Below are 57,671 nucleotides of genomic sequence, written 5' to 3'. Positions count from 1 at the left end.
ACTCTTCAGGACGCGAACCCCTAAAAGAATGCATGCTGACAAATCGCCTCTGGTGCGATAGGTCGCTCTTGAACGATCAACCGGTTTCCGGTTGCTCGACGAGGAGGGCGTCCTTTGCCGAGATGCGCCCGTTCTCCCACTTATAACAGGGGCGTCCCCGGGTTCGCTGGCATGACGGTGGGAGGTTCGCTGATGATGGGATGGCGTAGCCCAATCGTCGCACCGATTGACACCCCCCGGCACCGCCCACACTCTGCCGCCCATGCGCATTGATCTCTATGGCTGGACCCGCGATGCGACCCGGGGGGACCACCGCGATTTCCTGGCCCTGTTCGAAGAGGCGGATCGGCTCGGTTTCGATGGGGTGTGGTTCAACGAATTCCATTTTCAGGATCCGCCGCAGCCCTACCCTTCCACCCTGCTGCTGGCGGCGGCACTGTTTGCGCGGACGGAACGGATCCGCATCGGCACCTCCATCCTGGTCCTGCCACTGCATGGTCCGCTGCTGCTGGCGGAAATGATCGCCCAGCTCGACCACCAGAGCGGGGGGCGGCTGGATATCGGCATCGGCCGCGGCACCGATCCGCAGACTTTCACCATTCTGGGCATCGATCATGCGCAGGCGCGCGAACGGTTCGAGGCGGCGTTCGACACCATGCTCCGCGTCTGGTCGCAGCCGCTTTCCCCCGAACATCGCGCCAGCGCCCCGCCGCTGCAGCAGCCGCACCCGCCGTTGTACCAGGCCGGCACCACGCCCGAGACGCTGGGCTTTGCCGCACGGCGCGGATTGCCGCTGCTGCTGAGCTTGGAACCGCCGGAAGGGCGACAACTCGCTACCTATGCGCAGGCGCTGGCGGAAACCGGCGCAGCCGGCACTCTCGCTCGATCATCGCTGTGCCGCTATCTGTGCATGGGCCGCAACACAGCGGGGGCGGAGGCGGCGGTCGATGAACTGCTGTCCCGCCGCCAGACCGCGCGCGACGCCAGCGCCAAGGCGCGCGGCGTAGAGCCAGCGCCGTTCGATCGAAACACAATCTTGTCCGAACAAGTGATCTGGGGCGATCCCGAACAATGCATCGCCCAGATCGCAGCTCTGCGGCAGACACGCGGCACGGGTGCGTTGCGGCTGGTGTTCAACGGCAATGGCGTGATCGACAATGCCAGCGCGCTCGCCAGCATGCGGCTGTTTGCAGAGACGGTGTTGCCGGCAGTGCGGGATGTGTGACTGAATGGCGGGACCGGCCATCTGCCGGCCCCGCCCCATGTTCTATTCAGCGGCGTCGCGATCCCAGCCGTAGGCCTGCATCATCACATCAAACAGATGGGTGTTGGGGAAATAGCCGCGCACGCGGTCTGCGCCGGCGCCGATGGCCAGGGCGGCCACTTCTTCCCCGGTATGCGTGCGGTTGATCATGACGTTTTCCAGCCGGACGACATCATCCTTGCTGCCGCTGGCTTTCCACGCGTCATAGCCCGCCAGCAGTTCGCCCCCGCGCGCGCCGCCATCGACCTGCAGGCCGAAGGAATGGTCGGCAGTGAACAGCAGCAGCGTGTCGGTCAGATCGACGCGGCCTTGCACCTCTGCAATCAGCCGGTCGAAATCGACCACATTCTGCAGGCCCTTGCGCACGTCATCGGTATGGGCATCCCATTCGACGACCAGGAAATAGCCTTCGGGCGCCTGCTGCAACAGATCGAGCGCCTTCAGCGTGGCAGCGTGGACATCCATCCGGTCCCCCACCACGACAGGGCGGGTGTTGGTGGCGGGCACGGCGGCCAGATCGGCATAGATCGGGCGGTTGTGGGCCTGGCTCAGCTGATCGAAGCCGGTGCCGGCAGCCGTCAGCTGTTCGCCGATCTTCGCACGACCGGCGCCGAACAGGATATCCACCCCGTCCCCGAAACGCGGTGTGAAGGCCTGCGGGAAAATCTCCCCCCATTTGCCGCGATCGTTGGAATGGGCATAGATCGCGGCCGGGGTGGCATCGGCGATCGACTGGGTGGTGATGACCGCTGTCATCAACCCATGTTCCTCGGCATATTCGAGCACGCTCTTCGTCGGTGCACCGTCACGCTGGCCGCGCACCGCATCGGCGTTCTGGCTGATCACGCCGTTGCGGGTCTTCACCCCGGTAACGATCGAGGACATGCCATTGGCGGAATCGGACACGAATTTGTCGACCGGCGATGTTTCGCTCAATCCCAGATGCGGCCATTGCTGGATATGCAGCTTCAGTGGTTCGCCATAGCCGAGCAGGCTGGCGGCGTTGATGGTGGAAACACCGGCCGCATCGGCCAGGAACAGGATGACATTGCGCGCGCGGGCCGGCGTTGCCGCGGGCGCAGGCTGGGTCGCGGCGACGGGTGCCGAAACAGGGTCAGCGCTGTTCTGGGCGTGGGTGGGCACGATCAGTGCGGCTGTCAGCAGCAGCGATGCCGCCAATTGGTTCAATGTCCTGGTCATCGGTTTGCGATCCCTCTTGCTATGGTACCCGGATCCAACCACTCCCAGCCGGCACGACGGGCGCAACTGAACGGGGCCGATGTCGCCATCGTCCCTTCAACTGCCCGGGCGTGCTGCTGATTTTTGCCGATCCCGCATCCGGGCCCGACAGCGATAGTGATCCGGTCGAGCGGCGGTTAGGCAGCGATTGTTGCAGCCGTGTGGCGCGACCGGCCATCCATCAGCCTGTCATCTTTGACGACCATGAACCCGGAGCATCATGCACGGGGGATTTCAATGATATCACTGCGTATCGCGACGTATGCGACCTTCCTGGCCGTCGCCACCGCCAGCGCTCTGCTGATTCCCGACACCGCCGTTTCGCAATCTGCCCCTTCTGCCATCAGCCGGGACGAAGTGAAGAGGTAAGGCGAGCAGTGCCCGGCCATTCCCTTTCCGACTTCGCGCGCGTAGCATCTGCGTCAAACAAGACGGAGAGCAGCGATGGAACTGGGCCGGCTCAACCATATCGGCGTGGCAACGCCATCGATCGCGGAGAGCGTAACCTTTTGGCGCGAGGTTATGGGCGCAACGCATGTGCATGAGGCGTTCGACATGCCTGAACAGGGCGTGCGGGTGTGCTTCGTCGATACGCCAAACAGCCAGATCGAGCTGATCGAACCGCTGGATGATACCTCTCCGCTGACCGGTTTCCTGGCGAAGAACCCGGCGGGCGGGCAGCATCATGTGTGTTTCGAGGTGCCCGACATCAATGCCGCGCGATCCGCATTCGAGGCGCTGGACAAGCTGCCGCTGGGCCCGACCCGGATCGGCGCGCATGGCACGCCGATCTTCTTCCTCCACCCGCGCGACATGGGCGGGGTGCTGACCGAGATCATGGAAAGCCCGAAGGATGGCGCTGCGCATGGCTGACCGTTCCGACTGGCAGGCGAAGGCCGACAAGGAATTGCAGGGGCGCGATGCGACCTGGCACACGCCCGAAGGCATCGCCATCCAGCCGCTCTATACCGCCGAGGATCTGCCGGCCGAGAATCAGGGCCTGCCCGGCTTCGCCCCGTTCACGCGCGGGCCCTATGCCAGCATGTACACCGGCCGGCCCTGGACCATCCGCCAATATGCGGGGTTTTCGACCGCGGAGGAAAGCAACGCCTTCTACCGCCGTAATCTGGCCGCCGGGCAGAAAGGCCTGTCGGTCGCCTTCGATCTGGCCACCCATCGCGGATATGATTCCGATCATCCGCGCGTGGTGGGCGATGTCGGCAAGGCCGGCGTGGCGATCGATACGGTGGAGGATATGGCGATCCTGTTCGGCGGTATTCCGCTGGACCAGATGTCCGTATCGATGACCATGAACGGCGCGGTGATCCCGGTGATGGCGTTCTATATCGCTGCCGCCGAACGGCAGGGCGTGCCGCCCGAACAGCTGAGCGGGACCATTCAGAACGATATTCTGAAGGAGTTCATGGTCCGCAACACCTATATCTATCCGCCCGCCCCCAGCATGCGGATCGTGGCGGATATCATCGCCTATTGCTCGGCGCGGATGCCACGCTTCAATTCCATCTCCATCTCCGGCTATCACATGCATGAGGCCGGGGCGACGGCGGTGCAGGAACTGGCCTTCACCATTGCTGACGGGAAGGAATATGTCCGCCGCGCGACACAGGCCGGGCTGGACGTCGACAGCTTCGCCCCGCGCCTGTCGTTCTTCTTCGGCATCGGGATGAATTTCTTCATGGAAGTGGCCAAGCTGCGCGCCGCACGCCGGCTGTGGCATGATGCCATGACCGGGCTCGGCGCCCGCAGCGAACGCAGCAAGGTGCTGCGCACCCATTGCCAGACCAGCGGGGTCAGCCTGCAGGAACAGGACCCATACAACAATGTGATCCGCACCACGGTGGAGGCGCTGGCCGCCGTGCTGGGCGGCACGCAGAGCCTGCACACCAATGCGCTGGATGAGGCGCTGGCCCTGCCGACCGATTTTTCCGCCCGCATCGCCCGCAACACCCAGCTGGTGCTGGCCGAGGAAACCGGCATCACCCGCGTGATCGATCCGCTGGGCGGCAGCTATTATGTCGAGGCGCTGACCGCCGAGCTGGTGGAGGCAGCGCAGGCGCTGATCGATGAAACCGATGCGCTGGGCGGAATGACCGCCGCCGTAGCCAGCGGCATGCCCAAGCAGCGGATCGAACAGGCCGCCGCCGCCCGCCAGGCACGGGTCGACCGGGGGGAAGATGCGATCATCGGCGTCAACCGCTATCGACTGGAAGGCGAAGCGCCGATCGATACGCTGGAGGTGGACAACCACCAGGTACGCGAAGCGCAGATCGCCCGCCTGACCCGCGTGCGGGCCAAACGGGATGAGGCCGCGTGCCAGGCGGCCTTGCGGGCCCTGACGGATGCGGCCGGGCGGGCGGTGGCCCCGGTGGCACCCACGCCCGCTCAGCCTGAGCCTGTCGGAAGCGAAGCTGGGCCGCAGACCCTACGCCACGCGCCAACGGATCCCGACCTCACCGAAAACCTGCTCGCTCTCGCCGTCGAATGCGCACGAGCCAATGCCACGCTGGGCGAAATTTCCGCCGCCATGGAACAGGCGTTCGGGCGTTATGAAACCCTGCCCGCGCCCGTATCCGGCGTCTATGCCGCCGCCTATGAAGGCGATCCGCGCTTTGCCCAGGTGGTGGAGGGGGTGGAGGCCGTCACCCGCCGGCTGGGGCGCAAACCGCGCGTGCTGATCGCCAAGATGGGGCAGGATGGGCATGATCGCGGCGCGAATGTGATCGCCAGCGGTTTTGCCGACATGGGCTTTGCCGTGATCTCAGGCCCACTGTTCCAGACGCCGGGGGAAACCGCACGGCTGGCATTGGCTGAGGATGTCGATGCGATCGGTGCCAGCTCGCTCGCGGCCGGGCACAAGACGCTGATCCCCGAACTGATCCGCATGCTGCGCGACCAGGGCCGCGCGGATATCAAGGTGGTGGCCGGTGGCGTGATCCCGCCGCAGGATTACGAGTTCCTGCGCGCGGCCGGGGTCCAGGGCATCTATGGCCCCGGCTCCAATGTGCTGGAATGTGCGGCCGATCTGTTGCGGCTGCTGGGGCACAATATGCCGCCGGCGGACGGCTGACGCATGTCGCTCGGCTTTTCGGTCGAGGAATTGCTGCCCCGCGCGCGGGCTGGCGGGGTGTTGAAGATGGGGCTGAGCGCGCTGGGCGAGGCCGAATGGCTGCACCCCGCGCCCGATCTGCCGCTGCGGGCGGCCGCGTTCGATGCCTATCCCGACAGTGTGCAATTGTTGCCCGAAGCAGACGAGCCAGCAGACGAACTAGCCGGGATGCTCGGCGTGGCGGGCGGGCTGGAAGGGGCGGCGCGATCGGCGTGGGAGGATATGTGCCTGCTGCTGCCGCAGGCCGATAGCGGCACTTATCGGCTGGTCGGGGCGGCGGTGGCCTTTCCCACCGACTGGCATCCGCGCGACAAGATCGGCCTGCCCCTGGCCGCGATCCATGCCCCCATCCATGGCTATGCCGCGCAGCTGGCGCGTGGGGTCGATCATTTCATGGCAACGCTGCAACCGGGGCGGATTTTTGGCCGCTGCAACTGGTTCGTCAGCCCAGCCCCAGCACTGCGCTGGATCGCCGATGCCCCGCCCGAACGCGCCTTCGCCCACGTGACACCCGCCAATGCCGGGAAGACCCTGTTCATCCGCAGCGAGCGACAGACGCTGCGCCGTCTGCCGCAAACTGGCGCGATCCTGTTCACCATCGGGGTCTATGTTGCCCCGCTCGGCACGCTTTCCACCGCCAGCCATGCGCGGCTGATGCAAGCGCTGGAAACGCTGCCGGCGGATGAATTGGGCCGGCGCGGGGCGGCGCACTATGCGGGCGCGCTGGCGGGATTTTGCCGCAACCGCGCGGACTGAGCCCTTTGCCACGCCGGAAGGGCGCGCTATCGATGCTGCATATGACCGAAATCCGCACCGACTGGACCCGCGATGACATCGCGGAAATCTTCGCCCTTCCCTTCACCGAATTGCTGTTCCGGGCCGCCAGCGTGCATCGCGCGCATCACCAGCCCGATGAGGTGCAGCTGTGCACGCTGCTGTCGATCAAGACCGGCGGATGCCAGGAAGATTGCGGCTATTGTTCGCAGAGCGTGAAGGCCGACAGCGGAGTCAAGGCCAGCAAGCTGATGGATGTGCAGGAAGTGCTGCAGCGCGCGGCGCAGGCCAAGGATGTTGGCAGCCAGCGGTTCTGCATGGGCGCGGCCTGGCGCAATCCGAAGGACCGGGATATGCCCGCGATCATCAGCATCGTGAAGGGCGTGCGCGACATGGGGCTGGAAAGCTGCATGACGCTGGGCATGCTGACGCCGCAGCAGGCGGCGATGCTGGCCGATGCCGGGCTGGATTACTACAACCACAATATCGACAGCAGCCCGGAATATTACGAGCGGGTGATTTCCACCCGCTGCATGTCCGACCGGCTGGATACGCTGGATCATGTGCGCAATGCCGGGATCAATGTGTGTTCGGGCGGGATCGTGGGCATGGGCGAAACGCGGGAGGATCGCGTCGGCTTCATCCACACGCTGGCCACCCTGCCCCGCCATCCCGAAAGCGTGCCGGTAAATGCGCTGGTGCCGGTCAAGGGTACGGTGCTGGGCGATATGCTGGCCGATACGCCGATGGCAAAGATCGACGATATCGAATTCGTGCGCACCGTGGCCACCGCCCGCATCTGCATGCCGCTGAGCATGGTGCGCCTGTCCGCCGGGCGCGAAAGCATGAGCGATGCGACCCAGGCGCTGTGCTTCCTGGCCGGGGCCAACAGCATCTTCACCGGGGACCGACTGCTGACCGCGCCCAATGCCGGCGACGATCAGGATGCCGCGCTGTTCGCGCGCTTGGGGCTGAAGCCGCTGACGGGCGAAGAACCCGCGCGGGCCTGCGGCGCACTGCAGGAAGCGGCTGAGTAAGCTACACTAGTTGTCCACCATTTTCCCGCCTCCGTCCGCCCTGAGCCCGTCGAAGGGCAGCCACAACACGCGCGTACGGAGATGTCGGGAGCGGGCTTCGAAAGGCTCAGCCCGAGCGGATGGGGTCGAAGGGGCGAACTTTTCCAGCTCGTGAAATTGCGGAACCCCGCCCTTCCCCGACCATTGTCGGAACTGGAAGTCTGGCCGCAATCGGGTAGCATGAGGCGATACCAACGGGTTTGGAGAGGCCTGCATGAGTTCTGACGATATCCGCAAACCGGAAACGCTGGCGATCCACGCGGGCACCGCGCCCGATCCCACCACCAAGGCGCGGATCACGCCGATCTATCAAACGGCCAGCTATGTGTTCGACGATGTCGATCATGCCGCGCGGCTGTTCGGGTTGCAGGAATTCGGCAATATCTACACCCGCATCATGAACCCCACCAATGCGGCGCTGGAAGGCAAGATCGCCGCGCTGGAAGGGGGCGCGGCGGGGCTGGCGGTGGCTTCGGGCCATGCGGCGCAGTTCCTGACGTTTCACACGCTGATGGAACCGGGCTGCGAGATCGTGGCGGCGAAGAAGCTCTATGGCGGATCGCTGAATCAACTGGGCCAGAGTTTCCGCAAGATGGCCTGGCACACGCAGTTCGTTGATGCCGACAGCGCCGACAATGTCGCGCGCGCTATCACCGACAAGACCCGTGCGGTGTTTATAGAGAGCCTGGCGAACCCCGGCGGCGTGGTGCAGGATATCGAAGCCATTGCGAAGGTCGCGCATGATGCCGGCGTGCCGCTGGTGGTGGACAACACGCTGGCCACGCCATTGCTGTGCCGCCCGATCGACCATGGCGCCGATATCGTGGTCCATTCGGCAACCAAGTTCCTGAACGGCCATGGCAATTCCGTGGGCGGGCTGATCGTCGATGCCGGCCGTTTCGACTGGGCGGCGCAGGGCAAATTCCCGACCATGACCGAGCCCAATGCTTCCTATCACGGCGCTGTGTTTACCGAGGCGGTCGGGCCGATCGCCTTCATCATCGCCGCGCGCGTGCTGGGGCTGCGTGACCTGGGCCCGGCGCTGGCGCCGATGAACGCCTTCCTGGCGCTGACCGGCATGGAGACGCTGGCGCTGCGGATGGAACGGCATTGCGACAATGCGCTGGCGCTGGCGCAATGGCTGGAACGCCACCCCAAGGTTGATTGGGTGTCCTATGCCGGATTGCCGGGCAACCCCTATCACGCGCTGGCGCAACGCTATCTGGGTGGGCGCGGCGGCGGGGTGTTCACCTTCGGACTGAAGGGCGGATATGAGGCCGGGGTGAAGCTGGTCTCCTCCGTCAAGCTGTTCAGCCATCTGGCCAATATCGGCGACACGCGATCGCTGATCATCCACCCGGCATCGACCACCCACAGCCAGCTGGAGGATGAGGAGCTGATCCAGGCCGGTGCCGGCCCTGACGTGATGCGGGTATCGGTGGGGATCGAACATATTGACGACATCATTGGCGATATCGCCCAAGCGCTGGAGCAGATCTGATGACTATCCTGACAAGCAGCCTGTTGATGATTGCCGCAGCGGGATCCCCCTCTGCGGCCTGTGCCGATCCCACCACCCAGGCGGACATGAACCGCTGCGCCGGGCTGGATTACGAGGCGGCGGATGCCGAGCTCAACCGGCAGTGGCGGATTACCAATGATTACATGAAGGCAGCCGATGCCAGCAGCCGGGGCATGCGCGGCCGGACCTATGCGGCGGTACTGCTGGATGCGCAGCGGGCTTGGCTGAAATATCGCGATACCCATTGCGTCAGTGCCGGATATCAGGCGCGTGGCGGATCGATGCAGCCGATGCTGGTTTCGATGTGCCGCACAAGGCTGACGCAGGAGCGGATCGAGCAGCTGAAGCAGTTGACGCGCGAAGGCGGATAACACCGATTATGCGCGCCCTGCCTGCGCCTGACCACGCCCTGCCTGCGCATTGGGGAGCCTGTATGGGTGGCGCCATGATGATGCCGGAGCAGAGCTGATGAGCATGCTGACAAGCACCCTGCTGATGGTTGCTGCGGCGCAGGCTGCCGCTGAGCCGGCCTACCCCAATTGTGCCGATCCCGTGACGCAGAGCGACATGCGGTTCTGCGCCGCGAGGGATTATGAGGCGGCCGATGTCGAACTCAACCGGCAGTGGCGCATCACCAGCGACCATATGAAAGCGGCCGATGCCGCAAGCCCGAACATGCCCGGCAAGGGCTATTTCGAGGTGCTGCTGGATTCCCAGCGGGCCTGGCTGAAATTTCGCGACACCCAGTGCATCAATGCCGGATATCGGGCGCGCGGGGGATCGATGCAGCCCACGCTGGTGGCGCTGTGCCACATCTATCTGACGCAGGAACGCACGAGGCAATTGAAGCTGATGATACAGGAAGGCGGATGACGCCGGTTCGGCAATATGGCGGCCAGCCCGGATTGATTTTCCCGGCAGACAGCGCAGACTGAGCCAGCCGTCACGCCATCGCCATGAAGCGGCGGCGGGCGCAGCGACAAGGATGGGGACAGGATGAGCCAGGAAAACACGCGCATGTTCGGCAAGATCCTGATCGCCAATCGCGGAGAGATCGCCTGCCGCGTGATCCGCACCGCGCGGCGGATGGGGATCGCCACGGTGGCCGTCTATTCCGATGCCGATACGCGCAGCCCGCATGTGGCACTGGCGGATGACGCGGTGCGGATCGGCCCGGCGCCCGCCGCGGAAAGCTATCTGTTGCCCGAACGCATCATCGAAGCCTGCCTCGCCACGGGGGCGGAGGCGGTGCATCCCGGCTATGGCTTCCTGTCCGAACGGGCCAGTTTCGTCGAGGCGCTGGAGGCGCAGGGACTGGTCTTCATCGGCCCACCGGCCGGCGCCATCGCCGCCATGGGGGACAAGATCGCCAGCAAGCGGCTGGCTGCGCAGGCCGGGGTGAATGTCGTGCCCGGATCGCCCGATGCGATCGCCGATACGGACCATGCGCTGAGCGAGGCAAACCGGATCGGATACCCGGTGATGATGAAGGCCAGCGCCGGCGGCGGTGGCAAGGGCATGCGGCTGGCCTGGAACGATCGCGACGTGCGCGAAGGGTTTGAGGCGACCCAGCGCGAAGGGCTCAATTCCTTCGGCGATGATCGGGTTTTCATCGAGAAATTCATCGAAAGCCCGCGCCATATCGAAATCCAGCTGCTGGGCGATAAGCAGGGCAACATAGTCTATCTGAACGAACGCGAATGTTCGATCCAGCGGCGCCATCAGAAGGTGGTTGAGGAAGCGCCATCCCCCTTCGTCACGCCACAGATGCGGCGCCGCATGGGGGAACAGGCGGTCGCGCTGGCGCGGGCGGTGGGTTATCATTCGGCCGGCACGGTGGAACTGATCGTCAGCGGGGCGGACCCGACGGGGGAAAGTTTCTATTTCCTGGAAATGAACACCCGGCTGCAGGTGGAACATCCGGTGACGGAGATGATCACCGGCGTCGATCTGGTGGAACAGATGATCCGCGTGGCGGCGGGGCAGACGCTGCCCTTCACCCAGGATCAGATTGGCATCAACGGCTGGGCGATCGAAAACCGCGTCTATGCCGAAGATCCCTATCGCGGGTTCCTGCCCAGCACCGGGCGGTTGGTGCGATACCGCCCGCCCCCGGCCACGCTGCATCAGGCGCCCTTTGCGCAGAGCGAGGCGGGCGTGCCGCTGAACGCCGCTGGCGTGGTGCGGGTGGATGACGGGGTGGCCGAAGGCGGCGAGGTGTCGATCTTCTACGATCCGATGATCGCCAAGCTGATCACCCATGCCCCGACACGGGAAGCGGCCGCCGATCTGCAGATTGCCGCGCTGGACCGGTTCGTGATCGAAGGGCCGGGGCACAATGTCGATTTCCTGTCCGCCCTGATGCAGCACCCCCGGTTCCGCTCGGGCGAACTGACCACCGGTTTCATCGCAGAAGAATATCCGGAGGGGTTCCACGGCGCCCCGGCCGATGCCGCGCGGCAAAGGGTGATCGCGGCGATTGCTGCGGGGATCGAGCATACGCATCAGGCGCGTGCACGGCGGACATCGGGCGGGCTGAACGGCCCGCCGCCGCTTTCCAGCCACTGGGTGGTGCGGATGAATGGGCAAAGCCTCGACGTCACCCTGGGAGACGGCCATGCCATGGTGGATGGCGTGCAGGTGGACGGTCATTGCGACTGGATGCCGGGGCAGATGCTGGCCCAGGCTGATGGTGCCGTGGATGGGGTGAAGCAGTCGCTGTCGATCATCGTGCGGCGGCAGGCGCGCGGCTGGCGGCTGACGACGCAGGGCGCGAGCCATGATGTGCTGGTGCTGCCCGCGCATGTGGCGCCACTGATGCAGCACATGATCGAGAAGGTGCCGCCCGATCTTTCCCGCTTCCTGATCTGCCCCATGCCCGGCCTGCTGACCCGGCTGCATGTGGCGCCGGGCGATGCGGTGGAGCCGGGCCAGCCGCTGGCCACGGTGGAGGCGATGAAGATGGAAAACATCCTGCGGGCCGAAAAATCCGGTCGCGTCGCGCGGATCGCGGTGGAACAGGGCGCAAGCCTGGCCACCGATGCTGTGATCCTGGAACTGGAGTGAGAGGGTGGGCGGCGATCATCCCCGTTTCGATTACGATGCCTATATCGCCCTGTTCAACAGCGGCGATGATGCGGCGCTGATCGAGCACTGGTTTGCCGATGATTGCGTGATGGAAAGCAGCGGCGGGTTGCGGCGGGGCAAGCCGGCGATGCGCGAATTTCTGGGTTGGGCGCATGATGGCGTACGCGAATGCCCGCGCGTGCAGCATTATCTGCAGGATGGGCGCACGGTCTTTGCCGAGATCGACATGGATTTCCATGCCACGAAGGCGCGGCCGGATTTCCCCTTCGGTGCGCTGCTGCCGGGGGACAGCGTGACGGTGAAGTTCCTCGCCCGTTATGACATCGACGATGATGGCAAGGTCGCCTGGCTGAAGACCATGACCTGGCCGCCCGGCCAGGGGGTAACCCACCTGCCCAAGCTTGGCCCGCACCCCAGCCAGCTGGCCGCCTATGACGCCTATACCGCCGCCTTCAGCGCGGGCGATCCGGCGCGCTATTCGCTGTTCTATACCGAGGATGTGGAACTGGCCCTGCCCTCCGTGCCGCCGATCAGGGGCCGGGACGGCATTGCCGCCTTCTACAGCGCCATGTTCCGCACAGTGCGCGAAAGCCTGACCGTGCATGGGGTGGAGGCGAGCGAGACGCAGATCGTGGCCGACACCACCAGCCGCTTCACCGCCGTGGCCGATGCGCCCGATTTCGTGGTGGGTCCGCTGGCGCAGGGCGAATGGATCGATGTGCGGGTGATCGTGACCTATCATTTGCGCGATGGGCTGGTGGAACGGATCGCCGTGCAGCGCGCGGGGGAGCCAGTGTTCGGGCGGGGGTGAGGTATAGCCCGGCGAAGCAGATGATCTGAGGATTGTTCTGCGTTCGATGACAGTTTCAGAGCCAGAGCCCACCTGTTCAAGGCATCCTTTGCGGCTCCAAAAATCGGTTTGTGCGGCGCATCGATCCCATGCAATCTGCAAGCCAACCAGGGTATTCTGATCAGGGGCAGGCAATGAGAATCGCTCAGCTATCGGTCACGGTTTTCGCCGCGTTGACCAGTACAGCAAACCCCGCTCTTGCCACCCAACCAACTATTCCGGAACAGCCCTCACCCTGCAGCGATTTCACGCCTGCGAAGTGACGGCAGCAGCACTTGATACGCCGATCGGGCTGCGGCGGTTTTTCGCAGCCGATCCGGCCGTCGGCTTTGCCTCTACCACCGAAGCCCGGCTGTCATTGACTGACAAGCCGGCCTTGGCCGCCCATCTCGTAAGGACAGCAACAGATGGGGCATGGCGTTTGTGGCTGTTGAGCGAAGGAATGGATTCAAATGTTTTTATTCCATTCGACGCGGAACTGAGATTTCACACGCCGGAAGGGCAAGAACGGATTATCGCTCATATCCATCCTGAGAAATTGCAGATTTTCTCGATAGATATTGCAGAATTGCTGGCTGACTTTCCTGGGCAGGAGCGGATGGATTACGTCATCACGGCCAAGCGAGCCGATGAAACCGGGCATTTTCGAGTTTATACCCAAGGATCAATCGACCTTGAGAGACTTCGCCTGCTGAGGGAAACTGTCAGCGGACTTTTCGACGGTGTTGAAACCGGGCGATTGGCCTGCGAAACGCCAGCCAGCCTGTTGCCTCACCAGCTCAATCCCAGCAGCTATCGGGAGTGCGTGCTCGATCACTATCCCCATCGCAGAACAAGCGGCAGCGTGCATGATGATTTCGTGCGGATCGAATGGAGATATGATCTGCAACATCATCAGCGGCCGCAGGCCCGCATCAAGATAGAACTGGCCGGCCCGGCGATACGGATTGCCCCGCTCGTTCCCGATTCCCCCATCGGCCAAACCGACCCGCTGGAGCAGCAGTGGCATGTCACCATTACCGGATTGGGTGGTTCTCGATCAGATGCCAGCGTGGACGCTTCAGCTCAGCCTGTCCTGCGGATCGATGGTGACTGGGGCAGCAGAGAGATGCCCCTGCGCGAGGCCGCGCGCCCCTGGCCAAGCGATCTGACAGCGCAGATGACAGCGACAAGGTCCGCCGTCAGGCTGACCGTGCTGGCGCAGGATGGCAGCAAGTTGCAGAGCCTGACGGTGCCGGTCGGCAGTTTCAGAAATGCAAAAAGAGATATCCGCAAAGCTGCGCTGGAGTTGGCGCTGCAGGTTGCAGACCCGATGACTTACTGCGATCCACCATCGCGGATTGTGTTATTCCATGAGCGCATAGAGCGCCAGCTTCCTTCTATGTGAGCAAGGTTGTGCGTTCCGCGCGCGGCCCCTTCCCCAGCGAGCTGAGGGAGGGTTTGAAGGCGCTCGCCTTCAGTCGATTGTCTTGCCGAGATGGTTTTCGATCCACAGCTTGCGCACCAGAACGAAGCCCAGCACCGCGATCGGGCCGCCGAGCAGCAGGCCGGCGGGGCCGAAGGTGACGCCGATGGCGAAGAGCGAGAACATGGTGACGGCGGGCGGGATCTTGACCGAGCGTTTCATCACCAGCGCATTGACCAGATTGCCGTCGATCTGCTGGACTACGAAATAGATCGCGGCGATTTTCCAGAAGGCATCGCCGCCCATGGTCAGGCCGACCAGCACGCCTGGCACCGCCGCCATCAGCGGGCCGACCACTGGAATGAAACCCAGGATGCCGGCGATCACGGCAAGAGCAAGCGGCGATGGCGCGCCGACCAGCCACATGCCGATGAAGATGGTGACGCCGACGAACAGTACGGAAATCGCCTGTCCCAGCATGAAGCGGCGCAGCGACAGGCCGATGGCGTGGATGGTTTCGACGGCGATGGCATCCCACCGCTGCGGCAGCAGGGCGCGGAAGCCGGCCTGATAGGTGGCCGGCTGGGCGGCGAGGAACACCCCGCCCAGCATGGCGAGCAGCGTGGCCGACACCATGCCGCTGACGAAGGACAGCACCGCCTGCACGATGGAGAAGATATTGCTGCCTGATGGCGCGAGCCGATCGACATAGCCGTTCAGCCGTTGTTCCCCGACGATATCGCTCAGATCGTCCCAGCCGCCCGGCACCAACGCGGCCAGATGATTGATCTGATTGGCCAGTTCCGCCCCGAACAGCCAGACGATCGCGACGATGCCGCTGGCGGCCAACAGCGCGGAGAGGCCCAGCGCCACCCCGCGCGGCAGCGGAATCCGGCGGCAGATCGCGCGGGTGAGCCCGTCCAGCACGATGGCCACCAGCGTGGCAGCGAACAACAGCAGCAGCACCGGACGCAGTTGCCAGAGCAATGTGGCGAGCGCGAACAGCGCCAGCAGCGCCACTCCGCCGCGAAAGAACGCGCTGCCGATGGGTGGTGGGCGATCCCCCCGGCGGGTCTGGGGCGCGGGTTTGGGAAGCGGGGGCGCAGGTTCGTCCGTCATAGGCGCCGGACCCTAAAGGATCGGAGCGGCGACGGATATGGGTGTTCGGGCCACACTGCGATGATCAGGCGTTTTTGTCGCGGCCGCGTTTCGCCGCAGCAGATGCCCGGATGGGCGACATCCCGCATTATGGGCGCATCCGATCATGGTTTCGAACGTTGGCCCAGTGTCGCACGCAATCGTGACATATGTTCGAAGGAAAGTGACATGAGCATCAAAGGCCAGATCAAGGAAGCCGCCGGTTACGCCAAGGAAGAGGCTTACGAGCATGGCGACAGCCCGGAAGCACAGCGCAAGGCCCAGGAAGGCCGTGACCTGCGCAATGAAGGGCGCGTCGAGGATGGCAAGGCCCCCAAGACCAACCCGCCCGGCAGCGAACAGTAATCTCATGAGCCCCCGCTTCGGCGGGGGTTTTTGTGTCTGCGGTCGGCACGGGCCGGCCAAGTCTCCCCCCATTCTTGAAGGCAGGAGCTGCGATGCGCGCGTTGCTGGTGCACAATGACAATGCCGGGACCAACCCTATACCCCGGCAGGATATCGAACAGGTTTTGAAGCAGGCTGGCATCGAGCCGGTCTATTGCGCGCATGGTCAGGACGATCTGTCGGCTGCGCTGGCCCAACCGTTCGACATTGTGGTGGCGGCGGGCGGCGATGGCACGGTGGCGGATGTGGTGTCTTGCCTGGACGATATCGAACGGCCGATCGGCATCCTGCCGCTGGGCGGATCGAACAATATCGCCAATGCGCTGGGCGTGGATGGCGATTGGCGCAGCCTGCCCGCGCGCTGGGACCGGAACGACTGGGTCCGGCTGGACCGATGCGAGGCGGACGGCCCCTGGGGCCACAGGAAATTTGTCGAGGCGATCGGATCGGGCGTGCTGACCGACGCGGTGGATGATGTGGACAGCGAGCCCGACACGCCGGAGGAAAAGCAGGCCAATGGCCGGGAAGCGTTCCGGAAATCCCTGACCAGGGCAGAGCCGTTCCCCTGCAAAGTGGAGGATATCGGCCAGGACGGCGGCTGGGTGTGGGAAGGCAGCTGCCTGATGGTGGAGGTGTTGAGCATCCCCTTTGTCGGTGCCCATCTGGCGCTGGCAGCCGGGTCAGCGCCGGGCGACGGGCTGCTCGATGTCGTGCTGGTCACGCCCGATCTGCGGGCACCGCTGATCGCATGGTCGGCCGATCCCGACGCCTCCCCCTGCCCAGTCGTTCCCTATCGATCCAGCGCCGTGCGGCTGACCGTGCATGAGCGACCGTTCCGGGTAGATGACCGATGCCCGAACGAACAGCTGACCGGCTGCGTCGACATTCGCATTCGCCCCGACTGGGTGAAGGTGCTGACACTGAAAGAGGATGCGCGATGACCTTACCGCTGGATGACAGCCTGCTGGATGACAGGCTGCTGGCCGCAATCGAAGCGACGGCGGTGGAGCTGGCGCAGCTGGGCGGCACCGAAATCCGCGCTGCGCTGGGCGGGATGCTGCGGGTCAAATACAAGGGGCTGGAGGATGATCCGACCCATTTGAAAGACCCGGTTTCCGAAGTGGACGGGCGGGTGGAAACACTGATCCGCGAAAGATTGTCGGAACGCTTCCCGGACCATGACATCGTGGGCGAGGAATTCGATCAGCGGCCTGCGCTGGGCCATGATTTCATCTGGGCGGTCGATCCGATCGATGGCACGGCCAATTTCATCAATGGCTTCCCGCTGTTCGCCTCATCGGTGGGGGTGCTCTATCGCGGGTGTCCGATCGTGGGCGCCCTGTGGTGCAGCACCAGCCATGCGCTGGAACCCGGCGTTTATCATGCCACCGCCAGGCCGGATGCGGGCGCCGGCAGCGATGGCGTGAAATTCAACGGCGCGCCGCTGAACCACAGCCCCAACCCCGCCGTGCGCCGCCGGTTGGGCGGGGAACCCAGAGCATCGGCCAAACCCGTGTTCGGCTGGGATGGACGCAAGACCGGATCGGCAGCGATCGAATGCGCCTTCGTCGCGGCCGGCCTGCTCGACATGGCGTGGTTCGAACGCCCCAATATCTGGGATGTCGCCGGCGGCATGGCGCTGGTCCGGGCATCGGGCCGCCAGGCCCTGGAGCGCAATGATGAAGGGTGGCAGGCGTTCGATGGGTTTGCCGGCGAGGAGGCGGAACCCGGCGGGTGGTCCGCCCCCGTGGCGATCGGTTCGGCGGCCGCTTTGGAGGAATTCTCCCGCAACTGGTGAGCCGCCAGGGCAACTACGCGTAAGTTAACCCGCTGAGCGCCCCGCCCTGATCCGCCCCACCAGCCAGCCGGCGACCAGCAGCAGGGCGATGGCAGCGAAGGTGATCATCGCCATCGCCCCGTCCGACCAGGAGAGGAACCCGGTCAGCATAGGATGTTCGGCCCGTGTGGTTTCCGCAAAATTCCACCAGCGATCGTTGCCACGCACCGCATTGCCCGACCGCACCAGCGTGCCGCCAATGCGATCCGCCAGCCATGGACGCACCAGAGCGTTGAGGATAACGCAGAGGAACAGCGGAACGACGACGGCCAGCGTGCTGTAGGAGAAGAGGATTTTTCGCTGCACGCCTGCGCCCGTTGACCCGATGATTTCCTTGGCGCGCGCCGTGCTGGGCACCCCGCCACGCCGTCAGGATAGTGGCTGATGCGACGACTGCAATGACAGGAACCGTGCGCGGTGTTCGTCGCAGGCCTGCCCCGATTGACGGGGTTTTGCTTGCGGCGGGGGCTTGGGGTTCCGACCTTGTCAGCGGAAAGGAACGATCATGACCCATCAATCGGACACGGAACATCCCTCCAAGACGACCGGCCAATGGATTGGCGGCATGCTGGCTTTGATCCTGCTGATGTCCTGCTTCATGGGATATCAGATGGGCGCCGATCTGGCCCATCGCGACAATCAGCGTGAGGCTCAGGCGGGCCAGAACCAGCCATAACTATTTTCCACGCTTGCCATTTTTTCATGGTTTCAGGCTAACCGATCGCTGAATCCGGCGGGAGCGTGGGCATGGGCATGGAAAGCGTGGTTCGTAAGCTGTTCGGTCGCAAGGCGGGCACCGGAAACGGGGCCACGGCGGATGGGGGGCAGTTGCACCCGGCCATGGCCGCCGAATTGCTGCGGATCGAATATTACCAGGCTGGATTGGGCCGTGCGGCTGTCAATTTCGTCGCGAGCGGTGAGCGGCCGGATACGGTCGATGCGATCGCGGCGCTCGGTCAGGCCAATCTGGTGTACACCTCCCCCTATCAGCAGGTCGAACCCAAGATCCACGAACTGATCGGCCAGACCAGCGTGGCGCTGGTGAAAGGCGAAATTCCGCCTGGGCCGCAGGTGCTGCGGCTGTTGCAGGTGCGGATCGCCACCCGGCATGTCCGCGCGCCATGGCATACCCCGATGAGCGATGCCGAGCTGGTGATAAGCGGCTTTGGCGCCATGCTGTTTGAAGGGCTGTCCCTGATGCAGCAGGATTACCGGGTTCGCTGGGATGCCGTCATCCCGATCCGCACGCTGTTTGCCCATTTCCAGCAGATCGGCGGCACCATGGCCGATCTGTTCGCCTTCATCCTGCGCCGTAGCGAGTCCGAATTCGTCGCCCATTCGGCCGGCAGCTGGTCGGCAAGTCAGGATCTGGCCGATTATCTCACCATCTATCCGGCGGCGATGGCGCAGGCGATGGAACGGGGCGAGGCCAAGCAGCGCGCCACCGCCATCACCCTGGCCGAACATCACCAGGTCATGGCCGCGCCTGAGATCGAGGCGATGCTGGTGGCCATGCTGACGCGCCCGTTCGACAAGCACGACCGGGAGCTGGCGACCTCTGCGCTCGCCCGGCTGGCGCCCGATCAATTGCTGGCCCTGTTGCAGCGCGATCTGGCCAAGGCCGACATCGATACCCGTTACGGGCTGGTGCAGGCCGCCGGGCGCAGCGGGGCGCCGGAGATGCTCGCCCTGCTGGCCGAACGCGTGACTGTCGAAAAAGCCGCCAAGGTGAAGGCGGCGATTGCGGGCATTCTGGAGGCCGGCGCGGCGGATGAGCGCAGCGATGCCGCCGGCTATGCCGCGATCGACGGCAGTTTCGTCACCCTGCCGCCCCGCAAGGATCTGGGCGCAGAGGATATCCTGCCACCGACCGAGACAGACAGGATCGAATTTGCGCAGCTGGTCGAACGCATCGAACAGCGGCGGCGGGATTCCCATGCCGCCTATCTCGAAAAATACAATGCCAGCTGGTCTGCCAGGCCCACTCCGCCCGTGCCTTATCCGCGCGATCTGGTGGAACAGAGCTTCGCCGCGCTGACCCAGGGCGCGCCCTTGCCGGGCGGTGACGGCTATCAGCTGGCGCATGCCATCCGCTTTCACAACGAAGGGCAGGCATGGCTGCGCCAGGTGCTGGACCGCCAACCCCTGCGCGCGGCGCTGCAATTGCTCAAGGCATCGGCGTTCGACGATGTCGGCGGTCTCGTCGGCATCCACCATGTCTATCGCCAGGATCATCTGTTCGGCGTCAATCTGCTGCGCGGCTGGCTGGAACAGGGTCAGCTGGATCTGCGAGATCTGGTGCCCGGCGATGATCTGCGCAGCATGCTGAACCGGCAGAGCTATGGCCGATATGATCCGGCCATCCTGTCCGCCCTGCAGGCCCTGCCGCAAGAGGCGGTCTGGCCGTGGCTGGTCGAGAATATGGATGTTCTCGACGAAGCGATCGGGCTGAAACCCACAGACAAGCCGATCCCGCTCGACCGCGCGCTGGATGCGCTGGCCATGCTGCCGGTGGTGCCGCAGCGCTATTTCGCCAAGCTGCTCGACATTGCGGTGGCGGAACGGCGGCCTTTGCGGCGGCAGGCCGTGGCCCTGCTGCGCGGGGCCCGCGATCTGGTGACGCGGATCGAAGCCCTGCTGGACGACAAGCGGCAACAGGTGCGGATCAGCGCCGCGATCTGGCTGGCCGATATCCGTTTCACCACCAGCGAGACCGCGCTGCGCAAGCGGCTGAAGAAGGAAAAGAACGATCCGGTGCGCGCGGCGCTGATCGAAAGCCTGCAGCGGCTGGGTTTCGACCTGAGCGATGTGATCGGCCCCGCCACGTTGATTGCGGAGGCCGAAGCTGCCCTTGCCAAGGGCGCGCCGGAGCTGCCCGCCTGGCTGACGGCACATGGCCTGCCCCCGCTACATTTCCGCGATGGATCGACGGTGCCGCCCATGCTGCTTCAGCACTGGCTGGCCCTGGCGATCCGGCTGAAGGATCCCGCCGCCAGCGGGCAGTTCGGGATCTATCTCGACCAATTGCTGCCGCAGGATGCGCGAACGCTGTCCAACCGCGTGCTCGATGCCTGGATCGCCTTCGACACCCAGGCATCATCGCTGGAGGACGCCACCGCCTATGCCCAGGCCAATTATCAGCAATATCATGCGTGGGCCTATAATCCGAACAAGACCGCCGAACTGCGCGATCAGGTGATCGCCCATCTGATCCGCGAAAAGACCGGCGAGCTGATCAATTCGGGCTCCGATACCAAGGGCGTGCTGGCGCTGGCCTGCCGCGCCGACCCCGTGTTCGCGGCCAATCGGGTGCGCTGGTTCCTGAAGCACCACGGGCGCCGGTCCAACCAGGCGATGGCCCTGCTCGAAGCGCTGGCAGGCATTGGCCACCCCACCGCGCTGCAGGTCGTCATCGCCGCCTCCGCCCGGTTGAAGCAGAAAAGCACCCAGGCGCGCGCGGCGGAGATCGCCGAACGCTATGCCGAAGACCGCGGCTGGAGCTTCGACGAACTGGCAGATCGCACCGTGCCCACCGCCGGGTTCGACGATGACGGCGTGATCGAATTACCCTGCGGCGAGGATGGCCGGGTCTACACCGCGCGGCTGGATGCCATGCTGGCGATCCATCTGTTCAATCCCGATGGCAAGCCGGTGAAAACCCTGCCCGCCGGCACCGATGAGGCGAGCCGCGCGGCGAAGAAGGCGCTGAGTGCCGCGAAGAAGGAATTGACGCAAATCATCGAACTGCAAGGCAGCCGGCTGTTCGAAGCCATGTGCGTGGAGCGGGCCTGGGCGGTGGCCGATTGGCAGCTGGCGTTCCGTGACCATCCGGTGATGCGGCGGCTGGTGGAACGGCTGGTGTGGCAGGGGCTGGACGCCGATGGGAACGCGCTGGCGCTGTTCCGGCCCACGCAGGAAGGGGATTACACCGATGCGGCGGACAATCCGGTGGATGTCGCGCGCTTCGCCCAGGTGCGGCTGGCGCATGGCGCGCTGACCGATGCGGCGGAGTGCGCGGCGTGGACGGCGCATCTGAAGGATTACGAGATCACGCCGCTGCTGGCGCAGTTCGACACGCTGCGCCTGCCGCTATCCGCGCAGCAGGGGGAGGAAGAGACCATCACCGATCGGCTGGGGTGGAAGGCCGACAGCCTGACCTTCCGTGGTGTGGCGGAAAAGCGCGGTTACGAGCGCATCATGCGCGATGGCGGCGGGTGCAATGAATATCAGAAGTCATTCCCCAGCCACGGCATCACCGCAACCATCTTCCACACCGGTTCCTATGCCGTGGAGGAAAACAATCCGGTGGCGCTGAAGGAGCTGCGGTTTGCCAGGCAGGGCCATCGCGGCGCCTATCGGCTGAAGGATGTCCCGCCGGTGATGCTGGCCGAATGCCGGGCCGATTATCACGCTGTGGCGGCCAGGGGCGCCTTCGATCCGGAGTGGGAGAAGGTTTCGCCCTGGTGAGCGGGTTGGTGACATCAACCGAACCGAGGAACTGATGCCCTAGCGATCCCGCCAGGCACGCGGCCAGATGCCCTGTTTGCCGGGGGCGAGGATGCCATGGGGGTCCAGCGCATCCTTCAGGGTTTCGTTCAGCCGCCGCATGGCGTGGTTGTTGAAATCGAAGGTCTGCGCCACCGCATCCATGTAACCGATATGGGTGCGATATTCGCCGAAGCCGGCCTGATGCGTGTCGCGGATCAGCGCATCGAACAGGGCGTGGACGCGGCGGGCCTGATCGGGATCGTCGCGGTTGTAGAGGATTTCATTGACCGCCACCGTCTGCCGCCCACCAACCCCGAAGGCGCCGTAATAATCGACGCCGAATTCCTCATAGCGCTTGCGCGTGCGGCGGAACTGTTCGGCAGCCAGCTTCGCATCCGATGGCATGACCGGCGAAAAGCCGAGATGGCCCCCGCGCCCGCCGTACCAGTCGATCATGGCCATATCGCGGGTGGAGGGGATGCCGGCCTGGCTGAGCCCGAAATCATCGCCCTGGCGCCAGACCTGCCAATCTGCGGCGGCAATCCCGGCATCCTTGGCGGCGGCGGAGATGATCTTCGCCTTGGCGGCGATCACCGCCTCCGGCCCGAACAGATTGACCTGCGAATTCCACCAGCCCACGCCCAATTTCTCGCGGATCTTCGCCCCTTCGGCTTCGGGCAACAGCCCTTCCCCCTGCCAGAACATGCTGCGAGGCCCGGCATAGCTGGCGATGCCGACGTAGGAGACCCAGGCCGCATCATGATCGATGATGCCGCGCAGTCGCAGCGGCGCATGCATGGCGATGCCGCGTTCGATATCATCCGCCTCGGGCAATTGCAGGCTCAGCGACATGGTCGCTTCGGGCGGGGGCATCAACCACAGCCCCAACTTCGTCACCACGCCGAAATTGGATTGGCAGAACAGCTGATCCCAGCCGGGGCCATAGCTGTTCTTGGTGACATGCCAGGCAGTGTTGCCGTCGAGCGCGCCGGCGCCGGTGCGGACCAGGCTGGCATCGGGCAAAACGACCTCCAGCCCGCAGATCTGCGCCGCGTGATCGCCATAGGGCTGCGGACCCACACCGCGTTCCAGCGCATTGCCCGCAACGCTGCCCCAGCTGTTGCCCGGCACGCTCATCCACAAGGGGTGGCCGATCCGGGCCAGCGCATCGAACAGATCGTAGAAGCTGACACCGGGTTCGACCACGCAATAGCCAAGCTGCTGGTTGATCTCCAGCACGCGGTTCATCCGCGAAAGATCCAGCACCACCGCGCCGGCCTGCACCGGGGCCGATCCGCCATAGCCGAAATTCTTGCCCCGGCTGATCGGCCACAGCGGCACGCGCGCAGCAGCGGCGGCCTTCAGCAGCGCCTGGATATGTTCCACGCTTTCCGCCGCCACCGCGCCGGAGGGCTGATGCGCGGCGGGATCGAACGCCATCTGATCGGCATAGGCCCGGCGGTCATCCTCCGCCGCGAAGACCCGGTCTTCCCCCACGATCGCGCGGGCAGCATCGAAAAAGCGGGCGAGCGCGGCAGCGTCAGCGAAGGGAGCTGGCATGCGGATTGTTTCCCCCAGATGGATCGGCAGTTTTGCCGTTGGCAGGACTTTGGCAAATTGCCGCGGGCTGTGAAAGGGAAATGGCGCGGCGTGCCGGAATACGGCGGAAGGCTGCGAAGCCGGCTATCCCCGCCCGGCCCGCTTGGGTACAAGCGCGGCATGCTTTATGCCCTGATCATCCTGGTGACCGTGCTGTTCATGGAAGGCTTCGCCTATGCGATGCACCGCTGGGTGATGCATGGGCCCGGCTGGTTCCTGCATGCCAGCCACCATCGCCCGCGCCACGGCCCGTTCGAATGGAACGATCTCTATGCGGTGATCTTCGCCCTGCCCTCCATCGCGCTGATCTATGCCGGGGTTCAGGGCAGCTGGGGCCCGGTGGCGACCAGCCTGGGCGTGGGGATTGCGATGTATGGGCTGATCTATTTCATCTTCCATGATGCGCTGGTCCATCAGCGGGTGCCGATCCGCTATGTCCCCCGCTCCGCCTATATGAAGCGCATCGTGCAGGGGCACCGGCTGCATCACGCCACCCATGGGCGCAAGGGATCGGTCAGTTTCGGGTTTCTCTATGCGCCCAAGGCTGTGGTGCTGAAACGCCAGCTGCGCGCCAATGCCGCGCGAGCGGAGAAGCAGTCCTAAACCGCAAACGGATCGAACAGGCCCGCCCGGCTGATGTCGGGGGGCGTGCCCAGGGACTGGGTCGCAGCACGCGCTATCGCCCCCAGCTTGTCACCGGTGGAGGTGCGAACCCGCTTTTCCCAGGCGGCAGGTCCACGGGCGACAACCGCCGTGCCGATGCCGCCATAGATGTTTGCCGCAGCCAGAATGGCCATGCGGCAACGCGGGGACAGCCGCGCCGCGCCCACGCGAGCCGATTGATCGTAAATCAGAGCCCGGCCCTGCATCCGCCGAGCGAAGCCAGCCAATATGGGGCGATTGGCAGGATCGGCCAGATCGGCCATGGTGACGCCCGCCCGCTCCAGCCATTCCTGCGGCACATAGCAACGGCCCGCCTCCGCATCCTCGACCAGATCGCGGGCGATATTGTTGAGCTGAAACGCCAGCCCTAGATCGCTGGCGCGGCCCAGCGTGTCGCGATCATCGGGATCGACGCCCATGATCACCGCCATCATCAGCCCCACGGCACCGGCCACATGGAAGCAATAGCGTTCCAGATCGGCAAATGATTGCGGGTGCCAGCCCGCGCGATCGAGCGCGAAACCGGCCAGATGGCTCTCGATCGCCGAACGGGGTATGCCGGCATCGCGCTGCACCAGCCGCAGCGCGGCATAGGCGGGGGGCACGGGCAGATCGCCGTCCAGCGCGCGACGCGTCAGCGCATCGATATCACCCGCGTCGATCATCGCACCATCTGGCCTTGTCATGCCGAGCAATTGATCATCGGTGACATCGTCGCAAGTGCGGCACCAGGCATAGAGCAGCCAGGCGTTTTCCCGTTCCCGCCGGGGCAGCAGCAGCGATGCCATGCTGAAGCTGCGCGATCCGTGCGCAATGGTATCCTTCGCCCAGGCGACCAGTTCAGCGCGACTTTGCGTCACAGCATCAGCCCGGCGGTGGCCTTCGCACTGCCGACTACGCCGGGAATGCCCGCGCCCGGATGGGTGCCAGCGCCGACGAAATAGAGATTGCCGAAGTGATCGTCGCGATTGTGGGTGCGGAACCAGGCGCTCTGCGTCAGGACGGGTTCCAGGCTGAAGGCATTGCCCAGATGCGCGCCGAGATCGCCGGCAAAATCGGCCGGGGTGTAATGAAACACCTGATCCAGCCGATCGCGCAGATCGGGGATCAGCAGATCCTGCACCCGATCGAGCACGATATCGCGATATTTGGGTCCGACCTCCGCCCAATCGACATCGGCCTTGCCCAGATGGGGTACCGGGGCGAGCGCGTAGAAGGTCGAGCAGCCGGCCGGCGCCATGGCGGGATCGGTGGCACTGGGATGGTGGAGATAGAGCGAGGGATCGACCGGCAGATTGCCATGGCGATAGATATCATCCAGCAGCGAGCCATATCTGTCTGAAAACAGAATGGAATGATGGGCGATATCGGGGAATGTGCCCTTCAGCCCGAAATGCACCACGAACAGGCTGGGGGAAAAGCGTTTGCGCTTCAGCCGTGCCTGTTTGCGCTGCGCATAGTCCGATCCGGTGATCAGCCCATAGGAATGCACGACATCGCCATTGCTGGCGATCATGTCCGCATCCGCGTGCCAGCCGGATCGGGTAGTGACCCCGGTCACCCGGTCACCGCTATGGTGGATCTGCGCCACCGCGTCGCCCAGCCGCAGCGTGCCGCCGAGCCGTTCGAAATGGCGCACCATGCCCGCGATCAGCCGGTTGGTGCCGCCGCGCGCAAACCAGACGCCGCCATCGCGTTCCAGCTTGTGGATCAGCGCATAGATGCTGCTGGTCGCCATCGGATTGCCGCCGACGAGCAGGGTGTGGAACGACAGCGCCTGGCGCAGCTTTTCATTCTTCACGAAACCCGCGACGATGGAATAGACCGAACGCCAGGCCTGATATTTCATCAGCGCCGGGGCGGCGCGGATCATGGCGCTGAAATCGAGGAAAGGCACCGCGCCCAGCTTCACATAGCCTTCCTGATAGACGCCGGCCGCATATTCGAGGAAGCGCTTGTATCCGGCCACATCCCCCGCATCGAGCGCGGCGATCTGCGGCAGCAGGGTGGCATCGTCATTGGTGTAATCGAACCGGACGCCGTCATTCCACAGCAGGCGATAGAAGGGCGCAATTTCCAGCAGATCGACATCCGCCGCAATATCGGCCCCGGTCAGACCCCAGAGTTCCTGCAGGCAGGCCGGATCGGTGATGACGGTGGGACCGGCATCGAATGTGTAGCCGCCCTTTTCCCAGACATAGGCCCGTCCGCCCGGCCGGTCCCGCGCTTCGAGCACGGTGGTGGAAATGCCCGCGCTTTGCAGACGGATGGCGAGCGCCAGTCCGCCGAAGCCGGCGCCAATGACGATGGCATTGCGCCTGTCGGTCACGCATGGTCCTTTTCGGAAAGCAGGGCCCGGATCGCGCGGGTTACGGGGACGGGCGGCCGCCCGGTCATGACGCGCAACTGATCGGCCCAGGTCATTTGCCCGGCATAGAAACGCTGCACCAGCGGTTCGGGCAGGCGATAGAAATGTTCGAACACACGGTATCTTTCATCGGGCACCGCAGCGCGAAACAGCATGGTGTTGAGCATGCGGAAATACCGCTGATCGCGCCAGTGCTGCAGGAATCGATCGCGCCACCAGTTGGCGTCGGGCGCCTGCCCTGCCGCCACTTCGTCGGCGAAAGCCAGCGCATTGCGGACCGCCAGCGGCAGCGAATAGCCGGTGGTGTGGTGGAAGAATCCGCCCGCCATGCCGGCACGCGCGATGCCGCCACCCGCAGGCCAGAACAGATCCGGATTGCCGGATTGGACGATTGGCAAAACGCCGACCTCCCGCGAATATTCGGTCGTCGGCGTGCCGAATTGGGCGGCATAGCGCCAGACGGCTTCGCGCCGCGCGGTGGCGTCGATCACCGGCGAGCTGCTGTAGAATGTGTCTTCGATGAAGAGCCGGTCCGCGGTCAGCGGCAGCGTGTAGATGAAGCGATAGCCATCGGCCTGGTTCACCCGCGCATCCATGATGATCGGGCGCACAAGGCCATGGCTGCTGACCGCAATTTCGAACCCGGCGAATTTCTGCCAGCCGACCTGAACGCCCTGAGCCGCCCCGGCCCCGGCAATGGCGTGGGGGCCGCGTGCATCGATCACCCGTTCCGCCTCGATCCGCCGTCCATCGGCCAGCGTCACACCGCCTTCGTCAAGCTGCGTGACCGTGGTGTCGAGCAACAGCCGGTCTGGCTGCAACAGGCCCGCCGCCCAATCGTGGAAAGCGACCGATGACATGGAGTTGTAACCGGTCTGCATCGCGCGACCGAAAGCCGGGAAGCGCAGTTCGTGACCATCCCAACGGGATTTTTCGGCCCCATGCAACAGGGCATGGCCATGGATGTCCAGATCGCTGTCGAACCAGGACCAGCGATGGTTGCCGCCCAGCCGTTTTCCCTGTTCCACCACCATGACCACATGGTCCGGGGCCACGCGCGATGTCGCCAGCGCGCAGAGCACACCGGCCAGACCGCCGCCGACGATCAACGTGTCCACTTTGGGCAATAGTTCTGTCAATGGCCGGGAAACACGGTAGGTTGCCGGGGTGCTGGCAATGTCTGACACTCTTGTGGCGATGGGCGTGGCGGCATGCGCTACCGTCATGATCGTATGGCTTCGTTACCTGCTTGTCAGCGGGTTTTTTGCATTCGTTACCCGCAGGAAGCGGCCCGGCCTATACGATCGAATGGCCGTTCAGATCCGTATGGAAATTATGTGGTCGACGCTGAGCGCCGTTATTTACGGCCTGCCGGCCGGTGTCGTGCTGTGGCTTTGGGCCAGCGGCACGGGCAGCGCGATCTATCTCGACGCGGCTGAATATCCCTGGTGGTGGCTGGTTGCGGCGCCGATCGTCTATCTGCTGATCCATGACGCCTGGTTCTATTGGTCACACCGGTTGATGCATGTGCCAGCGGTCTATCGTGCATGCCATTACGTCCATCACCGCAGCCATCCGCCCACCGCCTGGGCAGCGATGAGTTTTCACTGGACCGAGGCGCTGAGCGGTGCCTGGCTGATCCCCGTGTTGGCCCTGTTCATCCCGATCCATGTAGGGGCGCTGGGTTTTGTGATGGCTGTCATGACATTGTTCGGGGTGACCAATCATATGGGCTGGGAAATCTGGCCCCGCTGGATGGTCCACGGACGGTTGGGCGGGCTGATCATCACCGCCACGCATCACGATAATCATCATCGCAAGAACAAGGGAAATTATGGCCTCTATTTCCGTTTCTGGGACCGGCTGTGCGGCACGGATGTGGGTTTCAGCCGCTTTGGCGCTGATCGCCCTGACCGCAGGCGGCACGAAGGCAGAGGCACAGGACCAGGTACGAGCGGGCACGTCGCGGTTGACGATAACGATCGCCGGGCTGCGCAATGACAAGGGCGTGGTCCAATATTGCGCCGCGCCGCGCGGATCGGCATTTCCCGATTGCGAAGGCACCGGGGTGATCAGCGGGTCCGTGCCCATATCCGGCCAGTCCGCCACCATCACCCTGCCCCGGCTTGCGAATGGCGAATGGGCGATCGCGGTGTTCCATGACCGCAACGCCAATGGGGAACTGGATACCTTCGCCGGCATTCCTCGTGAAGGGTACGGTTTTTCCCGCAACCCCGGCTTCCGCCCGCGCGCCCCCCGATTTGACGAGGCGGTGATCGAACTGGCCGGCAATGCGAATATCGACATCCGCATGCGATATCTGTTCTGAGCATCAGGGCTGCGAACAACAGCAGCTATGGGAGAGAGAATGCCGGTAACATTGACAGGGGAAGCCGGTTCTTCCGCCCAAGGTTCCGTAACGCAGCGCCGCGTGCTGCTGGCCAATCCGCGTGGGTTCTGCGCCGGGGTCGAACGCGCGATCGATGCGGTGGAACAGGCGCTCCGGAAATATGGCGCGCCCGTTTATGTCCGTCGCCATATCGTGCACAATCAGGCGGTGGTGTCCGATCTGGAAACGCGCGGCGCGATCTTCGTGCGCGAACTCAGCGAGATCCCGCCGCATGCGGTGGCCATCCTGTCTGCCCATGGCGTATCGCTGGCCGTGGGGGAAGAGGCGCGCGAACTGCGCATTCACACGATCGATGCCACCTGCCCACTGGTGGCCAAGATCCACACCGAAGTCACCGCCCATAACGCCAGGAACCGCCATGTGTTGCTGATCGGGCATCGGGGACATCCGGAAATCATCGGCACGCTGGGGCAGTTGCCCGATGGCGCGATCAGCGTGGTGGGCGATGCGGGCGATGTCGCAGCGCTGGATCTGCCCGGCGATCTGCCACTGGCCTATGCGGTGCAGACGACGTTTTCGGTGCAGGAAGCGCAGCAGGTGATCGATGCGATCGGCGCGCGCTTCAGCGATGTCACCGGCCCACGGTCGAGCGATATCTGCTATGCCACGACCAATCGGCAGCAGGCGGTGGCGGCCATCGCCCGCGAAGCCGATTGCATGCTGATCGTGGGGGACAGCCATTCATCCAACGCCAATCGTCTGGTCGAGATCGCCAGCGGTGCAGGATGTTCATCCAGCTATCTGATTTCAGACAGCGCCGGCATCCCCTGGGATGCCATTTCCACCGCCCCGGTGATCGGCCTGTCCGCCGGGGCATCCACCCCCGACAGTGCCGTGCATGATGTCTGCCGTGCGCTGACCGACGCTGGCTATGTGCTGGAAGAAGCCGCCGGCAAGGTGGAAAATGTCAGCTTCAAGCCTGTGCCGATGACCGCGCGCCCCCGCCCCCTGGCGCAGGATCTGGCACGGTTGCAGCATGATATCGACCGGCTGCTGACCGCAGCAATTCCTCAGCGTCACGGGGCTGCCGGACGGCTGACCGATGCCATGCGCTACGCCACGGTCGGCGGAGGCAAGCGGCTGCGCGCCATGCTGACGGTGACGGCGGCCACGCTGGCGGGCGCCCGGCGGGAACAGGCGCTGGTGGTGGCAGCGGCCATCGAATGCGTGCATGCCCAATCGCTGATCCATGATGATCTGCCCTGCATGGATGACGATGCCCTGCGCCGGGGCAGACCCACGGTGCACCGCAAATATGATGAGGCGACGGCCGTGCTGGCCGGCGATGCCCTGATGGCACTGGCTTTCGAACTGCTGGCGCGCGACGACACCCATGATGATGCTGCGGTCCGCGCGCGGCTGGTCCTGGGTCTGTCGCGGGTGATCGGCTTCGACGGGCTGGCCGCCGGGCAGATGATGGATCTGTTCCCCCCCGATGCGCCGACGCGCGATGCCGTGTTCCAATGCGAACAGAAGAAAACCGGCGGTCTGATCCGCTTCGCCATCGAAGCCGGGCTGATGCTGGGTAATGGTTGCGCCAAGCAGGCAGAGGCACTGCTGGCCTATGGTGACCGGCTGGGCCTGGCATTCCAGATCCGCGATGACATCCTGGATCACATTGGCGATGCGGAACTGATGGGCAAGCGCATCGGCAAGGATGCAAAGGCCGGCCGCGCCACGGCCGTGGGTCTGCTGGGCCTCGATGGAGCGCAGCAGCAGGTCGCCGATCTGGCCGCTGAATGCCACGGGCTGCTGAAAGATCTTGGGCCGGAGGCGCGCATCCTGGCGGATATTGCCGATTTCGCGGTGACGCGGGTGAAATAGGAATGGACGGTTTCCCCGTTTCCCACCGGCATGGCAGCTTGCGCACATGAAGAACCCCTTTCGACTGATCGGCGGTATTTTCCTGATCGTGGGACTGCCGTTCCTCTGCGTCGCAGCCTTTCTGCTGCTGCGCGATGCCAGCTTTGCCGGCAATGCGGCCAGCGCAGAAGGGCGCGTTGGCGCCTTGTTGCGTCAGGTCGATACCGAGCCTGGAGAAGCATCGAGCGTGACCTATAGCGCGCTCATCCGCTTTTCCGATCAGCACGGGCGAGCGCAGGAATTCAGCGAAACACTGCGCACCAATCCCCCACGCTTCGCGGTGGGAGACAGGGTTTCGGTCATCTATGATCCCGCACGGCCATCACGCGCAGCGGTCGATGATTTCTGGGGCCGCAAGGGCCTGGCTGTCATCTTCCTGGGACTGGGGGCGATCTTCGCCAGTATCGGCGCAGTGTTCCTGTCCGGAGACATCAGGCGCAGCCGCATGGTGGCCCGCCTCCAGCGCCAGGGCGTAGCGATAGAGGCGGATTTTCTGGAGGTGTTCCGCGACCGGTTCATCTCCATCAACCACCGAAACCCGTTCCGCGTGGCGGCCCAGGCGAAAGACCCGCGCACGGGCGAATTGCGCCGCTTCGAAAGCGCGCCGATCTGGGTCGATCCGACTGCAGAGCTGCTCGGGCGCAAGCTGACCGTGCTGATCGATCCCGCGCGCCCGAAGGACTATTACGTCGATCTATCGGCAGTGATCGGGAAAACCGGCGGAGACCAGTCTTAAGGTTGCAGTCGGGTTCCGGCCGCGATGATTGTGGCCGCCTGGGCCAGATCCTCCACCGTATCGACGTCGAACAGCATTTGCGGCGGGGGATCGAGCAGAGTGAGGTCGGGCTGGCTGTTCAGCAAGGAGGCCGCGCCTCTGTCGCCGGTGAGGCGGACAAGATCCGGCAGCATACCAGCACCAAACAACGCCGGCGCGCCGGGCTGCCCCCCAGGATAGCGGGTCGCGGCGGGCGCCGGAGTGCGGGAGAGGTCCCTCAGAAACGCGGGGCTGATCAGCGGCATGTCCGCCAGCAGCAACAACAGGGCCCGTGCCCCGCGCTCGATCGCCAGCTGTGCGGTTATCGCGAGAGAGGAGGCAAGTCCGGCGGCAGGATCGGGATTGATCAGGCAATCCCAGCCCTCCCCGAACCAGCACCCCTCCGGCCCGGTCACGACCACGCCTGCCGGCAGGCCCGCCGCCTGCGCCGCATCCAGCACATAACGGCCGAGCGGACGGCCGGCACAATCGGCATCCAGCTTGCCCCCGCCGAACCGGCTGGCACGTCCGGCGGCCAGCACGGCCACCAGAACATCGGCCTCAGCCATGCGGGTGCAGCGCCTCATAGGCGCCCACGATCTGCGCCAGCGCCGACAGGACCAGCACGCCGGGTTCGCGCGCGCGCGGGATCACACCCACCGGGCTGTGGATGCGGGCGAGTTGTTCCGGCCCCTGCCCCGCTGCTGCCAGCCGTTCCAGCCGGCCGGCGCGCGTATCCATGCCGCCCTGCGCCCCGATGAAGAAGGCGGGCGTTGCCAGCGCCCATTGCAGGATCGCCTGTTCCCATTCGTGATCGTGAAACAACAGCACCACCGCCGTCCAGGGATCGGCGGCAAGGCCCTGCGGCGCACGACCAAGGGCAAGCGCGGGCTGCGCGGAATCGCTGCGCAGGCATTCGACCAGATAACCGGCCCCGCGTGCAATGGTGGCCAGCGCATCGAGTTCGGGCCCTTCACCAAACAGCAGCAGGCGCAAGGGCGGAATATAGCGGCGTTCTGCCAGCCCCGCCCCGCCATGCGGCAGGGGCAGCGCGGCCTGTTCGCGCGCATCGAGCCGGGCTGCAACATCGGCACAGGCGGCATGGTCGGGCGCAGGATCGATCCAGATGTCTATGCCGCTGCCGCAGGGCAGGCGAAAATCGATCAGCGGCGATCCGGCGCCGAACCGACGCATCACGCCCCGGCCGGTGTCGCGCGCGGCGGTGATCTCTGCCGCGAGCTGGCGTTCAAGACAACCATCGGCCAGACTGCCGATGATCGCGCCATCGCTGCCCACGGCCAGCTGCGCCCCCACCCGGCGGGAAAAGCTGCCCTCTATCGCGGTAATCGTGCACAGCCCCACACCCGCCTGGGCGGCGGCGCGCAGGGCGGCACGATCATCGGGCAGCATCTGGCGATCAGGCGTCCGGGTTCACGCAGGTGAAGTTTGCCGCTTCATTGCTGCTGCCCGTGCCCTTGTATTGCGCCACCATCGGCCAGGCGCACAGCGGCCGCGACATCGGCTCACGCGCAGGTGCTTCTGGCGCACCCGGCATGCTGGGGGCCTTGGTCGGTCGCACGGCGAGGATGCGATCGGGTGCATTTCCGCTGCGCGCCCATTCATCCATGATGCCGAGCGTGTCGATGTCGGACGGGCCGGCCCCGCCGCTGCAGTGATCCATGCCCGGGGCCATGAACAGCCGCAGCTGCTGTTGCGCCTGGGCGCGGGGCAGCGCGTAATAGAGATGCTGATAATAGCCGAGCGTGTTGTTCGCGGGGATCAGCCCATCGGCCCAGCCATGACTGAGCAGCAGCTTGCCCCCGCGCGCGAAGAACGGCCCCAGCCCGTCCGAGGGGGCATTCAGGATTGACGCGCCGTAATCGCGCGAACGCTGCAGATCGCGGGTGTAGTCGAAGCCTTTCCAGTCCCAATCCGCGCGGTTGTCGAACACGAGCATGGAGAAATAGGTATAGGCGACCGGGAACGGCTTGTCCGCCATCACCAGCGCGGCGAGCTGCATTTCGGCGCCGCGCGGCCAGCCTGGCAGCAGCAGATGGCCCTCTGCATTGCGAATGCCGTCGTAGAGCGCCTGCGCCGTCTTCACCTGCGGCGCGGTCAGGCAGCTGTCGCTATCCCCCGCCGTGCACTGGATCGTGGCGGGATCGAAACGGCAGCTGTCGGGGCGGCCGATCAGCCCGTCTTCCACGCCATCATCCTTGTCGCATTGCGCCACGGCGGCGCGGTGCAGGCTCGTCAGCTTGCCCATGGTCAGAGCCGCGCCGGGTTCGCGTTGCGGCTGATAACCGGCCCACATCGTCTGGGTCATCAGATCGGTCATCGGATTGGCCGGGGCCATGGACGAAATGACATCGTAATCTTCGGGATAGCGATGGGCCGACATCAGCCCCTGGCGCCCGCCGGTGGAGCAGGAATTCCAGAAGGATACCTCCGGCCCCTTGCCATAGATCGCGGTGATCGCCTGCTTGGCCGCAACCGTCATTTCATGGATCGCGCGATGGCCGAAATCGACCAGCTTTTCCGGGTGGCCGATCGCCCATTCGGCGGTCAGCCCATTGCCGGTATGACCAGTGTCGGTGGTGGCCACGGCATAGCCGCGCTTGAGCGGATCGGCGAGTTGGGAATAGGACAGTTGCCCGGCCCAGATGCCATTGCCGATGCCGACATATTTGCCGTTCCAGCCGCGCGCGGGCAGCCAGATTTCCACCTTGATATCGGAATCGCTGCTGGGCTTGAGCGTCGCCTGCACGCGGCAGAACTGCGGCAAATCGCTATAGGCGGCATTGAGCACGCCGGGGGGCGGGCCGCCGGGGACGCTGGGCTGCTGAAATGCGCCGGGGGCAACCAGGCCAGCCGCAGTCACCGTGCCGCTGGCGATTTTCGTGCCCACCAGATCGCCGCAATTCGCCGCAGCCGCCGGGCTGACCGCGAACAGCGCCGACGCGCCTGCACCCGCGAACATCGCCTTGCGCATGGCGCGCGACACAGCACCCTGTTTCATCATCCCCTGCCCCCATAAGTTCCGGCCGGCCGCCAGCATTGCCAGCGGCCGTTAACCGGTCAATTCATCCGATGTGGCCTTACTGCCCCCGGACAGCCTCGATCGTAAAGTCCCCATCGACAGCATTCAGCGTGCGAGCCACGATCCGCACCCGGTCCAGCCAGTCCGGTTCGCTGCGCAACGCGGACAGATCGACCGACAGTTCGGCATTGAGATTGCCGCCGCTGTCATCGTCGGAGGCGACGATCGAGCGACCGAGCGGGGTTTCTAGCGCCAGATCCAGCATCGGATCGATTTCGGAATCGCTCGATGCGGTGTTCATGCGGATGATCAGCGTGCCGGGATTGGACCGCAGCGTCCGCTTGGCATCGGCGCTCAGGCGATAGATGATTTCCCGATCCTGTTCATCGCCGTCATCATCGCTGATCGCCTCGTCCGCGCCGAACTGGCCGGTGGCACGCACACCCAGCGAAAGTTCGCGCACGGCCGGAACCGCAGCCCGCTGCGCGCCGTCGCCGATTTCGAGCGTATAGGCGCCCGAGGTGGTGCCCAGCCCGCGCGCAACCAGCGTGTAGGTGCCGTTCGCCGGCAGAACGCGACGGATGCGGGCGTCAAGGCCATTGGTGCCGCCGGCGCTGTCATCGTCTTCGGCCAGCGTTTCCCCGCTGGTGGCATTGCCCCGGCGCAGTTCGAGCATGGAATCGAGCGCCGATCCATCGGCAGCACGTAGCGTCGCCACCAGGCGCTGATCCTTCTGCCCCTGGATATGGAACACATGGCTTTCGCCGTTGATCAGCCTGCCTTCACTGCGCGAACCGAAGGTGATGGTGCGCGGCGGCGTGGGGCGCCAGTCGGTCGGGCGGACGGAAAGTTCGAACTTGCCGACCTTGCGATTGTCGTCGGCAGCCTCGGCAGCGGAAACCTCTATTTCCACGCGCATCTCGTTTTCGGCGAAGACATACACCCGCGCCCCGAGATTGCCGGCGGAATCATCATCTTCCGACAGGGTTTCGCCATCGGCGACATTGCGGACCTTCAGATAGGGATCCAGCTGCGATTGGGTGGTTGCGGCGGCAACGATTTCCAGCGCGCTGTTCGCCGGAACGGTTACCTGATATTTGGTCGGGGCGTTCTTGACCTCTCCCTGATACACACGGACATCGCCGTCCTGCCCATCGAGATCGCGGACGTTCTGGGCGCCAGCCGAAACCGAAATGACGGACAGCATCGCAATTGTCGCCGCAGCGCTGAGCGAACGAAACCTACCCATGTTGTGAACCCCTTACCAAGAATGAAATGGCGGATTAGCGCCGATGATCCCGACTGGCAAACGGCCGAGACACCCCGCAGAGAGGTGCCCCGGCCGATCTGAATATTGGCTGACACTGGCTGGGACAGAACGCTATTTCTGCACCGTCCAGCGCGCAAATTGCGCAATCATTGCGCGGGGGAGGCTGCAGCCAGTTGGTCCGAGGGCTGAACCTTGGCCGGCTTGCTGGGGCTGGTTTCGTCGGTGATTTTCTGCCGCACGGTACCGGCCTTTTTAACCGGCTTGGCCACCAGCGTGTGAACCTTTCCATCGCCTTGGGCAGGTTCAGCCGGCTTGCGGTTGCGCATGATCAACCAACTGCCCAGGGCAGCGGCAACCATTCCGGCCGGTCCCAGGCGGCGGGCCACCGCCACGGCGCCAACGCCCAGCGCTGCACCTGCGAAACCATCGATACCCTTAAGCTGGCGGGAAAGCTGCTGCCCAGCCACTGCCCCCACAATCTTGCCGATCATATGCTCTCTCCGTTGCACCCTTCATGACAGGATACATCCTCAACCGGCAGAGCGGGTAGATGTTCCGGCGGGAATGGCAAAGCCATGCCCGCCGGATGGAGATGGGTCAGACCAGCTGAGCCTTGTCGATCGGCAGGCTGCGTATGCGCTTGCCCGTGGCGGCAAAGATCGCATTGGTCAGCGCGGGAATGACCGGCGGCAGTGCCGGCTCACCCAGGCCCGTGGGATCATTGTCCGATTTGATGAACTCGACCTCGATCTGCGGCGTGGCCGGTATGCGGGGGATCGGGTAATCGTGGAAATTGGACTGCACCACCGCGCCGCTTTCTATCTGCACGGCCAGCGCCAGCGCCTGCCCGATGCCATCGATGATCGCGCCTTCGACCTGGTTCATCGCCCCGAAGGGGTTGATGATATGGCGGCCAACGTCACCGGCGGCCCAGACATTGTGCACGCTGACCTGACCGCGTGCATCCACGCTGGCTTCCACCACTTCGGCAAAATAGCCCAGATGGCTGAAATAGAAGCCGAAGCCCTTGGCCCGGCGGTTGCCATCGGTCCGGCCTTCCCAGCCGCCCATCTGCAGCGCCTTTTCGATCACCGCCGTCGCCCGCTTGGGCGAAAAGCCCGGCTGCTTGCCGAGGAAGCCGTTTTCTTCCGGAAATTCATCGCGCGAAGCGAGCAGTTCCAGCATCAGCGCCGGCAGATCGCGCCCTTGTTCCCGCGCCACTTCATCCAGGAAGCTCTGCTGCACGAAGCTGAGCGCATTGGATTGCGGCGCCCGCAGCGAACCCATGGGCACGCGCGTATCGATGGCCGACTGGCGATATCGCAGATTGTCGAGGAAATGGATCGGAAACTCCTTCCCACCCATCGCCGCGTTGAAATTCACCTTCCCACCGGTGCTGAAGGTGACGAAATGCCCATCGAAACCGGTCAGTTTGCCACTTTCGTCCAGCGCGGCGCGCAAGCGGTGATAACCGCCAGGGCGATAGAAATCGCTGCGCAGATCGTCCTGCCGGCTCCAGATCAGCTGGATCGGCACGCCCGGCTTCTTCGCGGCAATCGCCGCCGACTGAACCATGAAGTCATTGGTCAACCGCCGGCCGAAACCGCCGCCCATGCGGGTGATGTGCACCACCACCTTTTCCGGTGCGAGGCCGAGCTGCTGGCACACGCCGCCATGGCCGGCCTGCGGCATCTGGGTCGGCGCCCACATTTCCATCACGCCATCTTCGCGCAGCAAGGATGTGCAGTTCTGCGGCTCCATCGGCACATGCGCGAGGAAGGGATAGGAATAATCCGCCTCCACCACCTTGGCCGCCGCCGCAAAGGCCGCGTCGACATCGCCCGATACGGCAATGTCGCTGGTTGGCGCCTGGCCGAACAGTTCCTGCGCCTTGGCATCATAGCCGGCGGTCGAATGGCTGGCCCACTGGCCGCCATCCCATTCGATTTCCAGCTGTTCGCGCGCCTTGTTGGCGATCCACCAGTTCTTGGCGATGATGGCCACGCCATCGACCAGCAGTTCGGGATTGTCGCCGCCTTCCAGCACGAACACATCCTCCACCCCCGGCACCGCGCGCGCGGCATCCAGATTGGCGGAAACCAGCTTCGCACCAAAAATCGGCGCCCGTTCGAACGCGGCATAGCGCATGCCGGGCAGCATGGTGTCCACGCCGAAGATCGGCTTGCCTTCCACGATACGCTGGGAATCGATCCCGGCGATCGAACGGCCGATGATGGTGAAATCCTTGTCCGCCTTGAGCGGGACGGAGGCCAGATCGGGCACCGGCACCAGCGCCGCATCCGCCGCCACATCGCCGAAGCTGAGCGAACGGCCGGAGGAAATTTCGACGATCTTGCCCTTTTCCGCCTTCAGCCCGGCCACCGGCACGCCCCAGCGCAGCGCGGCCGCCTGCACCAGCATGGCGCGGGTCGCCGCGCCGACCTGGCGCATGGGGATCCAGTTCATCGGGGTGGAAAAACTGCCGCCAGCCAGCTGCATGCCATATTTCGCCGGATTGAATTCCGCCTGTTCGATGCGGACCATGTCCCAATCAGCATCCATTTCCTCTGCGATCAGCATGGGCAGCATGGTCTTGATGCCCTGGCCGACCTCCGGATTCTTGGCCGCGATGGTGATGATATTGTCCGCGCCGATGGTGACATAGGCGTTGAGCGTGGCCGGCTGCACCGCCGCCCCCGCCCCGGTCACCGCCGCACGCGCGACCATCGGCAGCGACGCGGTCAACGCCAGACCACCACCGGCCAGAACGCCGGCGCGCAGCAGGCCACGACGGCTGAGTTGCGGGCCGCGCTGTTCGATCTGCTCAGACATTGGCCTTGGCTCCCTTGTCTGCCACCTGGGCGATCGCGTCGCGGATGCGGGTGTAGCAGGCGCAGCGGCAGATATTGCCGCTCATCGCCGCGTCGATCTGCCGGGCGTTGGGGGCGGGATTGCGCTTGAGCAGGGCAGAGGCATTCATCAGCTGCCCCGCCTGGCAGTAACCGCACTGCATCACATCTTCCTCGACCCAGACCTGCTGCAATGCGCGGCCGATTTCCGTGTCGCCCAGCCCCTCGATCGTGGTCACCTCGGCCGTGCCGATCGACCCCACCGGCAGGGAGCAGGAACGCTGTGCCACACCATCCACATGCACGGTGCAGGCGCCGCACAGGCCCATGCCGCAGCCGAATTTGGTGCCAAGCAGGCCGATTTCGTTCCGGATCGCCCACAGCAGGGGCATGTCTTCCGGCACATCCAGTTCGCGCAATTCGCCGTTGATCCTGACCTGATAGGCCATCGAAATTCTCCCTGTTCCAAGTCGGGGCATCAGCCGACCGGTCGGCGCTGCACCATCATCTGCACTGTTGTGCATATTCTAGCCTGTCGCACGGTCACTGCAACCTTCGCGGAAAGCGCTGCGGCGTTTGCAATCAGACAGTTCCGACAGGGCACGCAAAAAAAGCGCCGAAACCCAAAAAATCCGGGCACCAAATCGCAAGATCGGAGTTCCCCCAAGCAAGACGCGCACGAAGCGCGGCGCATCCTGTTGACTGAATCAATTGCAGGTACGGACCCTGTGATTTCCTTCGGTCGGCAGAAAACCAACAGAGCGGTAAAGCGGCACGGGGCAGTGTCGCGAAAAGAAGAGAGGACGGGCCCATGGCGACGGTCGCCGAAGACAGACCGCAGAGTCGGAACCAGGACAAGATCGTGCTCGCTGCCTGCGCAGACGGGCAGATTCCGGCCAGTATCATCAAGCGACTTGTTGCCGGGGAAAGCCCGTTTCGCGTCTATCGCGAACATCGCGGCATGACCCAGGCGCAGCTGGCGGAAGCATCGGGCATCTGCCACCAGCAGATTGACGGCCTGGAACAGGGCGGCAGCCTGCCGGCGGCTGGCACCGCCGTCCTGCTGGCGGGCGCGCTGTCGATCTCCATCGACAAGCTGATGTAATTGCCGAAGGGGCGCGGCTGCCGCCCCTTTTTACGGCCCCTGCGCTTCGGCGCATCGACTTGGAGCTTTCGCCGGTCGGATCAGCCTTCAGGGCATCGCAGCCTTCCAACTTCCCGCCGCACCGGAACCGAATTCGGTAACAGGTTTATTATAGCATCAGGACAAACACACGACGGGGGTGGTAAACCATTCTGATGCGCATGCGTCCGCTGATCGCCGCATTGATACCTGCCCTGGCGGGAATGGCCCTGTTCGTGCCGGCAATGGCCCAATCCCCTACCCTGCCGCCCTATACCCCGGCCTACGCCCCCAAGAGCGGCGACGAGCGGGATCTGTGGATGTTTTCTGCCCAGTTTGAACGGGAACTGGCGCAATCGCCTCATTTGCTGCGGGATCAGCCCCTCAACGATTATGTCCGCCGCGTGCTGTGTGAAACGGTCGGCGCGGACCGCTGCGGCGCCGTGCGGATCTACGTTCTCGATCAGCCGATCGTGAATGCGGGGATGGCCGCCAATGGTGCCATGACCGTGTGGACCGGGCTGTTGCTGCGAACCCGGAGCGAGGCGGAACTGGGCGCGGTTCTGGGGCATGAATTCGCTCATTTCGAATTGCGCCATGGCCTGGGCGGAATGAAGGAAGTGCGCGCCACCATGGCTTCGCGCGAAACGGACGACGGCTCGGGCAAGGGCGGCAGCGCCAAGCAGCAGCGGGAGAAGGAACGCGCCCTGCTGAAATCCTATTTCCGCTACAACCGCGCGCAGGAAGCCGCCGCCGATGAGCTGGGCCTGAAATATCTGGCGGCATCGCGTTATCCCAGTGCCGCCGCCGCCTGGAACTGGCAGCATCAGATAGAGGAAGCCGATGCCGTCGCCGCCGCACGCGCGGCTGCGGGCGGTTCAAGCCCCACCGCCCCGGCCGAGGATGGGGAAGAAGGGTTCTATGACACGCACCCGAGCGACCGGCAGCGTAGCGCCCGGTTGACCGAACTGGCCGCCCAATATGATGACGGCAACGAAGACCCGGGCATCGCCGCGCATTATCAGGCGCTCAAGCCGCATATGGCGCGCCTGCTGGATGGGCTGGTGCAGCAGAATGAATTCGGCGCGACCGAATATTTGCTGAAGGTGCTGGCCGCACACAAGGGCTGGGATGCCGAATTGCTTTATGCCCGGGCAGAGATGCATCGGATGCGCGGGGCGGACGATGATTTCGCCAGCGCGGCGCAGTATTATCGGGAAGCCATGGCGCAGGGGCTGAACCGTCCAGATGTCTATCGCGATCTCGGTGTCAGCCTGGCCCGCGCCGGTCGCAAGGCAGAGGCGCGCGTGGAATTGGCCACCTATCTGCAACTGGTGCCCAATGCCGCCGATGGCCGGGAAATGCGCGCCCTGATGGACCCGTAAAAAAATGTAACATTTGCGGGAACGTTTGCGGAGCGAACATGTTCTTTCCCGATTGGCGGGGAATTTCAGGTGCGCGAATTACAAACACCGGCCGTTGCAAAGGCCGGCACGAAGTCAGCTGCAACTTTGACAAGGCTCCAGGCACAGCTGCTTTACCCGGCGCTGGCAGTGCTTTTGCTGGCGCCGTTTCTGGCGGACATCGCCTTCCCCCTCGGCACGGCTGTATGGGTCGCCTATCTGCTGCCGGCGGTGCTGGCCTATCTCGCTGCGCGACCGCAGGTGCCCCTGATCGTGGCTGGGCTGGCCACGATCCTCACCGTGGTGGGCTTTGTGCTGGCCCCGGAAGGCATCGCTCCCGAAGTCGCCATCATCAATCGCGGGCTTGGGCTGGGCGTGGCCTGGATCATCGCCACGATCGGTTTCTACTTCATCCGCAACCGCCAGGCGATCCGGCGGGAAGAATGGCTGCAGAACGGCCAGCTGGGCCTGGCTGAAGCGGTCGGCGGGGAACAGCCGCTGGATCGGCTGGGCGCCAGCGCGCTGACATTCCTGTGCGGTTATCTGGGCGCCAGCGCCGGGGCGATCTTCATCCGCAATGGCGAAGGCTTTCGCCGCCAGGCAACCTATGGCGTACCCGCCAATGCCGACGTCCCGGAACAATTCGATGTTGGCGACGGGTTGTTGGGGCAGGCGGTGGCCGATCGGCGCAATTTCACCCTGACCACCGTGCCTGAGGGTTATCTCTATTTCGGATCTGCTCTGGGCATGGCCAAGCCCCCTGCCCTGCTGCTGGCGACCACCTATGCCGATGGTGCGGTCAACGGGGTGATAGAGCTGGGCCTGCCGCAAGACCGGCTGGCCGATGCCGAAGGACTGTTTGATCGCATTTCCGGCCAGCTGGGCGTGTCCATCCGATCCGGCAAATACCGGGCGCGGCTGCGTGAATTGCTGGAAGAAACCCAGCAACAGGCAGAGGAATTGCAGACGCAGAGCGAGGAACTGCGCGCCAACAATGATGAGCTGGAAACGCAGAGCCGCCAGCTGCAGGACACCGCCGCACGGCTCGAAACCCAGCAGAGCGAGCTGGAACAGAGCAATGCCCAGCTGGAAGAACAGACCAGCGAGTTGGAAGCCCAGCGCGATGATCTGGCCCGCACCCAGGCATCCCTGCGCGCGCAGGCGAGCGAGCTGGAAACCGCCAGCCGCTATAAATCCGAATTCCTGGCGAATATGAGCCATGAACTGCGCACACCGCTCAACTCGCTGCTGATCATGGCCCGACTGCTGGCCGAAAACCGCGCCGGCAATCTCAGCTCCGAACAGGTCCGCCATGCCCAGACGATCGAGACATCGGGCAATGATCTGCTGACCCTGATCAACGACATTCTCGATATCTCCAAGATCGAGGCCGGCAAGCTGGAGTTGCAGCCACGCCGGATGCGCATCCAGCCGATGCTGGAAAAGATGCGCGCCGTTTTCGGCCCCGCCGCCGCCAGCAAGGGCATCGGTTTCGCGATAGAGGCGAGCGCCGATGCAGAGGAGATCGACACCGATCAGCAGCGGCTGGAACAGGTGCTGAAGAATTTCCTGTCCAACGCGATCAAATTCACCGAGCGCGGCGAGGTGACGCTGAGCACGGCGCGGCAGGATGACGGGCGGATTGCCTTCATCGTGCGCGACACCGGCGTGGGCATCCCGGCCGATCAGCATGACGCGATCTTCGAAGCCTTCCGCCAGGCCGATGGCACGATCAGCCGCAAATATGGCGGAACCGGACTGGGCCTTTCGATTTCCCGCGAACTGGCGCGGCTGCTGGGCGGCGATGTCGTGGTCGAAAGTCAGGAGGGCAAAGGCAGTGCCTTTTCCGTCATCCTGCCCGAACGGTTCGAACCGGGCAGCGTTCAGCCATCCGAACCAAAGCGCCTGTCATCGCCCACTCCGACGATCGCGCGCCCGCAACCTTCCAACGCCGGCCCCGCGCTGCGCCGCCCGGGCGCCATTCCCGAAGACGACCGGGAACGTTTGAGCGGGGACAGCCGCGTGATCCTGATCGTGGAGGATGATCCGGTCTTCGCCCGCATTCTGTGCGATCTGGCGCATGAGCAGGGCTTCGAATGCCTGATCGCCGGCACCGCCGATGAAGGCGCGCTGCTGGCGCGGCAATATCTGCCCAGCGCGGTGATCCTGGACATGAACCTGCCCGATCACACCGGCCTGTCGGTGCTCGACCGGATCAAGCGCGACGTGCGCACGCGCCATATCCCCGTGCATGTGGTGTCGGTCGATGATGACAGCCAGGCCGCCCTGTCCGGCGGCGCAATCGGCTATCTGTTCAAGCCCGTGCGACGCGAACAGCTGGTCGACATGCTCGAAGGGCTGGAAGCGCGCATGGCGCAGCGCATGCGCCGCGTGCTGGTGGTGGAAGATGACGCCCAGCAGGCCGAAAGCGTGCGCCTGCTGCTGGCCTCGCGCGATGTCGAAACCGTGGAAGCGCATTCGGCCACGCAGTGCTTCGAACTGCTGGGTCTGGACACGTTCGATTGCATGGTGCTGGATCTGAACCTGCCCGACGCATCGGGGCTGGATCTGCTTGAACGACTGAGCGGGGATGAAAGCGTCGGCTTCCCTCCGGTGATCGTCTACACCGGCCGCGACCTGTCGCCCGACGAAGAACTGCGGCTGCGCAAATATTCCAAGTCGATCATCGTCAAGGGCGCCAAATCGCCCGAACGGCTGCTGGATGAGGTGACGCTGTTCCTGCATCAGGTGGTGTCCGAATTGCCCGAGCCGCAGCAGCAGTTGATCGTCAAATCGCTCAACCGCGATGCCACCCTGGAAGGGCGCCGCGTGCTGGTGGTCGAAGACGACATCCGCAATATCTATGCCCTCTCGAGCGTGCTCGAACCCCATGGCGTGGATGTCCGCATCGCCCGCAACGGGGTGGAGGCGCTGCGCCTGCTTGACGAATCCGAAAACGGCACGGCCGAACCGGTCGATCTGGTGCTGATGGATGTGATGATGCCGGAAATGGACGGGCTGACCGCCACGCGGGAAATCCGTTCGCGCAGCTGGGCGCAGGATCTGCCGATCATTGCGCTGACTGCCAAGGCGATGGAACGCGACCAGCATGATTGCCTGAATGCCGGGGCCAATGACTATCTGGCCAAGCCGCTCGACGTCGACAAGCTGCTGAGCCTGGTGCGGGTATGGATGCCGCGTTGATCGAAACCTTCGAACCGCACGAAGAAATCGAACTCGATCTGCTGCTGGAGGCGATCTGGCGGCAGTATCATTATGATTTCCGTGGCTATTCGCGATCATCCCTGCACCGCCGCATGGCGCGCGCGCAGGCTCGGCTCGGCCTGCCCAGCCTGTCACACCTGCAGCACCGCATCCTGCGCAGCCCGGCCGATTTTGCCGATCTGATGGGTTTCCTTACCATTCAGGTCAGCGAGATGTTCCGCGATCCATCCTATTTCCTGGCATTGCGGCAGCAGGTCATCCCCCATCTGCGCACCTACCCCTCGCTCAAGGTGTGGATCGCTGGCTGCGCCAATGGGGAAGAATTCTATTCGCTCGCGATCCTGTTTCGGGAAGAGGGGCTGGAAGACCGCACGATCTTCTATTGCACCGACATCAGCCCGGCCGCGCTGAGCAAGGCCGAAGCCGGGATCTACGATCTCGACCGCATTGCCCAGTTCAGCGAAAACCATCGGCTGTCCGGCGGGCGCACGTCCCTGTCCGATTACTATACGGCCGGTTATGGCGCGGCGGTGTTCGACAAATCGCTGCGCCGTCGTGCCGTGTTCGCCGAACACAATCTGGCCAGTGACGAGGTCTTTTCCGAGGTGCAGCTGGTCTCCAGCCGCAATGTGCTGATCTATTTCGATCGTGATCTGCAGGATCGGGCGCTGGGCCTGTTCGGCAAATCGCTGGTCCGGGGCGGGTTTCTCGGCCTGGGCGCCAAGGAAACGCTGCGCTTTTCGGCCTGCTGGCCCGGCTTCACCGATTTCGCCGAAAACGAGAAGATATACCGCCGCAACACGCTGACCATGGAGGAACCGCGCGATGGAGCGTGATGTGGTTCGCATCCTGGCCGTCGATGACGTGCCCGAAAATCTCGCCGCACTTGACGCCCTGCTGCAGCAGGACGGGGTCGAACTGCTGACCGCCCGCTCCGGCGTCGAGGCGCTGGAACTGCTGCTGATCCATGACGTCGCGCTGGCCCTGCTGGATGTGCAGATGCCCGGCATGGACGGGTTCGAACTGGCAGAATTCATGCGCGGCACCGAACGCACCCGCCGCGTGCCGATCATCTTCCTGACCGCCGTGGCGACCGATGAACGGCGCAAGTTTCGCGGCTATGAGGCAGGCGCGGTCGACTATCTGCTGAAACCGCTCGATGCGCAGATCCTGCGCAACAAGGTTGCAGTGTTCATCGAACTGTACCGCCAGCGCAGGGAACTGGCGCAGCAGCGGGACGATCACGCCGCCGCGCTGGCCCGGCTGCGCGCGCATAGCGACAATTCGCCACTCGCCATTGTCGAGATCGACCATCGGCAGCGGATCATCGCCTGGTCGAAAGGGGCGGAACGGATGTTCGGCTGGCGATCGGCGGAAGTTTGCGGGTTTGGCGCATCGCAGGTGCAATGGCCTTCGCCCGCCAGCGCCAGTGATTTCGATGCCCTGATGAAGGCAATGATCGCCGACGATGCCAATCGGGAAACCCGGCTGCTGCGGTTCGTCACGGCCGAAGGTTATACGCTGGATTGCGAATGCTATTGTTCCGCCCTGAGGAACGAGGCCGGCCGGCTGATTTCCGTCAATCTGCAGATCCTGAACGTGACCGACCGGATGCGCGCGGAAGAAACTCAGCGGCTGCTGGTCGGGGAACTGAACCATCGGGTGAAGAACACTTTGGCATCGGTGCAGGCCATCGCCCAGCAATCGCTCCGCCGCTCGACCGGCCCATCCGACTTCGCCCCGACATTCCTGGGCCGGATTCATGCGCTGGCCAATGCCCATTCGCTGCTGAGCAGCGCCACCTGGCAGGGTGCGCGGCTGGCGGATCTGATCGCTGGGCAAACCGCGATCGGCGCCTTTTCCGCCGATCGCTTCCTGACCAGCGGTCCCGATGTCGAATTGCCACCGGAACCGGCATTGCATCTGGCGCTGGTGCTGCATGAACTGGTTACCAATGCGCATAAATATGGTGCCCTGTCGCAGTCGAGCGGCACCGTCAGCCTGAACTGGCATGTGGCCGACAACATGCTGGAAATGGACTGGATCGAGCGTGGCGGACCGCCTGCGGCAGCCGCCAGCCATCGCGGTTTCGGAACAGCATTGATCGAACGCAGCCTGCAGGCCGATGGCGGCAATGCCGTGGCAACCTATGGTGCCGAGGGGATCCACTGGCGCATGACCCTGCCCTATCTCGCCACCCCGCGCCCGGGCATGGAACGCGAACAGCCAGTGGAACTTGCGCCTCAGCCGGAGACGGCAGAGCCCGCTGGATCTGAAATGATCCTTTCCGGGCAGAGCATTCTGGTGGTCGAGGACGAACCCTTGCTGGCGATGGAACTGACCGGCATCATCGAAGACGGGGGCGGCAGCATCGCCGCCATCGCTTCGGATACCAATTCGGCCATGCGGTGCATCGACCGGACGGACATTGCCGCCGCTCTGCTCGACGGCAATCTGCACGGCGAACCGGTCGGCCCGGTCGCCGATGCCCTGCGCGATCGCGGCATCCCCTTCATCTTCGTCAGCGGATATGGACGGGAAAACCTGCCCGCGGGCCACGATCAGGCTCCGCTGGTGGGCAAGCCGTTCGACGCCCGGCAGGTGCTGAACAGCCTGGCAAACGTGCTAGAGGGAGCTGAACCCGAAAGCGCCTGAACCAATATCAGTCGCGCACGCTGGCCCCTTCCAGCAGGCCGACGATCTCATCCGCCGGGCGCACATCGGCGAACAGAAACAGCATATTGTTCAGCGTGGCATTGTGCTCGGCATCGCTGAGCGCAGCATTGGCATCGCTGGCGAAGATCACACGGTAATTCAGCTGCATTGCCTCTCGCGCGGTGGTTTCGCAGCAGCAGTTGGTCAACGTGCCGCTGATGATCAGCGTGTCGATCCCGGCAGCCTGCAATTGCGCGTGGAGATTGCAGGTGCCCGGGACGAAGGCGCCAAAGCGGCGCTTTTCCACCTGACGATCCACCCCTTCGGCAAAGTCGATCTGCGGCCACAACTGCCAGCCATGTGCACCGGGGGTGAAGGCAGCCTGATGTTCGCGGCTGACGTCCTCTGGCGATCGGCCGTAGAACACCGACCAGCCGGCCAGATCGCCCACCGGAGTGGTGAAATGAAGGAAATAGTTCCGCGCCCCGGCCCGGCGCGCGGCGCCGCTGATGCGGTTCACGGCCGGCACGATCTCCCGCGCCATCGGCACCTCCACCGGCGCGCCGGGTTCGAGGAAGCCGTTCTGCATATCGACCACGATATGCGCAGTGCGGCGCGGATCGACATCCCCGATCACATGCAGTTGCCCGCCCCGCTGCTGCGTCAACCGGGTCACAAGTTGCGGATCAAGCTGGATCGCATGCATCGGGTCTCTCCATGGAAGTGCCGGCGTTTTCGCCTGGTGCACGCCAATCAACCGGCAGCGGCAGGGCGAGTCAATGGGCAGTCGCCGAACCCGGTTCTCAAGCCCCCTTTCACCACTTCCGCTCACCCTGAGCCCGTCGAAGGGTAGGCAGAACCTGTGGCAAGCCACGGTGGCTGTCCTTCGACGGGCTCAGGACGAACGGTCTCGGTCAGACCGACACGTGCATGGCCTTACCCCGCACGACGACATCTGCTATTCGCGCGCCTGAATGAACCAGACAGACAACAAGCAAATTCGCGCCCAATTCGATGCGCAGACCATTCGCGTTTACCAAGCCTACAATGATGCGATTGCCGATTCAGCATTAACCGCCGGCAGATTCGTCTCCCCACCTTTCAGCATGACCCGCATGACATGGATCAAGCCATCGTTCCTGTGGATGATGTATCGCTCCGGTTGGGGATTCAAGGATGCCGGGCAGAACCGCATTCTGGCGATCGACATCACTCACACCGGTTTCGCATGGGCATTGGCCCACAGCTGTTCCAGCCATGCAGACCCGGGCATGAGCGAGGCCGAATGGCAGGCGCACAAGGCTGGCCATCCTGTCCGCGTCCAGTGGGATCCGGAACGAGACCTGCATCTGCAGCCGCAGCCCTATCGTGCCATCCAGATTGGCATCGGCGGCGAAGCGGTTGCCCATTACGTGCACGAATGGATCGTCCGCATTACCGAGGTCACCCCGCTTGCGCATGCGATCCATGATCGCGTCAAGGCAGGGGAACTCGAACAGGCGAAAAGTATGCTGCCGGTGGAACGTGTTTATTCTGGGCCCCCAGACACCTGATTTCAAAAATTCAACACCTCCGCTCACCCCCAGGCGATCTGCCCGGCCTGCACCAGGAACACCACCCCGACCAGCGTCACGATCCAGCGGCGGGCCAGCCTGAAATGCGCGTCGCTCATGCGGTCAAGGATGCGGCCGCCGATCACCGTGCCGATCATCGATGCCACGATCGCCGCCACGATGGTGGCAGGCGCAATCACCGCGCGCGCCTCCGCGCTCATCAGCACGGCGCCATAGGCGATGATCTTGGCCCCATGGGTCAATGCCTGCATCGCCGATTTGGTCGCCACCACGCTGTGCCGGCCCATGTCCGTGCGCACGAACAGCAGATCGGTCAGCGGGCCGGAAACGCCCGAAACCAGCGATATGCCGGTCGAAACGAAACCGCCGCCAATCGCATGCCAGGGGTTGAGCGCGTCCAGCCGCAACCAGCGTTCCGGCACCCAGACCAGCACCGGCAGCAGGCCCAGCATCACGAATACATACAGCCGCGTCGGGGTGAACACGATCAGCGCGAACAGGCCCATCGCCAGCACCGCACCCAGGCCGAAATTCAGCAGCACCCGCCAGTTCACATAGGTTCGGTGGAGCAGCACGCGCCAGCCATTGGCGGCAAACTGGATCACCCCATGCAGCGCCAGCGCCGGGGCGGCCGGCAGCAGCCAGACGAACACCCCCATCAGCACCAGCCCGCCGGCCATGCCGACGATGCCCGACAGGATCGATGTCAGCAGCGCGCACAGCACGATCACGGCGGAAAGCAGGCTCATGCGCGGGCTGATAGCACTCTGGCGGGTTCTGACTATGGTCTGACAGCGGCCCGGCCCGCTTGCTGCCGATCCCTGCAACGAATTAACCTCTCAGGCATATAATCAACATGTCCAGTCATGGCGGGATCAGGATGCAGGAAGTCGAACTGAAACTGGAACTGGCGCCGGATGATGCCGACGCGCTGGCAGCGGCCGGATTGTTCGCGGGCGATCCGCAGGTGATCCACCAGCAGGCCACCTATTACGACACGCCCGATCACGCGCTGGCGAAGGCCGGCTTCTCCCTCCGCATCCGCCATGATGGCACGGCGCGGACGCAGACGATCAAGGCCGGCGGCACCACGGCGGGCCTGTTCGTGCGCTCCGAATGGGAAATGCCGGTCAGCGACGACGTGCCGGTGCTGGATGATGCCACGCCTCTGCCGGCCATGTTCGGTGATGTCCTGGCGAAGATCATCCCGCTCTTCACAGTCGAAAACCAGCGGCAGATCTGGCTGCAGGACGGAATCGAGATCGCGCTCGATCGCGGCCGGGTTCTGGCCGGGGATCGGGAAGCGACGGTGTGCGAGGTGGAACTGGAACACAAGGAAGGCGATCCGGCGGCCCTCTTCGCCCTTGCGCGGCGGATCGCCGCATCGGTGCCGGTTGCCCCCGGTGTGCTGACAAAGGCGGAACGCGGCTATCGCCTCATCAATGCCGCCCCCTCCCCCACCAAGGCCCAGCGTGTCGTGCTGACCCCGGGCATAAGCGCGGGCGAGGCCTTCACCGTGATCGCGCAGGCGTGCCTGCGGCAGTTTGGCCTCAACGCCCCGCTGGTCATCGACCATCAGGATGGTGTCGCGCTGCATCAGGCGCGGGTGGCGCTGCGACGGCTGCGATCGGCGCTGACGATCTTCAAGCCGATCCTCGGGGACCGGCGCGAACCGATCAGCCGCCATCTGCGCTGGCTGGCCGGGGAACTGGGCAAGGCCCGCGATCTGGATGTGCTGATCGGCCGCACCACAGACGATACCCTGCGCGATCGGCTGATCACCGCCCGGGCGGAGGCCTATGTCGTGGCCAGCGCCGCCATCCTCTCGCAGCGCACCCGCAGCCTGATGATCGATCTGGTCGAATGGATCGCACTGGGCGCATGGCAAGGCAGCACTGCAGAGGATGATCTGCGCCACATGCCCGCGCGCGAGTTTGCCGCCGGAACGCTCGATCGCCTGCGCCGCAAGGTCAAGCGCGGCGGCCGCAATCTGGCCGATCTGGCCGACGAACCGCGCCATGATCTGCGCAAATCTGCCAAGAAGCTGCGCTATGCGGCAGAATTCTTCGCCGGCCTCTATGACCGGAAGAAGGAAAGGCGGCGGCGCAAGCGGTTCATTTCCGCGCTGGCTGATCTGCAGGATGAACTCGGCGCCCTCAATGATATCGCCGCCGCGCCGCAGGTGCTGCGCAGCCTGGGCCTTGAGAGTGAAGCATCCCCTGCCAGTGCAGAGCGCAAGGCGCTGCTGCAGGCCGCTGACGAGGCATTTGATGGCTGGATTGATACAAAACGTTTCTGGCGCTGAACCAGGTCCATTTTCGGATGCTGAGGCTTGAAGTCGGCCGCCATATCCCTATTCTGATCCCTGCGGGCCGGGCCCCTCTGGCGATTGTCTTCGGGCAATCGTGATGTCGGACCGCATCGGGTGCACTCGATGGCGGCCTGGCCCTAGCCTGCTCTCATCGCGAAACACCCGATCCTGCAATCCTGGATTGGAGAGAGGCGTTGAGTGGTTTCCCTTACAGATTGACCCGGTTGCATGGCCAACTGGATGACAGGATCCGTTTGGAACTCAAACGGTACGCGCCTGACAGCCTCCGGCTGCTCAGGCTCAGGTGGTTGCGCCTGCGGGTGAAAGACCGCCTGAACACGCTGGCCCGGAACACAATGACCCGAAATGGGCAGGCTCCGGTCCCGCACATGGCCTGATCCGGGCACAGATCCGGGCTGGCCACAACAAAACAAGCAGCAGGAAAGAACATGAAAAAACCCATCATACTGGCCGCGCTCGTCGTGGCAGCAGGTGCGACGCCGGCAGCGGCGCACACCATCACCATCCCCCATGCCAGCGGCGAAGTCCGCGCCCAATATGTCGGCGAAGTGGTGGTCGAACACCGCCAGATCGGCACCCCCGCCCCCGGCGGGCGCAGCTCCACCCAGCGTTGCCTGTGGACGGCCAGCCTGGTGGTCGATCGCACCGCCACCAACAGCGCCGGCACCCTCTCGCGCAATTTCACGCGGGAAAACATCGCCAGCGGCAGCCGCATGGGCAGCTGCACCGGCAGCCGTGCGGCGATCGATCGCGAAGTGACCGCCCGCCTCGGCGACACCAGCGACCATGTCGCACTGGCCGCGCAGGATGATCGTTCGGTCCTGCATGCGGAACTGGAACGCCTGTCCTCCTGATGGGCTGATCTGCGCTCAGGCTGCTGACCGGCTGCAGCGGCTTGAGCCTCGGATCCCGCGCCCCAACCGTTGCACCTTCGCCACAGTGTGGCCCTGATACACAAAACCACCTCTGTAAATCTTGCTATTGCGATCCATTACCAATAGCCGCGCCGCAGGGCGCAAACAGACAGAGGTAGTTTCGATGAATCGCATGAATCCCCGCACCCCTTCCCCCTTCGCCAGGCGCGCATGGGGTGCAGGCCTGCTGCTCTCCGCCGCCGCGCTGCCGCAGATGGCCGCCGCGCAGGATGCGGTGACCGACGAACAGAGCGCCAATCAGATCGTCGTGATCGCCACCGGGCAGAGCACGGCCGGCACATCGTCGCGCACCGACACCCCGATCATCGAATCCCCGCAAACCATTTCCATCATCAACCGCGCCGAACTGGATCTGCGCGGCGTGCTGAGCGTCAATGAAGCCATCGCCTATACGGCCGGCGTGGTCGCCGAATTCGGCGGCATCGACAGCCGCGTCGATGCGATCAAGCTGCGCGGTTTCGAAGCCGGCGGCTTTTCCAGCAACATGACCTTTGTCGATGGCCTGCGCCTGCCGTCCGGCGGGCAATGGACCCAGCTCGCCTTCGATCCCTATTCACTCGACCAGATCGAAGTGCTCAAGGGCCCGTCCAGCATCCTGTTCGGCCAGTCCGCCCCGGGCGGCGTGCTCAACATGGTGTCGAAGCGCGCCAACACGCGCGGCGGGGGCGAGGTTTCGCTGTGGGCCAATGGCTTCAACGATCTGGGCCGCTGGCAGATGCAGGCTGCGGCGGATATCGGCGGATCGCTGACCGAAAATGGGGAGCTGTCTGCCCGCCTGGTCGGGCTGGCGCGCGATGGCAAGACCGCCGTGGATGGCGTCTCCAACCGCCGCTTCTATGTTTCCCCCTCGCTCACCTGGGCTCCGGCGGACAATATCGAACTGACCGTGCTGGCCCAGTATCAGCGTGACGAAGGCGGTTCGACCTTCCAGTTCCTGCCGATGACTGGCACGCTGAACCCCAGCGCCGGCCGCACGATCGAAAACGATGCCTTCATCGGCGAACCGGACTGGAACGTGTTCGATCGCGATCAATATCTGCTCGGCGCTTTCCTCAAGGCCAATCTGTCTGACGACGTCAAGCTGATCACTAATGTCCGCTACACCAAGGTCAACACGCTTTACCGCGCCATCGTGCTGTCGGGCGATACGGTGACCACCTGCCCCACCACGGCCCAGTTCGCCGGCTGCGTCCCCGGCCAGACCGTCGGCCGTCGCGGGGTGCAGGGCCTGGGGTCGAGCGAAGGCATCGCTGGCGACATGCATCTGCAGGGCAATTTCACCACCGGCGGGCTCGATCACCTGATCATCGCAGGCTTCGATGCCTCGGCCACCGACTGGTGGCACAATCGTGACAATGTTTCGGCCACCGTGCTGCCGGTGCTGAACATCTTCGATCCGTCGCCGCGCGGCGCCACCGGTTTCGAAACCTCGCTGACCAATGGCACCCACACCCGCACGCAGAACGATCAGGTCGGCGTGTTCCTGCAGGATACGATTTCGGCCGGCGGCCTGCGGCTGACCATCGGCGGGCGCAAGGATTGGGCCTTCGACCAGACGCTCAACCAGCTGAACCTGCAGAAATGGACCACCGACACCAGCAAGTTCACCTGGCGCGCGGGCGCGGTCTATCTGCTGGACAATGGCCTGGCCCCCTATTTCAGCTATTCCACCAGCTTCCAGCCGGTGACCGCCGACCCGACCAGCAATATCAACACCAATGAAGCCTTCGTGCCGATGACCGGCGAACAATGGGAAGGCGGCCTGCGCTTCCAGCCCCGGGGCAGCGATGCCTATTTCACGCTCAGCGGCTATCAGATCACCCAGCAGAACATGCTCGCGGCCCGCGGTGGCGAACGCTGCGGCGCGGCGCAGGTGATCTGCCAGGAACAGACCGGGGAGGTGCGTTTCCGGGGCGCCGAATTCGAAGCCCGCGTCAACACGCGCATCGGCGTGACTCTGCTCGGCAGCGTCACCCGCGCCTGGTCCGAAATCACCGAATCGCGTACCCTGACGGAAGTCGGCAACCAGTTTGCCGGCGTTCCCGAATGGTCGGCCTCGGGCTTCGCCTCCTATCAGTTCAGGAATGGCGCACTCGAAGGCTTCGGCTTCGGTGGCGGCATGCGCTACACCGGTGACAGTTTCGGCAACAATGCCAACACCTTCGCCATTCCCGACTATCTGCTGTTCGACGCCATGCTGCGCTACGAATTCGGCGGCTCGCTCGATGGGCTGAACCTGTCGGTCAATGCCCGCAACCTGGCGGACAAGCGCTATGTCTCCACCTGTACGGCGGTGTCGGGCTGCTATTACGGCACCGGCCGCACCGTCAGCGCCAGGCTCGCCTATCGCTGGTAATCGCCTTCAAAACGCGGCGGGAGCCATCCCGCCGTGCAAATCAAACGGATCGTCACGAAGCGGAAGCGGCACAGGGGGTGCTGCTTCCGCTTTTGTCATATGGAATGCGTCAATCGATGCTCAGAGCGATTTTCAAGCAGGTGGAATCACCTGCTGGCTCGGAAATCGCGGCCAACAAAAGAATCCGGCTTTCACCACGATGGAGACAGCATGAAACGCCTTGCCCTGATCGCCAGCCTGATGCTCGCCGCCTGCCAGCCCGATGGCGATGGTGCACCGGAAACCGAAGCAACCCTGGCTGCAGCCACGACCAGCCTTTCAGATGCTACCCCTGCCCCCACCGGCACACCCACAGCCAGCCCCCCACCAGCAAGCCCGACACCATCTCCGTCACAGAGCCCGCTGACAGCCGATTTCTGCGACGAGCATGGCGATGATCCGGAGGGGCCCTATGGCAACCGCAAGACCTGCTACATGCAGGCCTGCGAGGCTGGCGATCAAACCAGTTGCGAACTGATGGGATCCTACAATGGCAATCTGCAGCAGCCCGGGCAGAGCCAGTAATTGGGCATCGGCCCGGGTCTGATGTCTCGCAGGGGTAATGCCCTTGAGCAATTTCTAAGCAGGTGGAATCGCCTGCTGAATCGGAAATTGCGGAAAACAAAACGAAAGAGAGCGGCGATCCGATGCAATCGGATCGGAAACCACTCTTGGCCGAACCTACCCGGGCTGGACCATCAGGATCAGGCGCTTGCCCGATGCGTCGATCAGTTCCAGCCCATCGGGAGACCCGCGAAAACTGGTAACTTTTTCCATCAGGTCGAACAGCACGCGGATATTGTCCGATCCCTGGCAGGAATAGGCAGTGGTCTGCGGCGCATCGATGGTGATCGCCGGCATATCCAGCTTTATCGAGGCATACCATTCGGTGTCGCATTGGGTCGTGCCCACCACCATGCGGTTTTCATCCGCCAGTTCGAAGGTCGCGGCCGATCCGCCCGGCGTCTGGCCTTCGAATTCGGCAATCCACCATTTCTGCTGGATCATTTCGGGCGTCAGCTCGATCTCTTCCTGCGCGGCGGCAGGCTGCGGCGCCAACATCGCCATCGAACCCAGGATGGCGGCAAGCTTCAGCGTTCTGGCAATCATATCGGTTCCCTCTGTGCGACCCGGTTTGGCGGGCTAGGGGCGTAGCAAATGCCCGCCGTTGCCTAAACGCCATTCCGCCTGTGAACCCAACCCGAACCGGGCGGTTCCCCGCATATCTGCGCCGGAACGAGGCCAACAGCGCATGAACGGTGGCCTTCAGGCCAATTCCGGGAAATGGGCGGAAGTGGCAGGGGCCCGTGCCGCCTTGACGAAGGCGCATGATCAGCCGCTAAGGATATGTCGGAAACGGTCCGACCGGGCAGAAGGGACAGCAAGTGAATCCGCGTAACAGGGCCATCCGCCCGCTCAATGCCAACGGCGCTTCGCCGCACGCTGATATGCGGGTTTGAAACCTGTCATGCAGATGCGCAGGCTCCTGTCGCTGGTCGAACCCTTCATCCTGGCACTGCTGGCCACCATTGTGGTTGCCAGCCTGCTGCCGGCTCAGGGCATCTGGGCTCAGGTGGCGGATCGCGCTGCCGATGCCGGGATCGTGCTGCTCTTTTTCCTCCATGGGGCGAAGCTGTCGCGCAGCGCCCTGTGGGAAGGGGCGCGAAACTGGCGACTGCATCTGGCAACGCTCTGCGTCACCTTCCTGTTTTTCCCTGCCCTCGGGCTGGGCTTCAAGGCCCTGCCCTTCGTGCCCCCCGAATTTGCGATCGGGCTGCTGTTCCTGACGCTGCTGCCCTCGACCGTACAATCCTCGATCGCCTTCACCGCGATTGCCCGCGGCAATGTCGCTGCGGCTGTCTGCGCCGCATCCTTTTCCAATCTGATCGGCATTTTCCTGACCCCGCTGCTGGTTGCGCTGCTGATGGGCGGAACCACCGGGGGCGTGTCCTGGGCCTCGGTGCAGACGATCCTGCTGCAACTGCTGCTACCCTTCGTGCTCGGCCATCTGCTGCGCCCATGGATCGGCGATTTCGTCGCCCGCCATAAGGGCCTGCTGTCGCGGGTCGATCGCGGATCGATCCTGCTGGTCGTCTATGCCGCCTTCAGCGCGGCGGTGGTGGAAGGGCTGTGGTCCAAGGTCGCTCCGCTCAGCCTGATCATGCTGGGTGCGCTCTGCCTGGTCCTGCTGTTCGTGGTCCTGGGCGCCACCACGCTCCTCAGCCGTATCCTGCGACTGTCGCGCGAAGATGCCGTGGTGCTGCTGTTCTGCGGTTCGAAGAAGAGCCTGGCGACTGGCGTCCCGATGGCGGGGGTGCTGTTCCTGCCCGATCAGATCGGCATCGTGCTGCTGCCGGTGATGCTGTTCCACCAGCTGCAGCTGATCGCCTGCGCCCTGATCGCCCCCCGCCTCGCCGCCCGCGCCGAGGCGGCGCAATCTCCGGGCTGACGCAGGGCGCCAGCGTGACGCCTGTCATGCTGGCAATGATATTCTTATCATCGAATGATCAGAATAGGTGGCGTATTCTGATCATTCGATAGGCCTTTGCAGGGCCTGCCTCTCGATTGCCCCGCCCAGACTAGGGGTGGGAGAGGCGGTGCATCGTTGGCTTTTCTTCGGGATTGTCGGAGTAGCATGATTATCGTCTCCGCCGCTGCGCTTCTGCAGCTGCAGATCGATACACCGTGCCGCGAGCCGTCGCGCTCTCTGGATTCCCGCCTTCGCGGGAATGACGAATTAAAACAAACACCCACCTTCGTCATTCCCGCGCAGGCGGGAATCCAGCAGCGACCTGACATCCTGGCAGTGGAGTTCAGGATATCGCTCACGTTTGGGTCGCCGCCAGCATAACCAGAGACATTTCCAGCCCAGCTGATCGCCCAAACGCGTTTTGCCCCGCGAGCTTGGGCTTGCGGGGAGAGTTCGTATCGATGTGTAGTAGATGGTTGCGGGGGTTGGATTTGAACCAACGACCTTCAGGTTATGAGCCTGACGAGCTACC

The 57,671-nt window shown here is 64.3% G+C and carries 51 protein-coding genes (1 of these 51 running past the window's edge); 34 read left to right on the top strand and 17 right to left on the bottom strand.

Annotated elements, in window-relative coordinates:
* Both GRI97_RS18900 and GRI97_RS09370 read left to right on the top strand, forming a co-directional pair.
* A protein-coding gene (locus tag GRI97_RS18900; protein ID WP_161390942.1) for a CDP-alcohol phosphatidyltransferase family protein crosses the window boundary here: on the top strand, positions 1-61 show its 3' portion. Its footprint begins 980 nt before the window's first position; the window shows 61 of its 1,041 coding nt (coding positions 981-1,041); its start codon lies off the left edge, out of view; it ends in the stop codon at positions 59-61.
* A gap of 201 nt (positions 62-262) precedes the next feature.
* Complete coding sequence (locus tag GRI97_RS09370; protein WP_161390941.1) at positions 263-1,225, top strand: LLM class flavin-dependent oxidoreductase; 963 nt, start codon at positions 263-265, stop codon at positions 1,223-1,225.
* A 42-nt stretch (positions 1,226-1,267) separates the two neighbouring features.
* Here GRI97_RS09370 and GRI97_RS09365 read toward each other — a convergent pair whose 3' ends face one another.
* A complete protein-coding gene (locus tag GRI97_RS09365; protein WP_161390940.1) occupies positions 1,268-2,464 on the bottom strand; it encodes an alkaline phosphatase in 1,197 nt (398 codons plus the stop codon).
* A 483-nt stretch (positions 2,465-2,947) separates the two neighbouring features.
* On the opposite strand from GRI97_RS09365, the gene mce reads away from it, so the two are divergent.
* The 10 genes from mce to GRI97_RS09315 all read left to right on the top strand — a co-directional run bounded on the left by mce (position 2,948) and on the right by GRI97_RS09315 (position 14,326).
* Positions 2,948-3,376 (top strand): methylmalonyl-CoA epimerase, encoded by a 429-nt coding sequence (gene mce / locus GRI97_RS09360; RefSeq protein WP_161390939.1) that lies wholly within the window; start codon positions 2,948-2,950, stop codon positions 3,374-3,376.
* Positions 3,369-5,591: a methylmalonyl-CoA mutase gene (gene scpA / locus GRI97_RS09355; RefSeq protein WP_161390938.1), complete on the top strand. Its 2,223-nt coding sequence runs from the start codon at positions 3,369-3,371 to the stop codon at positions 5,589-5,591. The genes mce and scpA overlap by 8 nt, the downstream gene beginning before the upstream one ends.
* Before the next feature lie 3 nt (positions 5,592-5,594).
* Complete coding sequence (locus GRI97_RS09350) at positions 5,595-6,386, top strand: heme-dependent oxidative N-demethylase family protein (protein WP_161390937.1); 792 nt, start codon at positions 5,595-5,597, stop codon at positions 6,384-6,386.
* 41 nt (positions 6,387-6,427) lie between these two features.
* Positions 6,428-7,441 (top strand): biotin synthase BioB, encoded by a 1,014-nt coding sequence (gene bioB, locus GRI97_RS09345; RefSeq protein WP_161390936.1) that lies wholly within the window; start codon positions 6,428-6,430, stop codon positions 7,439-7,441.
* A gap of 253 nt (positions 7,442-7,694) precedes the next feature.
* Positions 7,695-8,981 carry an O-acetylhomoserine aminocarboxypropyltransferase gene (locus tag GRI97_RS09340; RefSeq protein ID WP_161390935.1) on the top strand — a complete coding sequence of 429 codons (1,287 nt, stop codon included), beginning with the start codon at positions 7,695-7,697 and terminating at the stop codon, positions 8,979-8,981.
* Positions 8,981-9,373 carry a lysozyme inhibitor LprI family protein gene (locus GRI97_RS09335; protein ID WP_161390934.1) on the top strand — a complete coding sequence of 131 codons (393 nt, stop codon included), beginning with the start codon at positions 8,981-8,983 and terminating at the stop codon, positions 9,371-9,373. The genes GRI97_RS09340 and GRI97_RS09335 overlap by 1 nt, the downstream gene beginning before the upstream one ends.
* 97 nt (positions 9,374-9,470) lie before the next feature.
* The gene (locus tag GRI97_RS09330; protein ID WP_161390933.1) at positions 9,471-9,875 is read left to right on the top strand and encodes a lysozyme inhibitor LprI family protein; all 405 of its coding nucleotides are present in this window, start codon (positions 9,471-9,473) and stop codon (positions 9,873-9,875) included.
* Positions 9,876-10,019: 144 nt separating this feature from the next.
* Complete coding sequence (locus tag GRI97_RS09325; protein WP_161391715.1) at positions 10,020-12,068, top strand: acetyl-CoA carboxylase biotin carboxylase subunit; 2,049 nt, start codon at positions 10,020-10,022, stop codon at positions 12,066-12,068.
* Positions 12,069-12,072: 4 nt separating this feature from the next.
* Entirely contained in the window at positions 12,073-12,900 is an 828-nt protein-coding gene (locus tag GRI97_RS18895; RefSeq protein WP_161390932.1) for a nuclear transport factor 2 family protein, read from the top strand.
* A gap of 298 nt (positions 12,901-13,198) precedes the next feature.
* Entirely contained in the window at positions 13,199-14,326 is a 1,128-nt protein-coding gene (locus GRI97_RS09315) for a hypothetical protein (protein ID WP_161390931.1), read from the top strand.
* 69 nt (positions 14,327-14,395) lie between these two features.
* Here the strand turns inward: GRI97_RS09315 and GRI97_RS09310 are convergent, their stop codons facing one another.
* Positions 14,396-15,463 carry an AI-2E family transporter gene (locus GRI97_RS09310; RefSeq protein WP_161390930.1) on the bottom strand — a complete coding sequence of 356 codons (1,068 nt, stop codon included), beginning with the start codon at positions 15,461-15,463 and terminating at the stop codon, positions 14,396-14,398.
* 207 nt (positions 15,464-15,670) lie between these two features.
* Between GRI97_RS09310 and GRI97_RS18395 the strand changes: the two genes are divergently transcribed.
* The 3 genes from GRI97_RS18395 (at position 15,671) to GRI97_RS09300 (ending at position 17,684) form a co-directional block, all read left to right on the top strand.
* Positions 15,671-15,847 carry a hypothetical protein gene (locus tag GRI97_RS18395; RefSeq protein WP_202392690.1) on the top strand — a complete coding sequence of 59 codons (177 nt, stop codon included), beginning with the start codon at positions 15,671-15,673 and terminating at the stop codon, positions 15,845-15,847.
* 92 nt (positions 15,848-15,939) lie between these two features.
* Positions 15,940-16,827: a diacylglycerol/lipid kinase family protein gene (locus GRI97_RS09305; RefSeq protein WP_161390929.1), complete on the top strand. Its 888-nt coding sequence runs from the start codon at positions 15,940-15,942 to the stop codon at positions 16,825-16,827.
* Positions 16,824-17,684, top strand: coding sequence for an inositol monophosphatase family protein (locus tag GRI97_RS09300; RefSeq protein WP_161390928.1), 861 nt, complete (start codon positions 16,824-16,826; stop codon positions 17,682-17,684). Before GRI97_RS09305 ends, GRI97_RS09300 begins: the two co-directional genes overlap by 4 nt.
* Positions 17,685-17,708: 24 nt before the next feature.
* On the opposite strand, the gene GRI97_RS09295 is transcribed toward GRI97_RS09300, so the two are convergent.
* Entirely contained in the window at positions 17,709-18,080 is a 372-nt protein-coding gene (locus GRI97_RS09295) for a hypothetical protein (RefSeq protein WP_161390927.1), read from the bottom strand.
* Between the two features lie 148 nt (positions 18,081-18,228).
* Between GRI97_RS09295 and GRI97_RS09290 the strand changes: the two genes are divergently transcribed.
* Together GRI97_RS09290 and GRI97_RS09285 are read left to right on the top strand one after the other, a co-directional pair.
* On the top strand, positions 18,229-18,399 hold the full coding sequence (locus GRI97_RS09290; protein WP_161390926.1) for a hypothetical protein: 171 nt from the start codon (positions 18,229-18,231) through the stop codon (positions 18,397-18,399).
* Positions 18,400-18,470: 71 nt separating this feature from the next.
* A complete protein-coding gene (locus tag GRI97_RS09285; RefSeq protein WP_161390925.1) occupies positions 18,471-22,190 on the top strand; it encodes a DUF4132 domain-containing protein in 3,720 nt (1,239 codons plus the stop codon).
* A 39-nt stretch (positions 22,191-22,229) separates the two neighbouring features.
* Here the strand turns inward: GRI97_RS09285 and GRI97_RS09280 are convergent, their stop codons facing one another.
* Positions 22,230-23,771 (bottom strand): FAD-binding oxidoreductase, encoded by a 1,542-nt coding sequence (locus tag GRI97_RS09280; protein WP_161390924.1) that lies wholly within the window; start codon positions 23,769-23,771, stop codon positions 22,230-22,232.
* A 159-nt stretch (positions 23,772-23,930) separates the two neighbouring features.
* Here GRI97_RS09280 and GRI97_RS09275 point away from each other — a divergent pair, with 159 nt between their 5' ends.
* On the top strand, positions 23,931-24,413 hold the full coding sequence (locus GRI97_RS09275) for a sterol desaturase family protein (RefSeq protein ID WP_161390923.1): 483 nt from the start codon (positions 23,931-23,933) through the stop codon (positions 24,411-24,413).
* Here the strand turns inward: GRI97_RS09275 and GRI97_RS09270 are convergent.
* From GRI97_RS09270 to crtY, 3 genes are read right to left on the bottom strand one after another with little or no spacing between them, the layout of a single operon-like run.
* Positions 24,410-25,333, bottom strand: a complete 924-nt coding sequence (locus tag GRI97_RS09270; protein ID WP_161390922.1) for a phytoene/squalene synthase family protein — start codon at positions 25,331-25,333, stop codon at positions 24,410-24,412. The genes GRI97_RS09275 and GRI97_RS09270 overlap by 4 nt on opposite strands.
* Positions 25,330-26,802, bottom strand: coding sequence for a phytoene desaturase (locus GRI97_RS09265; protein WP_161390921.1), 1,473 nt, complete (start codon positions 26,800-26,802; stop codon positions 25,330-25,332). The genes GRI97_RS09270 and GRI97_RS09265 overlap by 4 nt, the downstream gene beginning before the upstream one ends.
* Positions 26,799-27,959 carry a lycopene beta-cyclase CrtY gene (gene crtY, locus GRI97_RS09260; protein ID WP_161390920.1) on the bottom strand — a complete coding sequence of 387 codons (1,161 nt, stop codon included), beginning with the start codon at positions 27,957-27,959 and terminating at the stop codon, positions 26,799-26,801. Before crtY ends, GRI97_RS09265 begins: the two co-directional genes overlap by 4 nt.
* Positions 27,960-28,038: 79 nt before the next feature.
* Here crtY and GRI97_RS09255 point away from each other — a divergent pair, with 79 nt between their 5' ends.
* From GRI97_RS09255 to GRI97_RS09240, 4 genes are read left to right on the top strand one after another with little or no spacing between them, the layout of a single operon-like run.
* Complete coding sequence (locus GRI97_RS09255; RefSeq protein ID WP_235917794.1) at positions 28,039-28,842, top strand: sterol desaturase family protein; 804 nt, start codon at positions 28,039-28,041, stop codon at positions 28,840-28,842.
* Positions 28,811-29,170, top strand: a complete 360-nt coding sequence (locus GRI97_RS09250; RefSeq protein ID WP_202392772.1) for a DUF2141 domain-containing protein — start codon at positions 28,811-28,813, stop codon at positions 29,168-29,170. The genes GRI97_RS09255 and GRI97_RS09250 overlap by 32 nt, the downstream gene beginning before the upstream one ends.
* A 39-nt stretch (positions 29,171-29,209) precedes the next feature.
* On the top strand, positions 29,210-31,075 hold the full coding sequence (ispH, locus tag GRI97_RS09245) for a 4-hydroxy-3-methylbut-2-enyl diphosphate reductase (protein ID WP_161390917.1): 1,866 nt from the start codon (positions 29,210-29,212) through the stop codon (positions 31,073-31,075).
* Positions 31,076-31,121: 46 nt separating this feature from the next.
* Complete coding sequence (locus GRI97_RS09240) at positions 31,122-31,850, top strand: DUF3592 domain-containing protein (RefSeq protein ID WP_161390916.1); 729 nt, start codon at positions 31,122-31,124, stop codon at positions 31,848-31,850.
* Here GRI97_RS09240 and GRI97_RS09235 read toward each other — a convergent pair.
* The 7 genes from GRI97_RS09235 to GRI97_RS09205 form a co-directional block, all read right to left on the bottom strand.
* Positions 31,847-32,437 (bottom strand): nucleotidyltransferase family protein, encoded by a 591-nt coding sequence (locus GRI97_RS09235; RefSeq protein WP_161390915.1) that lies wholly within the window; start codon positions 32,435-32,437, stop codon positions 31,847-31,849. The genes GRI97_RS09240 and GRI97_RS09235 overlap by 4 nt on opposite strands.
* On the bottom strand, positions 32,430-33,278 hold the full coding sequence (locus GRI97_RS09230; protein WP_161390914.1) for an XdhC family protein: 849 nt from the start codon (positions 33,276-33,278) through the stop codon (positions 32,430-32,432). Before GRI97_RS09230 ends, GRI97_RS09235 begins: the two co-directional genes overlap by 8 nt.
* A gap of 7 nt (positions 33,279-33,285) precedes the next feature.
* The gene (locus GRI97_RS09225; protein ID WP_235917742.1) at positions 33,286-34,887 is read right to left on the bottom strand and encodes a tannase/feruloyl esterase family alpha/beta hydrolase; all 1,602 of its coding nucleotides are present in this window, start codon (positions 34,885-34,887) and stop codon (positions 33,286-33,288) included.
* Positions 34,888-34,966: 79 nt separating this feature from the next.
* On the bottom strand, positions 34,967-36,157 hold the full coding sequence (locus GRI97_RS09220; protein ID WP_161390913.1) for a hypothetical protein: 1,191 nt from the start codon (positions 36,155-36,157) through the stop codon (positions 34,967-34,969).
* A 167-nt stretch (positions 36,158-36,324) separates the two neighbouring features.
* Positions 36,325-36,669, bottom strand: a complete 345-nt coding sequence (locus GRI97_RS18390; protein WP_202392689.1) for a hypothetical protein — start codon at positions 36,667-36,669, stop codon at positions 36,325-36,327.
* A gap of 106 nt (positions 36,670-36,775) precedes the next feature.
* The gene (locus GRI97_RS09210) at positions 36,776-39,010 is read right to left on the bottom strand and encodes a xanthine dehydrogenase family protein molybdopterin-binding subunit (RefSeq protein ID WP_161390912.1); all 2,235 of its coding nucleotides are present in this window, start codon (positions 39,008-39,010) and stop codon (positions 36,776-36,778) included.
* Positions 39,003-39,476: a (2Fe-2S)-binding protein gene (locus GRI97_RS09205; protein WP_161390911.1), complete on the bottom strand. Its 474-nt coding sequence runs from the start codon at positions 39,474-39,476 to the stop codon at positions 39,003-39,005. The genes GRI97_RS09210 and GRI97_RS09205 overlap by 8 nt, the downstream gene beginning before the upstream one ends.
* A 362-nt stretch (positions 39,477-39,838) precedes the next feature.
* Between GRI97_RS09205 and GRI97_RS09200 the strand changes: the two genes are divergently transcribed.
* The 5 genes from GRI97_RS09200 to GRI97_RS09180 all read left to right on the top strand — a co-directional run bounded on the left by GRI97_RS09200 (position 39,839) and on the right by GRI97_RS09180 (position 47,433).
* Positions 39,839-40,132: a helix-turn-helix domain-containing protein gene (locus GRI97_RS09200; RefSeq protein ID WP_161390910.1), complete on the top strand. Its 294-nt coding sequence runs from the start codon at positions 39,839-39,841 to the stop codon at positions 40,130-40,132.
* Between the two features lie 194 nt (positions 40,133-40,326).
* Positions 40,327-41,535, top strand: a complete 1,209-nt coding sequence (locus tag GRI97_RS09195) for a M48 family metallopeptidase (protein WP_161390909.1) — start codon at positions 40,327-40,329, stop codon at positions 41,533-41,535.
* A gap of 126 nt (positions 41,536-41,661) precedes the next feature.
* Positions 41,662-44,757 carry a response regulator gene (locus GRI97_RS09190; protein WP_202392688.1) on the top strand — a complete coding sequence of 1,032 codons (3,096 nt, stop codon included), beginning with the start codon at positions 41,662-41,664 and terminating at the stop codon, positions 44,755-44,757.
* Positions 44,742-45,614, top strand: coding sequence for a CheR family methyltransferase (locus tag GRI97_RS09185; RefSeq protein WP_161390908.1), 873 nt, complete (start codon positions 44,742-44,744; stop codon positions 45,612-45,614). Before GRI97_RS09190 ends, GRI97_RS09185 begins: the two co-directional genes overlap by 16 nt.
* Positions 45,604-47,433, top strand: a complete 1,830-nt coding sequence (locus GRI97_RS09180; protein ID WP_161390907.1) for a response regulator — start codon at positions 45,604-45,606, stop codon at positions 47,431-47,433. The genes GRI97_RS09185 and GRI97_RS09180 overlap by 11 nt, the downstream gene beginning before the upstream one ends.
* A gap of 7 nt (positions 47,434-47,440) precedes the next feature.
* On the opposite strand, the gene GRI97_RS09175 is transcribed toward GRI97_RS09180, so the two are convergent.
* A complete protein-coding gene (locus GRI97_RS09175; RefSeq protein WP_161390906.1) occupies positions 47,441-48,139 on the bottom strand; it encodes an isochorismatase family cysteine hydrolase in 699 nt (232 codons plus the stop codon).
* A 268-nt stretch (positions 48,140-48,407) separates the two neighbouring features.
* On the opposite strand from GRI97_RS09175, the gene GRI97_RS09170 reads away from it, so the two are divergent.
* Positions 48,408-48,986, top strand: coding sequence for a DUF4291 domain-containing protein (locus GRI97_RS09170; protein WP_161390905.1), 579 nt, complete (start codon positions 48,408-48,410; stop codon positions 48,984-48,986).
* 23 nt (positions 48,987-49,009) lie between these two features.
* On the opposite strand, the gene GRI97_RS09165 is transcribed toward GRI97_RS09170, so the two are convergent.
* Positions 49,010-49,756, bottom strand: coding sequence for a sulfite exporter TauE/SafE family protein (locus GRI97_RS09165; protein ID WP_161390904.1), 747 nt, complete (start codon positions 49,754-49,756; stop codon positions 49,010-49,012).
* A gap of 107 nt (positions 49,757-49,863) precedes the next feature.
* Between GRI97_RS09165 and GRI97_RS09160 the strand changes: the two genes are divergently transcribed.
* The 4 genes from GRI97_RS09160 (at position 49,864) to GRI97_RS09145 (ending at position 55,194) form a co-directional block, all read left to right on the top strand.
* Positions 49,864-51,312 (top strand): CYTH and CHAD domain-containing protein, encoded by a 1,449-nt coding sequence (locus GRI97_RS09160; protein WP_235917741.1) that lies wholly within the window; start codon positions 49,864-49,866, stop codon positions 51,310-51,312.
* 455 nt (positions 51,313-51,767) lie between these two features.
* Positions 51,768-52,193 carry a hypothetical protein gene (locus GRI97_RS09155; RefSeq protein WP_161390903.1) on the top strand — a complete coding sequence of 142 codons (426 nt, stop codon included), beginning with the start codon at positions 51,768-51,770 and terminating at the stop codon, positions 52,191-52,193.
* Between the two features lie 193 nt (positions 52,194-52,386).
* Positions 52,387-54,630, top strand: a complete 2,244-nt coding sequence (locus GRI97_RS09150; protein ID WP_161390902.1) for a TonB-dependent siderophore receptor — start codon at positions 52,387-52,389, stop codon at positions 54,628-54,630.
* Between the two features lie 210 nt (positions 54,631-54,840).
* On the top strand, positions 54,841-55,194 hold the full coding sequence (locus GRI97_RS09145; RefSeq protein ID WP_161390901.1) for a hypothetical protein: 354 nt from the start codon (positions 54,841-54,843) through the stop codon (positions 55,192-55,194).
* A gap of 156 nt (positions 55,195-55,350) precedes the next feature.
* Here the strand turns inward: GRI97_RS09145 and GRI97_RS09140 are convergent, their stop codons facing one another.
* A complete protein-coding gene (locus GRI97_RS09140) occupies positions 55,351-55,779 on the bottom strand; it encodes an META domain-containing protein (protein ID WP_161390900.1) in 429 nt (142 codons plus the stop codon).
* A 364-nt stretch (positions 55,780-56,143) separates the two neighbouring features.
* On the opposite strand from GRI97_RS09140, the gene GRI97_RS09135 reads away from it, so the two are divergent.
* Positions 56,144-57,118 (top strand): bile acid:sodium symporter family protein, encoded by a 975-nt coding sequence (locus GRI97_RS09135; RefSeq protein WP_161390899.1) that lies wholly within the window; start codon positions 56,144-56,146, stop codon positions 57,116-57,118.
* A gap of 186 nt (positions 57,119-57,304) precedes the next feature.
* Positions 57,305-57,520 (top strand): hypothetical protein, encoded by a 216-nt coding sequence (locus tag GRI97_RS09130; protein ID WP_161390898.1) that lies wholly within the window; start codon positions 57,305-57,307, stop codon positions 57,518-57,520.
* Positions 57,521-57,671: the final 151 nt, after the last annotated feature.

Origin of the sequence: Croceibacterium xixiisoli (assembly GCF_009827305.1) — a bacterium.
Classification (GTDB): Bacteria; Pseudomonadota; Alphaproteobacteria; order Sphingomonadales; family Sphingomonadaceae; genus Croceibacterium_C; species Croceibacterium_C xixiisoli.
The sequence above is the reverse complement of the archived record's forward strand: the minus strand, read 5'-3'. Positions and strand labels throughout refer to the sequence as shown.

Bases quoted from the DNA above. Each gene is read 5' to 3' on its own strand.
- GRI97_RS09185 (WP_161390908.1), top strand. From the start codon at position 44,742: ATGGATGCCGCGTTGATCGAAACCTTCGAACCGCACGAAGAAATCGAA.
- GRI97_RS09195 (WP_161390909.1), top strand. From the start codon at position 40,327: ATGCGCATGCGTCCGCTGATCGCCGCATTGATACCTGCCCTGGCGGGA.
- GRI97_RS09310 (WP_161390930.1), bottom strand. From the start codon at position 15,463: ATGACGGACGAACCTGCGCCCCCGCTTCCCAAACCCGCGCCCCAGACC.
- GRI97_RS09155 (WP_161390903.1), top strand. From the start codon at position 51,768: ATGAAAAAACCCATCATACTGGCCGCGCTCGTCGTGGCAGCAGGTGCG.
- scpA (WP_161390938.1), top strand. From the start codon at position 3,369: ATGGCTGACCGTTCCGACTGGCAGGCGAAGGCCGACAAGGAATTGCAG.
- GRI97_RS09140 (WP_161390900.1), bottom strand. From the start codon at position 55,779: ATGATTGCCAGAACGCTGAAGCTTGCCGCCATCCTGGGTTCGATGGCG.
- GRI97_RS09325 (WP_161391715.1), top strand. From the start codon at position 10,020: ATGTTCGGCAAGATCCTGATCGCCAATCGCGGAGAGATCGCCTGCCGC.
- GRI97_RS09335 (WP_161390934.1), top strand. From the start codon at position 8,981: ATGACTATCCTGACAAGCAGCCTGTTGATGATTGCCGCAGCGGGATCC.
- GRI97_RS09290 (WP_161390926.1), top strand. From the start codon at position 18,229: ATGACCCATCAATCGGACACGGAACATCCCTCCAAGACGACCGGCCAA.
- GRI97_RS09365 (WP_161390940.1), bottom strand. From the start codon at position 2,464: ATGACCAGGACATTGAACCAATTGGCGGCATCGCTGCTGCTGACAGCC.
- GRI97_RS09175 (WP_161390906.1), bottom strand. From the start codon at position 48,139: ATGCATGCGATCCAGCTTGATCCGCAACTTGTGACCCGGTTGACGCAG.
- GRI97_RS09370 (WP_161390941.1), top strand. From the start codon at position 263: ATGCGCATTGATCTCTATGGCTGGACCCGCGATGCGACCCGGGGGGAC.
- bioB (WP_161390936.1), top strand. From the start codon at position 6,428: ATGACCGAAATCCGCACCGACTGGACCCGCGATGACATCGCGGAAATC.
- GRI97_RS09350 (WP_161390937.1), top strand. From the start codon at position 5,595: ATGTCGCTCGGCTTTTCGGTCGAGGAATTGCTGCCCCGCGCGCGGGCT.
- GRI97_RS09305 (WP_161390929.1), top strand. From the start codon at position 15,940: ATGCGCGCGTTGCTGGTGCACAATGACAATGCCGGGACCAACCCTATA.
- GRI97_RS18390 (WP_202392689.1), bottom strand. From the start codon at position 36,669: ATGATCGGCAAGATTGTGGGGGCAGTGGCTGGGCAGCAGCTTTCCCGC.
- GRI97_RS09220 (WP_161390913.1), bottom strand. From the start codon at position 36,157: ATGGGTAGGTTTCGTTCGCTCAGCGCTGCGGCGACAATTGCGATGCTG.
- GRI97_RS09330 (WP_161390933.1), top strand. From the start codon at position 9,471: ATGAGCATGCTGACAAGCACCCTGCTGATGGTTGCTGCGGCGCAGGCT.
- GRI97_RS09230 (WP_161390914.1), bottom strand. From the start codon at position 33,278: ATGCTGCCCGATGATCGTGCCGCCCTGCGCGCCGCCGCCCAGGCGGGT.
- mce (WP_161390939.1), top strand. From the start codon at position 2,948: ATGGAACTGGGCCGGCTCAACCATATCGGCGTGGCAACGCCATCGATC.
- GRI97_RS09160 (WP_235917741.1), top strand. From the start codon at position 49,864: ATGTCCAGTCATGGCGGGATCAGGATGCAGGAAGTCGAACTGAAACTG.
- ispH (WP_161390917.1), top strand. From the start codon at position 29,210: ATGCCGGTAACATTGACAGGGGAAGCCGGTTCTTCCGCCCAAGGTTCC.
- GRI97_RS09255 (WP_235917794.1), top strand. From the start codon at position 28,039: ATGGGCGTGGCGGCATGCGCTACCGTCATGATCGTATGGCTTCGTTAC.
- GRI97_RS09135 (WP_161390899.1), top strand. From the start codon at position 56,144: ATGCGCAGGCTCCTGTCGCTGGTCGAACCCTTCATCCTGGCACTGCTG.
- GRI97_RS09145 (WP_161390901.1), top strand. From the start codon at position 54,841: ATGAAACGCCTTGCCCTGATCGCCAGCCTGATGCTCGCCGCCTGCCAG.
- GRI97_RS09165 (WP_161390904.1), bottom strand. From the start codon at position 49,756: ATGAGCCTGCTTTCCGCCGTGATCGTGCTGTGCGCGCTGCTGACATCG.
- GRI97_RS09280 (WP_161390924.1), bottom strand. From the start codon at position 23,771: ATGCCAGCTCCCTTCGCTGACGCTGCCGCGCTCGCCCGCTTTTTCGAT.
- GRI97_RS09150 (WP_161390902.1), top strand. From the start codon at position 52,387: ATGAATCCCCGCACCCCTTCCCCCTTCGCCAGGCGCGCATGGGGTGCA.
- GRI97_RS09300 (WP_161390928.1), top strand. From the start codon at position 16,824: ATGACCTTACCGCTGGATGACAGCCTGCTGGATGACAGGCTGCTGGCC.
- GRI97_RS09205 (WP_161390911.1), bottom strand. From the start codon at position 39,476: ATGGCCTATCAGGTCAGGATCAACGGCGAATTGCGCGAACTGGATGTG.
- GRI97_RS09225 (WP_235917742.1), bottom strand. From the start codon at position 34,887: ATGAAACAGGGTGCTGTGTCGCGCGCCATGCGCAAGGCGATGTTCGCG.
- GRI97_RS09130 (WP_161390898.1), top strand. From the start codon at position 57,305: ATGATTATCGTCTCCGCCGCTGCGCTTCTGCAGCTGCAGATCGATACA.
- GRI97_RS09285 (WP_161390925.1), top strand. From the start codon at position 18,471: ATGGGCATGGAAAGCGTGGTTCGTAAGCTGTTCGGTCGCAAGGCGGGC.
- GRI97_RS09200 (WP_161390910.1), top strand. From the start codon at position 39,839: ATGGCGACGGTCGCCGAAGACAGACCGCAGAGTCGGAACCAGGACAAG.
- GRI97_RS09180 (WP_161390907.1), top strand. From the start codon at position 45,604: ATGGAGCGTGATGTGGTTCGCATCCTGGCCGTCGATGACGTGCCCGAA.
- GRI97_RS18395 (WP_202392690.1), top strand. From the start codon at position 15,671: ATGAGCATCAAAGGCCAGATCAAGGAAGCCGCCGGTTACGCCAAGGAA.
- GRI97_RS09210 (WP_161390912.1), bottom strand. From the start codon at position 39,010: ATGTCTGAGCAGATCGAACAGCGCGGCCCGCAACTCAGCCGTCGTGGC.
- GRI97_RS09170 (WP_161390905.1), top strand. From the start codon at position 48,408: ATGAACCAGACAGACAACAAGCAAATTCGCGCCCAATTCGATGCGCAG.
- GRI97_RS09235 (WP_161390915.1), bottom strand. From the start codon at position 32,437: ATGGCTGAGGCCGATGTTCTGGTGGCCGTGCTGGCCGCCGGACGTGCC.
- GRI97_RS09275 (WP_161390923.1), top strand. From the start codon at position 23,931: ATGCTTTATGCCCTGATCATCCTGGTGACCGTGCTGTTCATGGAAGGC.
- GRI97_RS09340 (WP_161390935.1), top strand. From the start codon at position 7,695: ATGAGTTCTGACGATATCCGCAAACCGGAAACGCTGGCGATCCACGCG.
- GRI97_RS09240 (WP_161390916.1), top strand. From the start codon at position 31,122: ATGAAGAACCCCTTTCGACTGATCGGCGGTATTTTCCTGATCGTGGGA.